The sequence below is a fragment of the Frondihabitans australicus genome (genome assembly GCF_003634555.1).
Lineage (GTDB): Bacteria > Actinomycetota > Actinomycetes > Actinomycetales > Microbacteriaceae > Frondihabitans > Frondihabitans australicus.
Window position 1 is genome coordinate 2,098,188 of the sequence record NZ_RBKS01000001.1, and the last position, 57,671, is coordinate 2,155,858.

The 57,671-nt window shown below is 69.7% G+C and carries 48 protein-coding genes, 1 tRNA gene and 1 pseudogene (2 of these 50 cut by a window edge); 20 read left to right on the forward strand and 30 right to left on the reverse strand.

The features are described from left to right. On the forward strand, positions 1 to 83 hold the end of the coding sequence (locus tag C8E83_RS09825; protein ID WP_121369727.1) for a DUF1206 domain-containing protein. It extends 802 nt beyond the left edge of the window; the window shows 83 of its 885 coding nt (coding positions 803-885); its start codon lies off the left edge, out of view; the stop codon is at positions 81 to 83. A 15-nt stretch (positions 84 to 98) separates the two neighbouring features. Here C8E83_RS09825 and C8E83_RS09830 read toward each other — a convergent pair whose 3' ends face one another. From C8E83_RS09830 to C8E83_RS09845, 5 genes are all read right to left on the reverse strand, one after another. Next, a complete protein-coding gene (locus tag C8E83_RS09830; RefSeq protein ID WP_121369728.1) occupies positions 99 to 806 on the reverse strand; it encodes a hypothetical protein in 708 nt (235 codons plus the stop codon). A 3-nt stretch (positions 807 to 809) separates the two neighbouring features. Next, positions 810 to 1,514 carry an alpha/beta fold hydrolase gene (locus C8E83_RS09835; RefSeq protein ID WP_121369729.1) on the reverse strand — a complete coding sequence of 235 codons (705 nt, stop codon included), beginning with the start codon at positions 1,512 to 1,514 and terminating at the stop codon, positions 810 to 812. A 38-nt stretch (positions 1,515 to 1,552) separates the two neighbouring features. Continuing rightward, on the reverse strand, positions 1,553 to 1,714 hold the full coding sequence (locus C8E83_RS19500) for a hypothetical protein (RefSeq protein ID WP_170159908.1): 162 nt from the start codon (positions 1,712 to 1,714) through the stop codon (positions 1,553 to 1,555). A gap of 76 nt (positions 1,715 to 1,790) precedes the next feature. Then, the gene (locus C8E83_RS09840; protein ID WP_121369730.1) at positions 1,791 to 2,021 is read right to left on the reverse strand and encodes a hypervirulence associated TUDOR domain-containing protein; all 231 of its coding nucleotides are present in this window, start codon (positions 2,019 to 2,021) and stop codon (positions 1,791 to 1,793) included. A 25-nt stretch (positions 2,022 to 2,046) separates the two neighbouring features. Continuing rightward, positions 2,047 to 2,943, reverse strand: a complete 897-nt coding sequence (locus C8E83_RS09845; protein WP_121369731.1) for a glucose 1-dehydrogenase — start codon at positions 2,941 to 2,943, stop codon at positions 2,047 to 2,049. Positions 2,944 to 3,047: 104 nt separating this feature from the next. Here C8E83_RS09845 and C8E83_RS09850 point away from each other — a divergent pair, with 104 nt between their 5' ends. The 4 genes and pseudogenes from C8E83_RS09850 to C8E83_RS19890 all read left to right on the forward strand — a co-directional run bounded on the left by C8E83_RS09850 (position 3,048) and on the right by C8E83_RS19890 (position 8,142). Beyond that, positions 3,048 to 5,492: a phosphoketolase family protein gene (locus C8E83_RS09850; protein WP_121369732.1), complete on the forward strand. Its 2,445-nt coding sequence runs from the start codon at positions 3,048 to 3,050 to the stop codon at positions 5,490 to 5,492. 1,099 nt (positions 5,493 to 6,591) lie between these two features. After that, positions 6,592 to 6,747, forward strand: a pseudogene (locus C8E83_RS20085) (exonuclease domain-containing protein); the annotation flags it as partial. Continuing rightward, positions 6,671 to 7,276, forward strand: coding sequence for a 3'-5' exonuclease (locus tag C8E83_RS20020; RefSeq protein ID WP_281270804.1), 606 nt, complete (start codon positions 6,671 to 6,673; stop codon positions 7,274 to 7,276). The pseudogene C8E83_RS20085 and the gene C8E83_RS20020, both read left to right, overlap by 77 nt. A 17-nt stretch (positions 7,277 to 7,293) precedes the next feature. Beyond that, the gene (locus tag C8E83_RS19890; RefSeq protein ID WP_121369734.1) at positions 7,294 to 8,142 is read left to right on the forward strand and encodes an Lsr2 family DNA-binding protein; all 849 of its coding nucleotides are present in this window, start codon (positions 7,294 to 7,296) and stop codon (positions 8,140 to 8,142) included. Positions 8,143 to 8,448: 306 nt separating this feature from the next. On the opposite strand, the gene C8E83_RS09865 is transcribed toward C8E83_RS19890, so the two are convergent. From C8E83_RS09865 to C8E83_RS09875, 3 genes are all read right to left on the reverse strand, one after another. Beyond that, positions 8,449 to 8,522: transfer RNA gene (locus tag C8E83_RS09865), tRNA-Met, on the reverse strand. A 289-nt stretch (positions 8,523 to 8,811) separates the two neighbouring features. Continuing rightward, positions 8,812 to 11,775 carry a UPF0182 family membrane protein gene (locus tag C8E83_RS09870; protein ID WP_425454762.1) on the reverse strand — a complete coding sequence of 988 codons (2,964 nt, stop codon included), beginning with the start codon at positions 11,773 to 11,775 and terminating at the stop codon, positions 8,812 to 8,814. Positions 11,776 to 11,933: 158 nt separating this feature from the next. After that, positions 11,934 to 13,052, reverse strand: coding sequence for a YlbL family protein (locus C8E83_RS09875; RefSeq protein ID WP_121369735.1), 1,119 nt, complete (start codon positions 13,050 to 13,052; stop codon positions 11,934 to 11,936). A gap of 176 nt (positions 13,053 to 13,228) precedes the next feature. Here C8E83_RS09875 and C8E83_RS09880 point away from each other — a divergent pair, with 176 nt between their 5' ends. After that, positions 13,229 to 14,593 carry a zinc-dependent metalloprotease gene (locus C8E83_RS09880; RefSeq protein ID WP_121369736.1) on the forward strand — a complete coding sequence of 455 codons (1,365 nt, stop codon included), beginning with the start codon at positions 13,229 to 13,231 and terminating at the stop codon, positions 14,591 to 14,593. A 947-nt stretch (positions 14,594 to 15,540) separates the two neighbouring features. Here the strand turns inward: C8E83_RS09880 and C8E83_RS09885 are convergent. Continuing rightward, on the reverse strand, positions 15,541 to 17,253 hold the full coding sequence (locus tag C8E83_RS09885) for an ATP-dependent helicase (protein ID WP_121369737.1): 1,713 nt from the start codon (positions 17,251 to 17,253) through the stop codon (positions 15,541 to 15,543). A gap of 29 nt (positions 17,254 to 17,282) precedes the next feature. Further along, entirely contained in the window at positions 17,283 to 18,230 is a 948-nt protein-coding gene (nudC, locus tag C8E83_RS09890) for an NAD(+) diphosphatase (RefSeq protein ID WP_121369738.1), read from the reverse strand. Positions 18,231 to 18,330: 100 nt separating this feature from the next. Between nudC and C8E83_RS09895 the strand changes: the two genes are divergently transcribed. Next, positions 18,331 to 19,332, forward strand: a complete 1,002-nt coding sequence (locus tag C8E83_RS09895) for a phosphotransferase (RefSeq protein ID WP_121369739.1) — start codon at positions 18,331 to 18,333, stop codon at positions 19,330 to 19,332. Between the two features lie 42 nt (positions 19,333 to 19,374). Here the strand turns inward: C8E83_RS09895 and C8E83_RS09900 are convergent, their stop codons facing one another. Both C8E83_RS09900 and C8E83_RS09905 read right to left on the reverse strand, forming a co-directional pair. Beyond that, positions 19,375 to 22,596 (reverse strand): ATP-dependent helicase, encoded by a 3,222-nt coding sequence (locus C8E83_RS09900; RefSeq protein WP_121369740.1) that lies wholly within the window; start codon positions 22,594 to 22,596, stop codon positions 19,375 to 19,377. Then, positions 22,593 to 25,739 carry a UrvD/REP family ATP-dependent DNA helicase gene (locus C8E83_RS09905; protein WP_245981571.1) on the reverse strand — a complete coding sequence of 1,049 codons (3,147 nt, stop codon included), beginning with the start codon at positions 25,737 to 25,739 and terminating at the stop codon, positions 22,593 to 22,595. Before C8E83_RS09905 ends, C8E83_RS09900 begins: the two co-directional genes overlap by 4 nt. A 94-nt stretch (positions 25,740 to 25,833) precedes the next feature. Between C8E83_RS09905 and C8E83_RS09910 the strand changes: the two genes are divergently transcribed. Both C8E83_RS09910 and C8E83_RS09915 read left to right on the forward strand, forming a co-directional pair. Then, a complete protein-coding gene (locus C8E83_RS09910; RefSeq protein WP_121369741.1) occupies positions 25,834 to 26,058 on the forward strand; it encodes a DUF3107 domain-containing protein in 225 nt (74 codons plus the stop codon). A gap of 1 nt (position 26,059) precedes the next feature. Beyond that, entirely contained in the window at positions 26,060 to 26,359 is a 300-nt protein-coding gene (locus C8E83_RS09915; RefSeq protein WP_121369742.1) for a hypothetical protein, read from the forward strand. A 24-nt stretch (positions 26,360 to 26,383) separates the two neighbouring features. Here the strand turns inward: C8E83_RS09915 and C8E83_RS09920 are convergent, their stop codons facing one another. After that, positions 26,384 to 27,109, reverse strand: a complete 726-nt coding sequence (locus C8E83_RS09920) for a ferritin-like fold-containing protein (protein WP_121369743.1) — start codon at positions 27,107 to 27,109, stop codon at positions 26,384 to 26,386. A 101-nt stretch (positions 27,110 to 27,210) separates the two neighbouring features. On the opposite strand from C8E83_RS09920, the gene C8E83_RS09925 reads away from it, so the two are divergent. After that, entirely contained in the window at positions 27,211 to 28,653 is a 1,443-nt protein-coding gene (locus C8E83_RS09925) for a DEAD/DEAH box helicase (RefSeq protein WP_121369744.1), read from the forward strand. Positions 28,654 to 28,701: 48 nt separating this feature from the next. Here the strand turns inward: C8E83_RS09925 and C8E83_RS09930 are convergent, their stop codons facing one another. Then, positions 28,702 to 29,556, reverse strand: coding sequence for a PHP domain-containing protein (locus C8E83_RS09930; protein WP_121369745.1), 855 nt, complete (start codon positions 29,554 to 29,556; stop codon positions 28,702 to 28,704). Positions 29,557 to 29,591: 35 nt separating this feature from the next. On the opposite strand from C8E83_RS09930, the gene C8E83_RS09935 reads away from it, so the two are divergent. From C8E83_RS09935 to C8E83_RS09955, 5 genes are read left to right on the forward strand one after another with little or no spacing between them, the layout of a single operon-like run. Then, a complete protein-coding gene (locus C8E83_RS09935; RefSeq protein ID WP_121369746.1) occupies positions 29,592 to 30,617 on the forward strand; it encodes an endonuclease/exonuclease/phosphatase family protein in 1,026 nt (341 codons plus the stop codon). Positions 30,618 to 30,639: 22 nt separating this feature from the next. Beyond that, positions 30,640 to 32,133, forward strand: coding sequence for an aminopeptidase P family protein (locus tag C8E83_RS09940; protein WP_121369747.1), 1,494 nt, complete (start codon positions 30,640 to 30,642; stop codon positions 32,131 to 32,133). Between the two features lie 9 nt (positions 32,134 to 32,142). Then, on the forward strand, positions 32,143 to 33,462 hold the full coding sequence (locus C8E83_RS09945) for a magnesium transporter MgtE N-terminal domain-containing protein (RefSeq protein WP_121369748.1): 1,320 nt from the start codon (positions 32,143 to 32,145) through the stop codon (positions 33,460 to 33,462). Then, the gene (locus C8E83_RS09950) at positions 33,449 to 33,982 is read left to right on the forward strand and encodes a DUF1003 domain-containing protein (protein ID WP_121369749.1); all 534 of its coding nucleotides are present in this window, start codon (positions 33,449 to 33,451) and stop codon (positions 33,980 to 33,982) included. Before C8E83_RS09945 ends, C8E83_RS09950 begins: the two co-directional genes overlap by 14 nt. Continuing rightward, positions 33,975 to 35,150: an Mrp/NBP35 family ATP-binding protein gene (locus C8E83_RS09955; RefSeq protein ID WP_245981574.1), complete on the forward strand. Its 1,176-nt coding sequence runs from the start codon at positions 33,975 to 33,977 to the stop codon at positions 35,148 to 35,150. The genes C8E83_RS09950 and C8E83_RS09955 overlap by 8 nt, the downstream gene beginning before the upstream one ends. Before the next feature lie 30 nt (positions 35,151 to 35,180). Here C8E83_RS09955 and C8E83_RS09960 read toward each other — a convergent pair whose 3' ends face one another. Further along, on the reverse strand, positions 35,181 to 35,591 hold the full coding sequence (locus tag C8E83_RS09960; protein WP_121369751.1) for a twin-arginine translocase TatA/TatE family subunit: 411 nt from the start codon (positions 35,589 to 35,591) through the stop codon (positions 35,181 to 35,183). 62 nt (positions 35,592 to 35,653) lie between these two features. Here C8E83_RS09960 and C8E83_RS09965 point away from each other — a divergent pair, with 62 nt between their 5' ends. Next, positions 35,654 to 36,280, forward strand: a complete 627-nt coding sequence (locus C8E83_RS09965; protein WP_121369752.1) for an O-methyltransferase — start codon at positions 35,654 to 35,656, stop codon at positions 36,278 to 36,280. A gap of 93 nt (positions 36,281 to 36,373) precedes the next feature. On the opposite strand, the gene C8E83_RS09970 is transcribed toward C8E83_RS09965, so the two are convergent. The 3 genes from C8E83_RS09970 to dapE all read right to left on the reverse strand — a co-directional run bounded on the left by C8E83_RS09970 (position 36,374) and on the right by dapE (position 38,972). Continuing rightward, entirely contained in the window at positions 36,374 to 36,550 is a 177-nt protein-coding gene (locus C8E83_RS09970; RefSeq protein WP_121369753.1) for a DUF3117 domain-containing protein, read from the reverse strand. Positions 36,551 to 36,645: 95 nt separating this feature from the next. Then, complete coding sequence (locus C8E83_RS09975) at positions 36,646 to 37,890, reverse strand: hypothetical protein (RefSeq protein ID WP_245981576.1); 1,245 nt, start codon at positions 37,888 to 37,890, stop codon at positions 36,646 to 36,648. Between the two features lie 11 nt (positions 37,891 to 37,901). Beyond that, on the reverse strand, positions 37,902 to 38,972 hold the full coding sequence (gene dapE, locus C8E83_RS09980) for a succinyl-diaminopimelate desuccinylase (protein ID WP_121369754.1): 1,071 nt from the start codon (positions 38,970 to 38,972) through the stop codon (positions 37,902 to 37,904). 73 nt (positions 38,973 to 39,045) lie between these two features. On the opposite strand from dapE, the gene dapD reads away from it, so the two are divergent. Further along, positions 39,046 to 40,011 (forward strand): 2,3,4,5-tetrahydropyridine-2,6-dicarboxylate N-succinyltransferase, encoded by a 966-nt coding sequence (gene dapD / locus C8E83_RS09985; protein ID WP_121369755.1) that lies wholly within the window; start codon positions 39,046 to 39,048, stop codon positions 40,009 to 40,011. Positions 40,012 to 40,072: 61 nt separating this feature from the next. Here dapD and C8E83_RS09990 read toward each other — a convergent pair whose 3' ends face one another. From C8E83_RS09990 to C8E83_RS10005, 4 genes are all read right to left on the reverse strand, one after another. Further along, positions 40,073 to 41,368 (reverse strand): citrate synthase, encoded by a 1,296-nt coding sequence (locus C8E83_RS09990; protein ID WP_121369756.1) that lies wholly within the window; start codon positions 41,366 to 41,368, stop codon positions 40,073 to 40,075. A gap of 107 nt (positions 41,369 to 41,475) precedes the next feature. Further along, a complete protein-coding gene (gene dapC / locus C8E83_RS09995) occupies positions 41,476 to 42,606 on the reverse strand; it encodes a succinyldiaminopimelate transaminase (RefSeq protein ID WP_121369757.1) in 1,131 nt (376 codons plus the stop codon). Between the two features lie 16 nt (positions 42,607 to 42,622). Continuing rightward, the gene (gene fdxA / locus C8E83_RS10000; protein WP_121369758.1) at positions 42,623 to 42,949 is read right to left on the reverse strand and encodes a ferredoxin; all 327 of its coding nucleotides are present in this window, start codon (positions 42,947 to 42,949) and stop codon (positions 42,623 to 42,625) included. Then, positions 42,946 to 44,250 carry a PIG-L family deacetylase gene (locus tag C8E83_RS10005; RefSeq protein ID WP_121369759.1) on the reverse strand — a complete coding sequence of 435 codons (1,305 nt, stop codon included), beginning with the start codon at positions 44,248 to 44,250 and terminating at the stop codon, positions 42,946 to 42,948. The genes fdxA and C8E83_RS10005 overlap by 4 nt, the downstream gene beginning before the upstream one ends. 110 nt (positions 44,251 to 44,360) lie before the next feature. Here C8E83_RS10005 and C8E83_RS10010 point away from each other — a divergent pair, with 110 nt between their 5' ends. After that, complete coding sequence (locus tag C8E83_RS10010; protein ID WP_121369760.1) at positions 44,361 to 44,777, forward strand: DoxX family protein; 417 nt, start codon at positions 44,361 to 44,363, stop codon at positions 44,775 to 44,777. 81 nt (positions 44,778 to 44,858) lie between these two features. On the opposite strand, the gene typA is transcribed toward C8E83_RS10010, so the two are convergent. From typA to C8E83_RS10040, 6 genes are all read right to left on the reverse strand, one after another. Next, the gene (typA, locus tag C8E83_RS10015; protein ID WP_121369761.1) at positions 44,859 to 46,766 is read right to left on the reverse strand and encodes a translational GTPase TypA; all 1,908 of its coding nucleotides are present in this window, start codon (positions 46,764 to 46,766) and stop codon (positions 44,859 to 44,861) included. Between the two features lie 230 nt (positions 46,767 to 46,996). Beyond that, entirely contained in the window at positions 46,997 to 48,004 is a 1,008-nt protein-coding gene (locus C8E83_RS10020; protein ID WP_121369762.1) for an ABC transporter permease, read from the reverse strand. Continuing rightward, complete coding sequence (locus C8E83_RS10025; protein ID WP_121369763.1) at positions 48,004 to 49,134, reverse strand: ABC transporter ATP-binding protein; 1,131 nt, start codon at positions 49,132 to 49,134, stop codon at positions 48,004 to 48,006. Before C8E83_RS10025 ends, C8E83_RS10020 begins: the two co-directional genes overlap by 1 nt. Before the next feature lie 28 nt (positions 49,135 to 49,162). After that, positions 49,163 to 50,230 carry an ABC transporter ATP-binding protein gene (locus C8E83_RS10030; protein WP_121369764.1) on the reverse strand — a complete coding sequence of 356 codons (1,068 nt, stop codon included), beginning with the start codon at positions 50,228 to 50,230 and terminating at the stop codon, positions 49,163 to 49,165. Positions 50,231 to 50,244: 14 nt separating this feature from the next. Continuing rightward, positions 50,245 to 51,255 carry an ABC transporter permease gene (locus C8E83_RS10035; RefSeq protein WP_121369765.1) on the reverse strand — a complete coding sequence of 337 codons (1,011 nt, stop codon included), beginning with the start codon at positions 51,253 to 51,255 and terminating at the stop codon, positions 50,245 to 50,247. Between the two features lie 107 nt (positions 51,256 to 51,362). Continuing rightward, positions 51,363 to 53,117 carry an ABC transporter substrate-binding protein gene (locus tag C8E83_RS10040; protein WP_121369766.1) on the reverse strand — a complete coding sequence of 585 codons (1,755 nt, stop codon included), beginning with the start codon at positions 53,115 to 53,117 and terminating at the stop codon, positions 51,363 to 51,365. Between the two features lie 356 nt (positions 53,118 to 53,473). Here C8E83_RS10040 and C8E83_RS10045 point away from each other — a divergent pair, with 356 nt between their 5' ends. After that, complete coding sequence (locus C8E83_RS10045; RefSeq protein WP_121369767.1) at positions 53,474 to 54,271, forward strand: CPBP family intramembrane glutamic endopeptidase; 798 nt, start codon at positions 53,474 to 53,476, stop codon at positions 54,269 to 54,271. A gap of 14 nt (positions 54,272 to 54,285) precedes the next feature. After that, on the forward strand, positions 54,286 to 54,765 hold the full coding sequence (locus C8E83_RS10050; protein ID WP_121369768.1) for a peroxiredoxin: 480 nt from the start codon (positions 54,286 to 54,288) through the stop codon (positions 54,763 to 54,765). Here the strand turns inward: C8E83_RS10050 and gcvP are convergent. Continuing rightward, a complete protein-coding gene (gene gcvP / locus C8E83_RS10055; RefSeq protein ID WP_121369769.1) occupies positions 54,762 to 57,659 on the reverse strand; it encodes an aminomethyl-transferring glycine dehydrogenase in 2,898 nt (965 codons plus the stop codon). The two genes, C8E83_RS10050 and gcvP, sit on opposite strands and share 4 nt — an antisense overlap. Beyond that, on the reverse strand, positions 57,656 to 57,671 hold the 3' portion of the coding sequence (gene gcvH / locus C8E83_RS10060) for a glycine cleavage system protein GcvH (RefSeq protein WP_121369770.1). 359 nt of this gene lie beyond the right edge of the window; 16 of the gene's 375 nt are visible here — the last part of the coding sequence; the start codon falls outside the window, past its right edge — the gene reads right to left on this strand; the stop codon is at positions 57,656 to 57,658. The genes gcvP and gcvH overlap by 4 nt, the downstream gene beginning before the upstream one ends.

Here is a 57,671-nt window from a genome sequence, read left to right on the forward strand (position 1 = left end):
TGATCCTGTTCCTGGTCGGTGCCGGGGTGGTCTGCTACGGCCTCTACCTCGGCGCTCGAGCGCGGTGGGGAAAGCTGGAGTGACGCTCGCGCCGGCGGTCAGTGCAGCAGTGAGACGGCTCGGGCGATGACGAGGCCGAGCAGGATGAACCCGCTCGCCGACTCGAGCGCCATGAGTGCCTTGGCTCTCGTGGTCAGCGGCATGGTGTCCGTGGGGCTGAAGGCCATCGAGTTGGTGAGAGAGAAGTAGAAGTAGTCGAAGTACGACGCGACCCAGCCGGTCTTCTCCGACGAACCCGACGCGACCTCCTTGACGGCGTCGGCGTCGGCGTCTTCATCCTGCGGAAATCGGAAGTCCGCGTGCGGCAGGCTGCGCCGCTCGGCATGACGCCTCGTGACCGGACCGCCTCGGTCGAGCTCCCAGAAGATGAGCGCGTAGGCGATGATCTGGGTCAGCCACACCTGGAGCGCCGCGAGCAGGAGCCGAGGCCCATCTGTCGACGACCCGGTCACCAACTGCTGAATCAGCTCGACGAGGGCGAAGAGGTTCGCCGCGGCAAGTAGTCCGGCCTGGCCGGCTGAGAGGTACTTCGACCAGCGGGTCTCGCGATTCATCCGGCGCGGATTGAGGATCACCGCAGGGACGAGCATGACGAAGGCGATGCCGGCGACGACGTAGCGCAGCGGCGGGTAGAACGCCGACGGGAGTGTGACGTAGAGGGCGAGCGCAACGAGGATCGCGATGACGGCGGGGGCGCGGTGCTCGGCCTTCAGCTGCCGATGATGAACCGGTGGCGAGGTGGGCACGGTTCAGTCTCGGACCTCCGGCGGGAGACCGCCGTGTTTCGGGGCGACGTGTCGCAGGATGCGTTCCCACTCGCTGGCGATGACGAGGTGACCGGCGCCGTCCAAGGTGACCGTCTCGGCTCCTGCGATCCGCGAGCCGTACCAGTGCGCCTGCTTCTCGTCGACCGAGGCATCGGCCGCGCCGGTCACGATCAGCGTGTCGGCGGTGATGTCACCGACACCCGCGTGCCAGGAGGAGTCGCGGAAGGCGATGAGGTCGCCGGCGACGCCGAGGGCCCCCTGCGTCGCGGCCTCGGCGACGGACCGCTCGAGACGGAGCCGGAGGCCGGCGATGGTGTCGTAGGCGGGGTCGTTGTCGGCGACGCCCAAGGACGCCGGATCGTCCCAGCCGCTGTCGGCGATGTCAGCGGCGACTTCGTCGACGGAGTGGCCAGCGCGCGCTCGAAGCGACTCGGCGAGGCCCGAGTGACGCTCGTCGCGGCCGACATGGTGCGGAGCCCTCGGCGCGACGAGGGCGAGCCGATCGACCAGCTCGGGGGGACGAGCGGCGAGTGCAGCGGCGAATTCCGCGCCGGCGCCCCAGCGGATCACGCCGATCCTGCCGAAGTCGGCCTTGCTGACCTCGTCGGCCACGGTCTCGGCGGTCCGGACGTACTCGGCGACATCGTCGGCGCGGCCGTCGACGGAAGGCGCCTCACCAGCAGTCAATAGGGCCGACGAGCCGTAGCCTGGCCGGTGGAGCGTGATCAGCCGGACACCCCAGGCATCGTGATCAGGGGATCGGGATCGAACGCTCCCGCCATGCCCGTCGGCAGGCAGAAGACGACGAGTCGCCTCGCGAGGGCATCGCCCGACGCCGAGAACCCGAGGCCGCGGCCGGAGGAGAGTGCGAGGATACGATCAGCCATGCCCCTGACGGTAGGCCGGGACTCACGTCGGCTTCCAGCGTTTGTGCCCCGATGTGTCGCGCCGGCACGAAGACGATTATCGGCTCTTCGACGCGAGTTTCCGCAGGGCCGTGCCTTTGTGTGCTGCACGGGCAGCTGTCTTCTCGGATTCGACGATGAAGACCGGGTCTTCACGAGTGGCGGTGAAGGCTTGCCCGTCGAACTCGCTGTCTGTGTTCCGCCTCTCGACGACTACTCCGCGGACACGACCCTGTGATGAGCGCCACGAGACGCGATCGTGCACTCTGATGTTCTTCTCGGTGCTCATGTCGTCTTCTCTCGTTCTGGGCGCATCACGGTGTGGGCATGCCGCCGTCGACGTGCAGGGTCTCGCCGACCACGTACGACGACTCGTTGCTCGCCAGGAACACGTAGGCCGGGGCGAGTTCGGCGGGCTGACCCCACCGACCTAGGTAGGTGCCCTCGCCGACGGTCGGCAGGTCTTCTGGCGGCTGCCCACCGGCCGGCTGGAGCGGAGTCCAGATCGGCCCGGGCGCGACCGCGTTCACCCGGATGCCCTTCGGCGCGAGCTGCGCGGCGAGTCCTTTGGCGAGGTTGTTGACGACGGCCTTCGTGGCGGCGTAGTCGACGAGCGTCGGCGACGGCGCGTACGCCTGGATCGACGTCGTGTTGATGATCGCCGACCCCGGCGGAAGGTGCGGCACCGCGGCCTTCGTGATCCAAAACGTGGCGTAGGCGTTGGTCTTGAAGGTCTCGTCGAACTCCTCGTCGGAGATGTCGAGGATGCTGTCGGTGTTCTGCTGCTTGCCGGCGTTGTTCACGACGATGTCGAGACCGCCGAGGCCCTCGACCGCGGTCTGCACGGCCGCGCGGGCGAAAGCCGGGTCCTTCAAGTCGCCAGGAATGTCTACTGCGGTACGACCCGCGTCACGGATGATGCCGACGATGCGATCAGCGTCCTCCCGCTCCTCGGGAAGGTGGACGATGGCGACATCGGCACCCTCGCGAGCGTACGCGATGGCGACCGCGGCTCCGATGCCCGAGTCGCCGCCGGTGATCAGCGCCTTGCGACCCTCGAGGCGACCGGAGCCGCGATACGTCTCCTCGCCGTGGTCGGCGCGCACGTTCTCCGCCATCTCGGCGTCGGTCCCCGGCCCAGGCAGGTACTGCTCACCGGGCTTCTTGTCGGCGTACATCTTCGTCGGATCCTGCATCGTGTACTGGTCCATGGCATGTCCTTCCGTCTGCCGCCCGAACGTAGGCGGGGTACGCCGCGAAGCCATACGGGTTGTCACCCGGGCGTCGTGAACCGGGCCGTGCGTAGCCTCGAGCCATGAACGAGAACGCGTCCGCAGCTCCTGCGCCCGACCTGACCTCAGTCGACTCGTGGTGGCGGGCCGCGAACTACCTGACGGTGGGCCAGATCTACCTGATGGACGACCCGCTGCTGCAGGGCGACCTGACCCCTGCGCAGATCAAGCCGCGTCTGCTCGGCCACTGGGGTACGTCGCCGGCCCTCAACCTCGTCTACGCCCACCTCAACCGCGTGATCGTGCGCGACGAGCGGCAGCTGATCTACGTCTGCGGGCCTGGACACGGCGGCCCGGCCATGGTCGCCAATGCCTGGCTCGACGGCACATACTCCGAGCTCGTCCCGGACGTCACGCGCGATCGCGCCGGCATGCAGCGGCTGTTCGAGCAGTTCTCGTTTCCCGGAGGCATCCCGTCACACGATGCCCCGAACGTGCCCGGGTCGATCAACGAGGGCGGCGAGCTCGGCTATTCGCTGTCGCACGCCTACGGAGCCGTGCTCGACAACCCCGACCTCGTGGCCGTCTGCGTGGTCGGCGACGGCGAGGCCGAGACGGGGCCTCTGGCCGCCAGCTGGCACGCCAACAAGCTGATCGATGCGGCGCACGACGGTGCGGTCCTGCCGATCCTCAACCTCAACGGCTACAAGATCGCGAACCCGACGATCCTCGCCCGGATCGACGAGAGCGAACTGCTGTCGCTGTTCCGCGGCTACGGCTACGCCCCGATCGTCGTCGCCGGAGGCTACGACGGCGAAGACCCCATGAAGGTCCACGAGCGCATGGCGGCGGCCCTCGACGACGCCTTCACCGCCATCGACGCGGCGCAGGAGCAGGCCCGCACGAGCACTCCCGAGGCCGCGGGCACCGACATGTCGGCCGCTGGGCAGTCGGACGGCCCGCACGACGCCGCCCGCCCGGCCTGGCCGATGATCATCCTCCGCACGCCGAAGGGCTGGACAGGCCCCAAGGAGGTCGACGGGCTGCCGGTCGAGAACACGTGGCGGGCCCATCAGGTGCCGCTGCCGAACGTTCGGGAGGATCCTGCGCACCTGGAGCAGCTCGCTGAGTGGATGAAGTCATACCGGCCCCACGAACTCTTCGGAGACGACGGCCTGCCCGCCTCGGCGCTGGCCACCCTCAAGCCGCACGGCGACGCCCGCATGAGCGCGACCCCATTCGCGAACGGCGGCAGGCTCCGCACCGACCTGCGGCTCTCGGACTTCAGGGCGCACGCCGTCGACACGGCGGGATCACGCACCCTCACCGCCTCGGCGACTCACGCGTTCGGCGAGTGGCTCGCCGACATCGTGACGATGAACCCCGAGACGTTCCGACTCTTCGGCCCCGACGAGACCGTGTCGAACAAGCTGGAGTCGGTCTTCGGCGTGACGGACCGGGCGTGGGCCGCGCACATCCTGGCGTCCGACGAGAACCTCGCCCACTCGGGCAGGGTCACCGAGGTGCTGAGCGAGCACCTGCTCCAGGGCATGCTGGAGGGATATCTGCTGACCGGGCGACACGGCGTTCTCAACACCTACGAGGCCTTCGTGCACATCGTCGACTCGATGTTCAACCAGCATGCGAAGTGGCTCGAGGCGACCCGCGACATCGAGTGGCGCCGGCCGATCTCGTCGTTCGTCTACCTGTTGTCGAGCCATGTCTGGCGGCAGGATCACAACGGCTTCAGCCACCAGGACCCGGGCTTCCTCGACGTGGTCGTGAACAAGCAGGCGCATCTCGTGCGCATCTCGCTCGCGCCCGACGCGAACACCCTGCTGGCGGTCATGGACAAGGCGCTCCGCGACGTCGACACCGTCCAGGTCATCGTCGCCGGCAAGCAGGACCAACCGGCCTGGCTGTCCATGCACGAAGCGGAGGAGCACGTGCTGCGCGGTGCCGGGGAATGGGCGTGGGCCGGCACGCCCGGCCTCCCCGACCGCGACGACGACCAGCCCGACATCGTGCTCGCCTGCGCCGGCGACGTGCCCACCCTCGAGACGGTCGCTGCCGCCGACATCATCCGCCGCGAATTCCCCGAGGTCGCCGTGCGAGTCGTCAACGTCGTCGACCTGATGAAGCTCCAGGATCAGCGCGAGCACCCGAACGGCCTCACCGACGACCAGTTCGACGCCCTCTTCACGGTCGACCGGCCGGTGCTCTTCGACTTCCACGGCTATCCGTCGCTCGTGCACCAACTCACCTACCGCCGCCACAACCACGACAACCTGCACGTGCGGGGCTTCCGGGAGAAGGGCACGACCACCACGCCGTTCGACATGGCGATGCTCAACGACATCGACCGCTACAAGCTCGTGCTCGACGTGCTGAAATACGTGCCCGGACTCTCGTCGGCCCACCCCGATGCCGTCGCCGACTTCACCCAGCGGCGGGTGGACGCCCGCGAGTGGTCCTACACGCGCGGTGAGGACCACCCCGACGTGACCGGGTGGCAGTTCAGCGGCTAGCCGCAGGATGTCAGCAGCCGTATTCTGCCAGCTACGCGGTTGACACCTCGTCTTGGGCGGACTCGCCGTGGAGCACCTTGTCGTACGAAGGACCTCGCCTGTCCTGCGAACCAGCCGGTTTCAGACGCACTTCACTCACTCGGGGCAGGCGCACGTCAAGACGCTTGTGTTTCGGATAGACGTGAATGTGGGCTGGCTCTACCGTCGGGTCTGTTCCATACCACGAGTCGCCGCTCCATGACATGTGCTCAGAATGCCAGCGATTCGACATTCATCGCTAGGGCGCAATCTGGCTTTCTCCGAAGCACCTGTGACACGCCTGAGGACGTCCCAGGCCATTTTGGATTGCCGAGGTAGCACTGAAGAGCGCAACAATGTCGGTGGCTCTCCGTATCGTCCCAGCCGTGGGAGTCCGAGGCAGCGGTGAAAGCATTAACGCGATCCTCCGTCGCCGCCCGGATTCCCACCCGTTCGCCATCCCGCCCGTCCCGGGCGGACAAGGAGTCTGGCTTATCCGCCGAACGCCGACACCTATTGGCTACGTCCTGAAACGGCCCGAGCGCGGGACGTTCGTGTTCGACGTTTACGCGCATTGCCGCGACGAGCGCGGGAAGCGACCATGGTTGAAGACGTTCGGCACACTGAACTCGGCGGTGGCCTGGGCCGTTCAACACGAGACGGAGATATCGAGTCTGATTGCGGCGAACGATCCGGAGCCCGATCCTTGGCTACAGTGATCTGGCCGACGGGGCGCATGACGAATCATCGGCGCAGCCGCACCGGGAGTTGCGCAAGGTCCCGCTCGAGATGGACCCGCGACACCTGGGTCATGTCCCGCGTGTCCAAAACACCCGGTGGAGCATCGCGGCCCCTTTGTTCATGTGCAAGTTCGGTCGAGCAGCGCTTTTTGAGAGAAGCGACTTGACGGTCAAGAACATTTCTTTAGCCACGGGTGATCCCGAACGCGCGACACTGGGCGCCGCCATCGATTGTGCAAGCATTGAGGCTCGACGTGAAGGATGGTCGCCATGGGGTTGTCAGTCGGCTTTTCGGCCGCACGCAGCGCGACGAGGTGAGCCAGATCCCGTCGGTCGAGGGGATGACGACGACGGTGGTTCCGGCTCGAAGAATGGCCTACGCCGTGATTGACGTGGAGACGACGGGGCTGTCGCCGAACCGTGACCGCATCGTGGAACTCGCCATCGTCCGCGTGGACGAGTCAGGAACAGTCGTCGACGTGCACGTCTCGATTCAACCCCGAAGGCCCGGTTGGGGCGACGCACGTCCACGGAATCACCGACGCCGACGTCGCCCGCGCCCCCTACTTCCGCGACGTTGCGCCGACGATCGCTGCCAGCATTGCCGGCTTGCCCATCGTGGCGCACAACGCCAACTTCGATCTCGCTTTCTTGCGTACCGAATTCGCGGGAGCCGGATGGGATCTCCCCTGGCTCCCTTCCTACTGCACCTTGAACGCCAGCCACCTCCATCTGCCCGATATGGATCGCCGACGACTTATCGACTGCTGCTGGACCCTCGGTATCCAGCTCCAGGACGCCCACTCGGCGCTCGGCGACGCTCGTGCGACTGCCGGTCTGCTGAGCGTCTATCTCGGAACGGCGGTGGATGGGTCCCTGACGAGCGTCCGTGCGGAAGCCGCTGAGACGGCCTGGCCTGCCGGCCCCACGCGTCCACCGCTGACTTCGGAGGACCGGCTGGTGAACGCGGCTGTTCGTCCGGTCCTATCAGGATCACATCGGCTCGCCCGAAGCAGCCCGCGTTGATTCGTCAGTTGACGGCCATGAGTCTCGCGGATGTCGTCGACGAGGGTGCACCCACGGGAACGACGGCATACCTCGAACTTCTCCTCGATGCTCTCGAGGACGGCGACATCACGGCGGAAGAATCCGAGGCGCTGACGGGTGTCCGCGACGAGTACGGCCTCACGGCCTCCGATCTCGACCTGGCGCACGAGGCGTTCATGCTCGCCTTGGCGCACCGCGCTCTCGACGACGGTCACGTCTCCCACGACGAGCGCCACGAGCTGGCTACAGTCGCCGCCTTGCTCTCCGTCTCCTCGTCGGTGGTCAAGACCGTCCTCGACCAGGCTGACCGCGCTCGTGCCGCCCGCCTCGGCGCCGGACTACGCGACCTTCCCAAGGACTGGGCACTAGGCTCACCGCTTCGCGTTGGAGAAATGGTCGCCTTTACTGGTTGCGACGACGACCAGCGCGCACGACTGGAGAAGGGGGCGCAGGACCTAGGGGTACGTGTCATGAACAACGTTTCCCGATTCACGGTCATGCTCGTGATGGACGGGTCGTTCTCGGGCGGAAAACACGCAAAGGCGCTTCAACTCGGCACCCGGACTGTTCACCCCGACCAGTTCGAGATCCTGCTCCACTATTTGCAACCGGCGACCTATGCAACGGCCGGCCAACCCATCCGCGCACTGACGACGACCACGATCGCGGGAAAAGGAATCTCGGACACGCCCGAGCCGGCCCCGCTCACGACTGCGGGCTCACCGTCGACCGTTCGTGCATGGGCCGCGGCGAACGGATTCACGGTCGGCGTGCGCGGCAGACTCCCCAAGCAAGTCCTCGACGCCTACGAGGCAGCCGGCAACTCGGGCCTGTACCTCGCGTGAACTGACTCGGCTCCGAAAACTAGCGCGTAGTCGTGCGCGATTTGCGGCCACGTACAGGCAAGAAAAGGGCCCTCTGTTCGGGATAATTTCTGACCAGGGGGCCTTGTCTGATGCGAGGGCGGGACTCGAACCCGCGACACCACGATTCGCGAGTCAGGAAATCGATCCCTTGCGTGTTTTCGCGAGATGTTCGAGTCATGGTGACCCGAAACCTAAACCGGAGTCCAAACCGGACCCACCCAAGTCGCGGTGCGAATGACGAAAGCCCTCTGACCAGATAATCCCTGGTCAGAGGGCCTTCATTTGTTGCGGGGGCAGGATTTGAACCTACGACCTCTGGGTTATGAGCCCAGCGAGCTACCGAACTGCTCCACCCCGCGGCACAAGAAGATACGTTATCACGGCCTCGGGTCGCGCCCAAATCGAGGCCGGTAGCTGGGGTCTGCGGCTGCCCCGGACGACGGTGCGACGTCGCGAATTCGCGACACGATCGCCCGCCGAAGCCCGCACTCACGGTGACGGGTGTGACCCCGCGACGGATTCGGTCGCGAAATGCGGCACGGCACGGGGCGGGGCGGCGGCAGTCGGGTACGTGCCGGGCTGCGCGGACGCGACGCCGGGCGCACGAGGCGCCCGGCGTCGCGGTGCAGGAGGGAGCAGGAGCGGCCGCTACCCGTTCCCCTCCGCCTTGATGGCGGCGTTGATGGCGTTCTGGAGCGCCGTATCGGCCTTGGCGGCCGCCTCGAGGTCGTTCGCCTTGTAGGCGGCGGTGCGGTCGGCCAGAGCCTGCTTCGCGTCGGCGAGGGCCTGCTTCAGAGCTGCGGAGTCGACGGTCGAGGAGCCGCCGGTGCCTGTACCGGTCCCAGTCCCCGTACCGGTTCCTGTGCCAGTTCCGGTACCTGTACCCGTCCCTGTCCCCGTACCCGACCCGTCGCTCGTCGCGGCGCCCGAGTCGCCGCCGAAGAGCTGGTCGAGGGCCCCCTTGAGCGTCGACTCGAACGCGATCCGGTCGCCGAACGACACGAGGACCTTCTGCAAAATCGGGTACGACGTGTTGGAGGTCGACTGGACGTAGACCGGCTGCACGTAGAGGAATCCGCCGCCCACCGGAAGCGTGAGCAGATTGCCCCGCTTCACGGTGGAGTCGCCCTTGGCCAGGATGTTCAACAGGTTCGCGACAGCCGTGTCGGAGTTGAAGTTCGCCTGGACCTGACCGGGGCCGGCGACGTTGTCGGTCTTCGGCAGGGTGAGGAGCGTGAGCCTGCCGTAGTCCTTGCCGATCTTGCCCTTCGTGCTCCCCGCGTCAGAGTCGGCGGACAGGTAGCCCGTGAGCACGCTCCGCTGGTTCGCCTGGGTCTGCTGCTCCGGCACGTACGTCGAGTACAGCTGGAAGGCGGCGTCCTGCCCCGGAAGCTTCATGGTGAGGTAGTAGGGCGCCTGCAGGGTCGAGTCGCCGGTCGACTTCGTCGGGTCGTTCGGAGTGGTCCACGCGTCGTCGGAGCTGTACCAGGACCCCGCGTCGGTCACGTGGTACGTGCCGAGGATCGAGCGCTGCACCTTGAAGAGGTCTTCCGGGTAGCGGACATGGCTCATCAGCGTGCCGCTCATGTCGGAGATCGGCTTGACCGTCGACGGGAAGACCTTCTGCCAGGTCTTGAGCACCGGGTCGGAGGAATCCCACGCGTAGAGCGTCACCTTGCCGGTGTACGCGTCGACCGTCGCCTTCACCGAGTTGCGGATGTAGTTGATCTGGTCGGACGGGAAGGCCGGGTTCGATGCCGACGAGCTCGACGTGGCGGCCGTGAGGCTCTGCTGGTCGGAGTAGGGGTAGTCGTCGGTGGTCGTGTAGCCGTCGACGATCCAGACGACGTGGCCGTTGATGATGGCCGCGTACGGGTCTTTGTCGATCGTGAGGTAGGGCGCGACCTTCTGCACGCGCGTGGCCGGGTCGCGGTCGTAGAGGATCTGCGACTTCGAGTTCACGGCGTTCGAGAGCAGGATCTGCGTCGACTGGAACTTGATGGCGTAGATCAGCTTCGAGAACAGGCTGTCGAGCTTCGGACCGCCGTTGCCCGAGTACGTCGTCGTGGCGTTGTTGCCGTTGTCGTCGTTGCCGGACGGGTAGTCCAGCTCGACCTTGTTGAGGCCGTTGCCGCCGACGATGCTGTACTGCGGGCTGTTCTCGCCGAAGTAGATGCGCGGCTGGATGGTCTTGGACGTGCCGAGGTCGCCCTTCTGCGGGATGCCCGACTCGAGGAAGACGGGCTGCCCGTCGCTCGAGGCGCGGTTGCCGTAGGCCGCGACGACGCCGTACCCGTGCGTGTAGACGAAGGTCGAGTTGTACGGCGTGTTCGCCGTGCCGAGGCTCGCCTGATCGAGCTCGCGGACCGCGATGACGACGTCCTGCGACTTGCCGTCGATCGTGTAGCGGTCGACGTCGAGCGAGGAGAACGAGTAGTACTGCTTGTACTGCTGGAGCTGTGCGAACGCGTCGGTCACGAGGTTCGGGTCGATGATGCGGATGTTCTCGGTCGTCGCGGCGTCACCGGCGAGGGCGTCCTTCGTCGGCGTCGACTTGGCGTCGTAGTTCGTCTCCTTGACGTTCGCGACGCCGTACGCCTCTCTCGTCGCCTTGATGTTCCGTTCTATGTAGCTCGACTCGACGGTCTTGACCGAGGGGTCGACCGTGAAGCGCTGGACGATCCACGGGTACACCGCGCCGATCAGGAGGCTGATGATGATCAGCAGCGCGGTGCCGATGAGCGGCAGGCGCCAGCGCCCGGCGAACGCGGTGACGATGAACAGGATCGCGACGACCGCGGCCGCGTAGGCGAGGATCTGCTTCGCCGGGATGCCTGCCACGACGTCGGTGTAGGTGGCGCCGGTGAGCAGCTTGTTCGTGCCGTCGGTCAGGGTGGCGTACTGGTCGAGCCAGAGGCTGATCGCCTGGAGGGCGAGGTAGACGGCGGCGGTGGTCGCGATCTGGACGCGGGCGACGCGGCTGATCCTGAGCTCGCGGCCGGAGAGCCGGAGGCCGCCGTAGAGGTAGCTCGTGGCCAGCGCGGCGATCGCCGAGAGCAGCACGACGGCCGACGCGAAGCCGACGATGCCCTGGTAGAAGGGCAGCGAGAAGACGTAGAAGCCGACGTCGAGGTGGAACTGCGGGTCGGTCTTTCCGAACGGAGTCCGGTTGAGGTACTCGAGCACCATCGACCAGTGGCTAGAGGCGGCGATGCCTCCGAACAGGCCGAGGACGACCGGGATGCCGACCATGACGGTGCGACGCAGAGGCTCGATGACCTGCTGGTAGCGGTCGAGCTGCGAGCCGAGCTTCGCGTAGACCGGACGGAAGCGGAATGCGAGGCTGATCGAGACGTAGACCGGCGCGGCCATGGCGAGGAACCCGATGAAGAACAGCGACGTGCCGGTGATCCACTGGGTCATGATGACCCGGGTGAAGCCGAGCTGCTGGTACCAGAGGTAGTCGGTCGCGAGGCTGGCGAAGATGAAGAAGAAGATCACCAGGACGGCGATGATGCCGATGGTGATCAGGATCGGGGCGCGCGACGACCGGCCCGGACGACCGGCGCCTGACGAGGCGGGGCCCGACGCCGCGGATGCAGAGGAAGTCAAGAGGGTGCTCCTGGCTCGTGGAGAGGTGGAACCGCCATCCTATGTGCCCGACCTGCGCGGTCGAGCTCCGTGCGCTCAGCCTGTGGAGAACCTCGGCGACACCATTGCGAGCCCCCGACGCCCCGGCTCGGGCGACCTCGAGGAGTCTCGCCGCGCGGCTAGGACGCGGGGCAGGTGGGCAGCGAGCTCGTCGAGCCTTTGCCGGAGAGTGTCTTCAGGATCGTCACCGACTGCGACAGCGACGTCGTCGCGTAGACGTGCAAGCCGGACGGAATGTGGCCGGTGACCTCGTTGCAGTTGCTCTTCGGTGCGAGGAACACGGTCGCCCCCGCTTCGCGGGCGCCGTACATCTTCTGCCGGATGCCGCCGATCGCGCCGACCGTGCCGCCGGCGTCGATCGTGCCCGTGCCGGCCACGCTCGCGCCGCCGTTCAGCTTGCCGGGCGTGATCTTGTCGATGATCCCGAGCGCGAACATCATGCCGGCGCTCGGGCCGCCGACGTCCGCGAGCTTGAGGGTGACGCTGAACGGGAAGTCGTAGGTGACGGTGGCGCCGATGCCGAGAAGGTAGGTGCCCTGTTCGTCCTGCGGGGTGATGGAGGTCGTCTTCACACCGGTCGAGTCGCCGGAGCGGAAGGCGATCGTCGCCGGCTTCGCTCCGTTCTTCGCGATGAGGGCGCGCAGGGTGTCCACGTCGCTGTTCGACGTGAGCGAGTGGCCGTTGATGGCCGTGATGACGTCGCCCTTCGCCAGCTTGCCGCTCGCGGGCGACCCCTTCTCGACGTCCGAGACGGTGATGGCGGTGCCGACCGCGTAGCCCTCCTCGGCGAGCGCGGCCGTCACGGCCGACTTCTGGCTCTGCTGCATGTCGATGGTGTTCTGCTGGTCGACCTGCTTGTTGGAGACGCCCGAGGGGAAGATCTCCTCGACCGGGATCACCGCGCGGCTGGGATCGAAGTAGGCCCGGACCAGCTCTGCCCAGTTGGGACGCTGCGTCTGGTTGCCGACGACGCTGACGGTGAGCAGGTCGAGCGATCCCGAGGTGGCGTAGGTCTTGTGGCCCGAGACCGTGATCAGCGGCGTCTGCTTGCCGTCGTACGGGTTCGTGCCGAGGGTGTTGAACACCGGGCCCGGCTGCTCGATCAGGTAGGGAGCGGGGAGCAGTGACAGCACCACCGCGATGACGAGCGCCGCGCCGAGGAAAGCGAGGCCGAGGACGCCGCGTCGGCGGCGGGGCGGGGCGATCGTCGGGGTCTCGGGTGCGGCGAAGTAGGCCACGGGGCTCGTTTCTCGTAGTGCTTGCGGCGGGAGGTGCCCCGTGGGTGCTCGCCGTGGGCGCTGATCGCCACGGGCACTGTTCGCTGTGGGCACTGTTCGCCATGGGCGCAGTGGAAGGCACTCAGAAGTGGGGGAATCCCAGGCTGGTCGTGAGGCCAGAGGCTAGCGTAGTTGCCATGTCTGAAGATTCGCAGCCGGGCTCGGAGGACGAGTTCCGCGACATGCTGCGGCAGTTCCTGTCCGGCGATTCCGAGATCGACCCGTCGAAGCTGGTCGGTGCCGCAGGGCTGCCCAACGACCCCGCGTTCATGGCGCGGCTCATGAGCCAGCTGCAGTCGGCCGTCAACCGCTCGGGCGACGGGATCGACTGGTCCCTCGCCACCGAGCAGGCCACCGGCATCGGCACTCAGTCCGCGGTCGAGACGGCTCCTGGCCAGGTGAGCGCTCTCGAGCAGGCCTTCCACGTCGCCGCCCTCTGGCTCGACGAGGTCGTGAGCGTCTCCGAGCTCACCGCCACCCCGAAGCTCCTCACGCGCGCCGAGTGGTCGCGCGCCTCCATGCCGGTGTGGAGCCAGTTGGCCGAGCCGGTCGCCGACTCCATCGCGGCCTCCCTCACCCGCGTGCTCAGCGAGCAGGCACCGGAGGAGATGCAGGGCATGCTCGCCGGTGCGAGCCAGGTGATGCGCTCGGTGGGCGGCGCGCTGTTCGCCATGCAGCTCGGCCAGGTCGTCGGTCAGCTCTCGACCGAGGTCGTCTCGGGCGGCGACGTCGGCATCCCCCTGCTCGACGACGGCCAGGCCGCCCTCGTGCCGCAGAACGTGTCGGCGTTCGGCGAGGGACTCGACGTCGACGCCTCGCAGGTGCAGCTCTACCTCGCCGTCCGCGAGCTGGCTCACGCACGGCTCTTCCGCCACGCGCGCTGGCTCCGTCTGCACCTCATCACGTCGATCCGCGAGTTCTCGCAGGGCATCACCATCGACACCAGCCGTCTCGAAGAGCTCGCCGCCGACTTCGATCCGCAGAACCCCGAGCAGTTGCAGGAGGCGATGCGGTCGGGTGCGCTCATCCCGCCGAAGACCGACGAGCAGCTCGCCGCCCTGGCCCGCCTCGAGACCACGCTCGCCCTGATCGAGGGCTGGGTCGACGTCGTCACGGCCAAGGCCACCGAGCGGCTGCCGAAGGCGACCGCGATCGCCGAGATGGTCCGCCGTCGCCGCGCGGCGGGCGGCCCGGCCGAGCAGGCCTTCGCCACCCTCGTCGGTCTCGAGCTCCGCCCGAGGCGCCTGCGCGAGGCGGCCGCCATGTGGCAGGCCGTCTCCGATCAGACGTCCGGCGAGGTGCGCGACTCCCTCTGGGCGCACCCCGACATCGTCCCCACGACCGCCGACATCGACGACCCGACGGCGCTCATCGCACGTCTCACCGGAGGCGAGCCCGAGCTCGACGACGTCGACCGCGCCATCGAAGACCTCCTCAACGACGACACCTCCGAGCGTCCACGCGAGGCGGGCGACGGCACCGCCGACGAGCCGGAGCACTAGCCGGGCGCAGGATCACCCCACCGCCGCCGGTGAGAACTCCCCAGGGTTCGGCCTCGCCCGGCCACCCCTGTGGAGAACTTCCGCCCCCGTCGGCGGATCTCGGGCATGATTCGTGCCCATGGACATCCGCTTCGACCCACGCCTCCCGCTGGTCTGGCGCGATCCGCACACCCTGCAGATCGGCGCCGATCGGCCCGTGGTCGTGCTCGAGCGCATCACGGCGCGCGAGGAGCGCGTCGTGTCGGCCATCGCGTCGGGGCACGGGCTCTCGGGGCTCGGTGGGCTGATCGCCCGGACGGGGCAGCGGGACGCCGAGGTGGCGACGATCGTCGAGCGGCTGGCACCGGCTCTCGCCGAGCCGCGGAAGGTGAGGCGCCCTGTCGTGGAGGTGGCGGGCTCCTGCAACCTGACCCGCGCGATCGAGGCCCTGCTGACCGCCTCCGATGCATCCGTCCGGCGTGTCGATGCGACGTCGGCCGGTCTCGCCGGTGACGCCGATGCCGGCGTCGCCGTCTCGCGGCACGCTCACGATCCGGCGGTCGCCGCGGCGTGGTTGAGGGTCGACCTGCCGCACCTCACCGTGGTCACGGGCGATCGCTCGACCAGGGTCGGCCCGGTCGTCGTGCCCGGGCGCACGGCGTGCTCGCACTGCCTCGATCTGCATCGCGCCGACGTCGACGCCTCCTGGGGCGTGATCGCAGCGCAGCTCTGGGGGCGGGTAGGGCCGGCGCTGCCTCCGGTGGCGCAGAGCGAGGTGGCCGCGAAGGCCGTGCGCCGGATCCTGCGCCGACACGAGGCCCTCGCCGCCAGACATCCCGGAGCACCGGTGCGAGACGGCCCGGCAAAGGCCTCTCCGGGCGAGTCCGACGACGACGACCGCGCCCGGGCCCTCGACGAGGCCTCCGACGACGCGGTGATCGAGACGATCGACACCGACAGCGGGCGGGTCACCTCGTCGCGGAGCCGACTTCATCCCGGCTGCGGATGCGCAGCTCTTGCAGAAAGCGGCTGGGGCGGCGATCCTGACCCGAGCGCCCCTGCCCCTCATGGCTCCACGACAGCCGGAGGCGATCCCGAGCACGGGTGATTCCGACGTAGAGAAGGCGGCGCTCCTCGTCGATGGCGTCGTCGTCACGGGCGTAGCTGATCGGCAGAAGGCCCTCGGAGAGACCGACGATGTAGACGCTCGACCACTCCAGGCCCTTGGCCGAGTGGAGCGTCGCGAGGGTGACAGCCTGGACAGTCGGCTCGTGATGCCCCGCCTGCCGGGTGAAGAGGTCGTCGACGAACTGCTTGAGCGAGGTCGACTCGCCCGCCTGCTCCGCGAGTCCCATGAGGGCGTTCAACGACTCCCAGCGGTCGCGGACGGCCCCGCGCTGCTCGGGCGGCTCCTGCGCCCAGCCCAGCGAGCGGAGAACGTCGCTGACGGTTTTGAACAGCGGTTCGCCGACGATGCTCACCGCGGCGCCCTTGAGCATCATGAGCGCCTGCTTGACCTCGCGCTGGTCGAAGAAGCGGCCGGCACCGTGGAGGCGTGTGCTGACGCCGACGTCGTCGAGGGCTCGTTCTAGCAGAGCCGCCTGGATGTTGACGCGGAAGAGCACGGCGATGGACTCGGGAGCCGCGCCCTGCCGGATCTCCTCAGCGATGCTGTCCGCCACGGCCCGCGCCTCGGCCGAGTCGGAGGCGAAGTCGGCGGTCTTGGGGGCAGGCCCCGGCTCGGTGTGGACGGGGTGGAGATCCAGCGCACCCGGCCGCCCGCGCATGAGCTGGTTCGCCGTCTCGACGATGGGCCTGGCCGACCGGTAGTTCTGCTCGAGCCGGAGGACGGTGGAGTCGTCGTACCGGCCCGCGAAGCCGAGCAGGAAGTCGGCCGACGCCCCCGCGAACGAGTAGATGGTCTGGCTGGCGTCGCCGACGACGCACACGTCGCTGCGGTCGCCGAGCCAGAGGTCGAGGAGGTCCTGCTGCAGGGGCGAGACGTCCTGGTACTCGTCGACGACGAAGAAGCGGTACTGCTCACGCACCTGCGCGGCCACACGGGGCTCGACCTCGAGCATGCCGGCGGTGGCCAGGAGGACGTCCTCGAAGTCGATCTGCCGCCTGTCGTCCTTGACGCTCTCGTACACCCGGTGCAGGTCGAGCGCCTGTTCGGCCGTCACGCGGGGAGGCAGCGCGCGGTCGGGCAGGGCGAGGGCGTACTGCTCCATCGTGAGCCGCGAGATCTTCCGCCACTCGATCTCGCCGGCCAGGTCGCGCAGGCTCGCGGTGTCGAGGCGGAGGTGGAGGGTCTCGGCGGCGTGGGCGATGACCTTCGCCTTGTTCTCGACGAGGCGCGGCATGGTGCCACCCATCGTCTGCGGCCAGAAGTACGCCAGCTGTCGGAGGGCCGCCGAGTGGAAGGTCCGGCTCGACACTCCCCCGGCCCCGAGCGCACGGAGGCGACCCCCGAGCTCGGCGGCGGCACGTGTCGTGAACGTGAGCGCCATGACCCGCTGCGGCGCGTAGACGCCGGTCGCGACGCCGTACGCGATCCTGTGCGTGATCGCCCTGGTCTTGCCGGTTCCGGCTCCGGCCAGCAGGCACACCGGCCCGAGCAGGGTCTCGGCGGCCACGCGCTGCTGCTCGTCGAGACCGGCGAGGAGGTCGACGGCCTCCATCTCAGGCGGCTCGCGGTCGCGGCGCGTGGTCAGTCATCGATCTCGGACCCGTACCAGTCCTCGATGATCGCCCTCGCGATCGACGACCGACCCGGCAGGATCACCGAATCGCCGGCCGCGATCAGCTCGTCGCGGGTGAACCACCGCAGGTCGACGATCTCGGCGCCGTCGGGCTCGAGGCTGCCCGGGTCGTCGACGTCGACCGTGGCGCGGAAGCCGAGCATGAGCGACGCCGGGAAGGGCCAGGGCTGCGAGCCGAGGTACACCGGGTCGACGACGCGCACACCGCTCTCCTCGAAGATCTCACGCTGCACGGCCTGCTCGAGCGACTCGCCGGGCTCGACGAAGCCGGCGAGGAGCGAGTAGCGGTTCTTCTCCCACATGGCGTTCGAGCCGAGCAGGAGCCGGTCGTCGGCGTCGGTCACGCCGACGATGATCGCGGGGTCGGTGCGCGGGAACACCTCGTGGCCGTCGTCGGGGTCGACCAGCACCCAGCCGCCCTTCGTCGAGAGCAGGGGCTTGCCGGTGCGGGGCGAGAAGCGGTGCGAGGCGTGCCAGTTGGTGATGGCGAGAGCCTCGGTGGCGAGGCCGGCGTCGCGCGCGCTGAGACCGGTGGCGAACATGCGGAGATTGCCCCACTCGTCCTCACTCGCGACGCTCGATGCCTGCTCGTCGGTGAGGAGCGCCGCGACGAACGCGGTACCGGCCGGGAGGTCGTCGTCGGACGTCGAGCGGCCCAGGTAGACGAGGCGGGCGTCGGCCGGCACCGCGGCCGGCTCGACGAGGTTCAGGGCGGTCTCGCCGCGGAACAGCGCCCGACCCTTCCAGACCGGCAGCACGCGAGTCGCGGCGTCGGCCATGAGCACGGTGAAGAGGTCGTCGCGCTCACGGGCGAGATAGTCGCGGTCGACCGTGTGGCGCGACAGGGGCAGCCGATCGGTGAACGAGGCCTGATCTTCGGGCGAGCGAGCAGGCATCCGGCCACCAATCGTCGAGGGCGGCTCGGACAGCCGCCGGATCACGGGGTTTGCGCGTGGCGAAGGGACCCCCTCGCCAGGACCGGCCTACCCTTGCGGCATGGCCAGATCCCATCTCACTCTAGCCGCGTTGGCGACGGCGGCCGTCGCCGGCATCGACGTCCGGCAGACGGGCCCGCACGGGTCCATCGGGTCCGGCGACTACGACTCCGCCCGTCTCCTGGGCGCCGGAGGCGAGCAGTGGATCATCCGCATGCCCCGGAGTCAGCGGGCCGAGGCCCAGCAGTCGGCCGACCTGGTCGCCATCCGGGCTCTCTCGACGGGCATCAGGAGCCGACTCACGTTCTCCGTGCCCACCTACCGGGGTCAGGCCCCCATCGCCGACACACGCGCGATCGTCTACGACTACCTCGAGGGCTCGCCCCTCCACGTCGGCGGCGTCATGGCCGGGACCGGCCTGCCGTCCGCCGTCGGAGCGGCCATCGCCGCGATCCACATGCTTCCGACGAGCTTCGTGACGGACGCCGGGCTCACCAGCCACACTCCGTTCGAGGCGATGAGGTCGTCGGCGTCGGTCGTCGACCGTGCGGCGGCGACCGGGCTCCTGCCCGCCGCCCTCCTCGAACGCTGGGAGGGGGCGATCCAGGACTCCAAGCTCTGGCAGTTCCAGCCCACCGTGATCAACGGATCGCTCGAGGCCGAGTCGTTCCTGGTCGACGACTCCGGCGTCCGGGCCGTTCTCGGCTGGCAGGATCTCCAGGTCGGCGACCCCGCGCGCGATCTCGCCTGGGTGCTCGGCGGCCCGACGCCCGACAGCATCGACTCCGTCTTCGAGGCATACAACGCGTCCCGCGACACCAGCGAGCGGTCGCTGCGTCACCGGGCGACGCTGTATCACGAGCTCGACCTGGCGCGGTACCTGCTTCACGGAACCCACACGAAGAGCACCGAGGTCGTCGACGACGCGATCGAGATGATGTCGAGGCTCGTCGACGTGATCCAGCAGCCGGATGAGCGGCCGCTGGTCTCGGGCGCTACCGAGGCCCTCGACCTCGAGGGCGTCGAGGACCTCCTGACGGCCACCGAACGCCGCCACGGCTGACTGAGGCTCTCGGCGGCGCACGCTGCTCTCCCCGGCCGCGGCTCAGAGCCGACCCTCGACACCCTCCCACAGCCGCTCGAGCTCGGCCCGATCGCTGACGTGCTCCGGCTCGAGCACGGCGTCGTCGGCCACGAAGTAGAACGCCGCGTCGATGAGCGCCGGGTCGATGCCGCGGTACGACGCGTACGCCTCGCGGTACAGGGCCAGCTGCAGCTGCTTGAGCGCGAGGTCGGCCTCGTCGCGCGGAGCCTTCCCGGTCTTCCAGTCGACGACCTGATAGCGATCGCCGCGCTCGAACACCGCGTCGATCTTGCAGATCACGGTGCGGGCGCCGAGGGGCAGGTGGATCTCGAGCTCGACGTCGACGGCGTCCAGCCCCGCCCACTCCGACTTCTCGAACGTCGCCTGCAGCTCGGCGAGGCGCCGCGCGTCGTCGGGGTCGACAGGGGCTCCCGGCACGACGCCGAACGCACTCTCGCCCTCGTCGGGGTCGATGTCGAAAGCGTCGGCGTCGAGGACCTCGCTGCGCCCGGTCGGCCGGAATCTCTCCTCCACCCAGGTGTGGAAGAGGGTGCCCAGCCGGGTGGCTCGATACGGTCGCTCGGGCAGCGGTCGCCGGAGCGCGGCGACCACGGCGGCGGGGTCGTCGACGTAGTCCTTGAAGCGTGAGGCGGGGATGCGCTGCGGCAACTCGGTGCCACCGGCTCCTGCGCGGGCTTCGTCCCTCTCGCGGACCAGCAGCTCGATGTCGTCGTGCCACCGCCCGACCGCGGCGGCCGCGCCCGGGGCGCGGACGCGTGCGGCGGCGAACTCGACCGCCGCGCGCCTGCCCCCCAGCGGATCGAACGGCCACTCGGGGTACGCGAATCCGGCGGGCAGCGGGTTCTCGTCGTGCTCGCTCGCGCCCGGCAGGGCGTCGCCGGGCACGAGGCCGGCCTCGACGAGTTCGCCGAGGTAGCGACTGGGGCGGCGAGGCTTCTTCTGCGACGCCCAGAACGAACCGCTGAGCATGAGTTCGTCCTGCGCGCGGGTGAGGGCGACATAGGCGAGACGGCGCTCCTCGGCGAGGTGGCGTTCGCGGTTCTCCGCTGTGAACGCGTCGATCGCCGCATGGAGCTCTTCGCGGTCGGCCGCCCCGCGCCAGGCGAGCACCGGCAGCTCGGCGGAATCGCCGCGGAACTCGTACGGCAGCTCGCCGAACGACAGCCACCCCGAGGTCGACTTCGGTCGTCCCGGCAGCTCGTCCTCGACGAGTCGGGGCACGGCGACGAGCTGCCACTCGAGTCCCTTCGAACCGTGCACGGTGACCAGCTGCACCACGCCCTCTTCGCTCGGGTCCGAGCGAGGCCCCATGTCGTCGCGCCTGGCGGCGGCATTCAGCCAGCCCAGGAGCCCGGCCAGGTCGGCGGCGTCGCTGGTCGCCGCGTAGCCCGCCACCTCGTCGGCGAAGGCCTGGAGGTAGGCGCTCCCCTCGGCCATCCCGTGGTTCGCGACCGCCTCGATGTCGAGCAGCATTTCCTGTTCGACGAGCTTCACGAGGTCGACGAGGTCGAGCCCGATGCGGTTGCGGAGGAACACCAGCTGCGCAGCGAGTCTGCGCAGGCGCATGAGCCCTTCGGCGCTGAACCCCTGCAGCTGCGAGTGCGTCTCGGACGCCGCGCCCACGAAGTCGAGCGCGTCGACGAGCGAGCCGTCCTCGCCCGCGGCGACGGATGCCCGAAGTCGCTGCCGGACGCTCTCGGGCAGCTGCTTCTGGGCGTGGTCGCGGTCGAACAGCCACCGCGACACGTCGCGAAGCCGAGCGACGTCGCGCAGGCCGATACGCCAGCGGGCGCCCGTCATGAGCCGGATGAGCTCCGACCCGGCGGAGGGGTCGTGGAGCACCCTCAGGCAGCACATCAGGTCGACGATCTCGGGGCGCGACAGGAGTCCGCCGACACCGAGCACGTGGGCCGGCACGCCTCGCTCGCGCAGCGCGTCGGCGAAGGTCTGCATGGTCTTCCGCGAGCGGAACAGGATGGCCGCGGTGCGCTTCGTGCCGTCGGGGTTCAGAACGGACAGGCGTTCCTCGAACCAGGTCGCGACGGCTGTGGCTTCGTCCGGCAGGGTATCGCGGAATGCCGTGGTGACGGAGCCCGCCGGCGCCCCGGGCCTCGGCGCGAGGCGCCCGACCCGCACGGGCGATGCCTGAGACAGCGGATCGACGACGACATTGGCGGCGTCGAGCACGGCGATCGGATTGCGCCAGCTGGTCGAGAGCGTGTACGTCGGCCCGTCGGGCGAGCCGAAGTCGCGCGGAAACCGGCCGAGGTTGGCCGCGCTCGCGCCGCGGAACCCGTAGATCGACTGGTGGGGATCGCCCACGGCCATGACGCCCGTCCCGGCGAAGAGCCGCGAGAGAAGCCTCGTCTGGACGACGCTGGTGTCCTGGTACTCGTCGAGCAGAACGACGCGGTACCGCTCGCGGTAGTCGTCGACGACCCGTGGTGCCGTCTCGCAGACGCGCAGTGCCAGGGCAACCTGATCGGAGAACTCCACGAATCCCTGCCGCGCCTTCTCGGCGTCGAAGCGCCGAGCGAGGTCGAGCAGCGGCCCGAGCGACCTCACGGTGTCGGCCGCCGTGTCGATGTCGGCCCGCGCGTAGCGCCCCGCGGGCAGATCGACCACGCCGCCGAACCGCTCGGCCATCGCCGACACGTCGTCCGCGTCCGCCACGTTCTCGCCCAGCGCGTGGCTGATCGAGAGCACGGCCTCGGTGATCTGGTCGACCGATTTGCCGATCGACGCGAGTCGCCGGTCGTCGCTCGAGACGACGAGCGACCGTGCGAGCTGCCACGCCGAGGCCTCGCCCAGCAGCTGGGACTCGTTCTCGCGACCCACGCTCAGGGCGTTGTCGCGGAACAGGGCGTTCGCGAAGGCGTTGTACGTCGACACCGTGGGGCTGTCGAAGACGTCGTGCGTCTCGGGCAGCAGCCCCTGGCGTTCGAGGAGCGCGATGCGACCCTCGATGCGCTCGGCCAGCTCACCCGCGGCCTTTCGGGTGAAGGTGAGGCCCAGGATCTCGGACACCTCGACGAGGCCGTTGGCCAGAAGCCAGACCACCCGGCTCGCCATCGTCTCGGTCTTGCCGCTGCCTGCGCCCGCCACTACGAGGGCCGGCTCGAGCGGGGCCTCGATGACGGCCGCCTGCTCGTCGGTGGGTCGGGGCCGTCCGAGAACCTCGGCGAGCTGCACCGCCGAGAACCGGATTCCGGTCGTGGTCACTGGGTCACCTCTCCGATCACGTGGATCCGGCACGACTGCCCGGGCCGGTTCAGGCAGTGCTCGTCGATGTGCGCCGCGAACACGCGCCTCGCCATGCCGCGCGCGTCCTCCTCGACGCGCAGCCGGAAGGCGTCGGCGGCGCTCTCGTCGAACGGCGCCTGCCGGCGCTCGTCGTACGGCTTCTTGGTCGCGCGGACGCCGACGTAGAGCAGCTTCGCGCCACCGAGGACGGCGTCGGCAGGAGCCGAGTCGATGGCCCCGTCGAGCAGCGCGAGCTGGTAGCTGCCCAACTGGGGGTCCTTCTGGGCCTGAGGCATCGAGAGCGCGTATTTCCCGGTCTTCAGGTCGACGATCGTGACCTTGCCGTCGGCGGACTGCTCGACGCGGTCGATCTTGCCGTTCACGACCGCGGGCCCGATCTCGAGCCGGAACGACGACTCGGCGCCGAGGAGGGTCGCGTGGTCGGCGACGAAGTCGCCGAGGTAGGCCGCGAGGCTCGTCGTCATCCGCCGCGCGCGTTCCTTCTCGGACTCGGCGATCCAGTCGGACTCGAACTCGAGTTCGCCCCAGCGGGCCTCGACCGCGCGCCACAGCGAGTCGGGGTCGATGTCGACGGCGTGCTCCATGACGTCGTGGATGATCGTGCCGAGGCCGGCCGCCGGGCTCGAAGTCCCGCCGGCGTATCGGTCGATGAACCAGTGCAGGGGGCATTCCTCGAACGACGACATGGCGGAGGGCGACACGGGCACGCGCGCCTCCGGGTCGGTGAGGTCGACGAGGTCGGTGTCGGTCGTCGCCTCGGCGAGGCCGTACCACTCGTCGGGCCAGGCGCCCACGACGCCCTCGGCGGCGAGGCGGGCGAGCCCGGCGGCGGCGTCGGCGCGGTCCCGCTCGAAGGTCGAGGACACCTGCGCGTGCCGGAGGTGTCCGACGAGCCCCCGCAGCGACAGGGGCGAGCGGACGTCGAGCGCAGGCAGGTCGCGAGGGAGGAGGCGGAGGAAGAGCGAGGGCGACTCGTCGTCGTTCGCCGTGCACGAGACGACGAGCTGGCGCGTGGCCCGCGACACGGCGAGAGCCAGCATGCGCAGCTCGTCGCTCATCACGGCGGCGCGGCGGTCCACGGGTGCTGTTGCCGTGGACGCCCCCGAGCCCGCCGCCTCGACCTCGACGAGGGAGTCCGGTGCCAGGAGCGCGCCTCGCACGCGGAGGTTCGGCCAGACGCCGTCCTGGAGGCGCGCGACGACCACCACCTCGGCCTCGACTCCGATCGCAGCGGTCGGTGTTCCGACGAGCACCGAGTCGGCGCGGGTCTGCGGTGCCAGAGAGTCGTCGGCGACATCGGCGCCGAGCATGGCCTCGAGGAACGTCGTCGGGTCGGCCGAGGGCTGGCGCTCGACGAAGCGCTTGGCGCTGGTGAACAGGGCGACGACTCCGTCGAGGTGGCGGTTCGCCTCATCGGCGAGGATGCCGTGGCCGCGGGCCCTCTCGCTCCACTCGCCGGCGAGGCGGCTGCGTTCCCAGAGACCCCAGAGCACCTCCTCGATGCTCGCCCCGGCGGACGCCGCCTCCCTCGCGGCCTGCAGGCTCGCGGAGAAGCGCCCGGCGCGCGCGGCGAAGCGCGAGTCGACGGTCGCGAAGCGGCCCGCGCCCGACAGCGCCTCGACCAGCAGGTCGTCGGACGACCGGCGCCCGTCTCCCGCGAGCTCCTCGGCGCGCAAGGCGAGTCGGAGGCGTCGCAGCGACACCGAGTCGAGCCCGCCGAGCGGCCCGCCGAGGAGCTCGGCCGCGATCTCGGCGGTGAGCTCGTCGCGGCCCACCGCCACGGACGCGGCCAGAAGCAGGTGCCGGGCGCCATACTCGTCGCGGACCGCGCGACCGGTGACAGGGGTGCGCGTCGGCACCTCGGCGAGCTGCAGCGCGCGGGCGACGCTCGGCACGAGGGCGCCGCTGCGCACCACGACGAGCATCTGCGACCACGGCACGCCGTCGACGAGGTGCCGCTCGCGCAGCTGACGCGCGACGGCCGCCATCTCGTGCGCCGGGGTGTCGGACTGGATGCGCAGGATCGGCTCCAGCCGCACGTCCGCAGCCTGCGGCCGCTCGAGGGCGGACCGCGCCGCGTGCTGCCGTCCGGCACCCGCGGCGCCGATCCGCTCGGTGACGCGCGACACGAGCCCGCGGATCTCCTCGCCGTGCCGGTGCACCCGCTCCAGCGTGATGGTGGTCACCGAGTCGAGGCCGAGCCGGGCGCCGAGACGCCCGAGGACGTCGGGCATGCCGCCGCGGAAGGCGTTCGTGGCCAGGTCGGGGTCACCGAACGCGACGATCGCGATGCCGCGGCGGGCCAGTGCCCGCAGCAGGGCCAGAGTCGACTCGGTGGCCTCCTGCGCGTCGTCGACCACCACGACGCGCAGCCCGTCGACGAGCGGCGCCGTCTCGCCGCGGTCGAGGGCCGCCACCGCGTAGTCGACCAGCTCGGCGGAGTCGAGGGAGTTCGCCTGCAGACCGTCGACGACCCGGTGGTACTCCACGGCGAAGTCGGCCGCGGCGACCCACTCGGGCCGGTCGGTCGCCCGGCCCAGCTCGCGCAGACGATCGGGCGAGATCCCGTGCTCGGTCGCGCGCATGAGCAGCTCGCGCAGCTCGGTGCGGAAGCCCCGCAGAGCGCGGACCGCAGGATGCAGGTGGTCGGGCCAGGCGGGCCCCGCCCCGTCGTCGAGATGCCCGGCCAGGAGGTCGCGGATCACGGAGTCCTGCTCGCCGCCGGTGAGGAGTGTGGGTGGCGGCGAGCCGGCGAGGCGCGCGGCGTGGCCGGCGATGTCGAAGGCGAGGGACGCCACCGTGCGCGCCAGCGGCCCGGGCGTCGGCACGCCGACGGCAGCCGCGAGCGCGTCGCGGAGCCTCGTCGCCGACTGCCGCGTCGGCGTCAGCGCGAGGACGGACGACGGGCCCCAGCCAGAGCGCCGGACGCGGTCGACCACGAACGCGACGAGGGCGGTGGTCTTGCCGGACCCCGGCGCGCCGATGACGGCGGCCGACTCGCCGTCGCCGAGCGCGAGCACGGCGAGCTGCCCGGCGTCGAGCGGGGGTGGCGGGGAGGTGGGGGCGACCATGCGGTCGACGTTATCGGTCGCGACCGACATCGGGCGTCGGATCCTGCGCCCTGCTCCGACTCGCGCTTCTGCCGACAGTGAACGCGCCCGACGACGTGCTCCGGAGTCGGTTATCGTACGTCTCGTGGACATTCGCATCGGTATCGCCAACAGCCCCCGTGAGATCTCGTTCGAGTCGAACCAGACCCCGGCCGACGTCGAGAAGGTCGTCGCCGACGCTCTCGACTCGAAGAAGACGTACTTCACTCTGAAGGACGCCAAGGGCAAGGTCTTCCTCGTGCCGACCGCCGGTGTCGCCTACGTCGAGGTCGGCAGCGAAGAGCGCGGCCGCGTCGGCTTCGTGAGCTGACGTGGAGCTCCTGTTCGCCGCTCTCGGCGGCGCCCTGCTCGGCTTCATCTTCCACTACGCCCTGCCCGGTCAGGAGACCCGGGGCGTCCTCTGGTCGGCGGCCTTCGGCACCTGCGCGGCGATCGTCGTGTGGGAGGCGCTGGTCTGGGCGGGCATGGGCCCCGGCGACGGCTGGATCTGGGTCATCGACCTCGTGGTCGCTGCTCTCGCCGCCGCCGGCATCACGCGGCTGTCGACCGTCCGTCGGCGTGCCGCCGACCGGGAGCTGCTCGAGCGGCTCTTCAAGGGCGAAGCCGCGTAACAAGCACAGTCAGGGCCAGGAGGCCTAGGCCGTCAGCCCCAGGGCGTCCATCCGCCGCGTGTGCGCCGCGATGAGCTCGGTGAAGACCGGCTCGAGGCGCTCGTCGTCGGCCGACTCGTGCGATGCCGAGATCGCCGCGCGCGCCACGAGGAGCGTGTCGCCGACCAGTCGTCGACCCCAGAGGGCGAGGCGCGAGGCGAGCTTCGGGTCGGCCTTGATCGCCAGCGACAGCTCGGAGACGATCGCCGCGTCGTCGTCGGCGGCCCCGGCCTCGAGCACGCGGACGACGCGTTCGCGGTCGGCGTCGGAGAGCCCCGCGGCGAGGCGCGAGAAGACGTCGTTGAGGAGCCCGGCTGCGACGTAGGAGGCGAGGATGGTCTCGTACCAGTCGCCCCCGCCGGTTCGCCGCTGGAAGTCGTCGATGACCGCCCGGTGCGGCTGCATGGCCTCGGGGGCGTCGCCGCCGGCGCGCTCGATCTCGGCGACGAGGCCGCGGTGCCGCTCGAGGGTCGACGTGGCCACCCGGCCGGTGAGGGTCTTCGTGCGAGTGGACGGTGCGATGCCGGAGGCGCGGCCCAGCGACTCGAACAGCGCGAGCTGCAGATAGGCCGCCTGGCCGAGGTACACGTCGAGGTCGGGCGTGAAGTCGCCGAGTTCGACCCGGCTCACGACGAGCGGGCGGGAGCTCGCTCGGGGCCGCGGATTCGCGGGGCGGGCCCTGCGCGCCCGGAAGCTGAACCATGACACCACGGCACCACCCTAGAGGGTCCTGCCTGGGCTCTCGCATCGGCCGCGTCGGGCTACCGGCTAAACTATGGGCTTACCCCTACATATGAGACAGGGCTCTTTACGTGACATTCAGTGATCTCGCGATCGACCAGGACATCGTCGACGCCCTCGCAGCGAAGGGCATCATCGAGCCCTTCCCCATCCAGACCCAGACCATTCCTCTGGCACTCTCCGGCCAGGACATCATCGGCCAGGCCAAGACCGGCACCGGCAAGACCTTCGGCTTCGGCCTCCCGATCATCCAGCGCATCGGCCTCCACCCGGCCGACGGCGTGAAGGTGCTCGTCGTCGTCCCCACGCGCGAGCTGTGCGTGCAGGTCTCCGAAGACCTCGAGACGGCCCTCGCGAACCGCCCCGACACCAAGGTCGTGTCGATCTACGGCGGCAAGGCGTACGAGGGGCAGGTCGAGCAGCTGAAGGCCGGCGCCCAGATCGTCGTCGGCACCCCCGGTCGCCTCCTCGACCTCTCGGGCCAGCGCCTCCTCGACCTCAAGAACGTCTCCGAGGTCGTCCTCGACGAGGCCGACAAGATGCTCGACCTCGGCTTCCTCCCCGACATCGAGAAGATCTTCGCCCAGATCCCGGCGACCAGGCACACCATGCTCTTCTCGGCGACGATGCCCGGGCCGATCGTGGCGCTCGCCCGTCGCTTCATGACGAAGCCGATCCACATCCGCGCGAACGACCCCGACGAGGGCCTCACGCAGGCGAACATCAACCACGTCGTCTACCGGGCCCACTCGCTCGACAAAGACGAGGTCATCGCCCGCATCCTCCAGGCCGAGGGCCGCGGCAAGACCGTGATCTTCACCCGCACGAAGCGCGCCGCCGCGAAGCTCGTCGAAGAGCTGAACGACCGCGGGTTCTCGGCGGCCGCCGTCCACGGCGACCTGAACCAGGAACAGCGCGAGCGCGCCATGGCAGCGTTCAAGGCCGGCAAGAAGGACATCCTGATCGCCACCGACGTCGCCGCCCGCGGCATCGACGTCAACGACGTCACGCACGTGATCAACCACACCGTGCCCGACGACCACGACACCTACCTGCACCGCGCCGGCCGCACCGGCCGCGCCGGAAAGACGGGCATCGCGGTCACGTTCGTCGACTGGGACGACCTGCACAAGTGGGCCCTCATCAACCGCGCCCTCGAGATGGGCATCCCCGAGCCGGTCGAGACCTACTCGTCCAGCCCGCACCTCTACACCGACCTCGGCATCCCCGAGGGCACGCGCGGCCGCCTCAAGCCGACGTCGCGAGAGGCAGCTCCCCGCTCCGAGTCAGGCGCCGGCTCGCGCCCGTCGAACTCCTCACGGAGCCGCAGCCGCACCCGGGGCGGCGCGTCCGCCTCGCGTCCGACGCAGGGCGAGAAGACGGCTGCGCCGGTCCAGGGCGCAGGAGCAGACGCGGCCGGCACCGCGGGCGAGTCGGGTGCGCCCCGCCGCCGCAGCCGCAACCGGCGTCGGCGCCCCTCGGGCGACGGCGCTCCCCAGGCCCCGCAGCAGTAGCCGCACGGGCGAGGGCCCGCCCGCAGGCTCTGCCGAGCGGTCGGGCTCTCAGCCTTCGACGGGCGCTGATCCTGCGCCCTGATCGATGATCCGCTCGAGCTGATCGGGCGCCGTGGAGTTCTCGGCCAGACGGTTGGGCTTGCCCTCGCCGTGGTAGTCGCTCGACCCCGTGACGATGAGGTCGTGCTGCTTCGCGAAGGCCAGCAGGGTGGCGCGCCCGGCCTCGGTGTTCTCGCGGTGCCCGACCTCGACGCCGCCGAGCCCTGCCTCGACGAGCTCGAGCAGGTGCGACATGGAGAGGTTCGTCTCGCGCCCTCGGGTCGCCGGGTGGGCGAGCACGGGGACTCCCCCGGCCTCGCGGATCAGCCGGACGCCGAGCAGGGGGTCGGGCGCCTCGTGCGGCTCGTAGTAGCCGCTGCGCCAGTGCAGGATCCCCGCGAACGCGGCACTGCGATCGCGCGCGTAGCCCTTGGCGACGAGCGCGTCGGCGATGTGCGGCCGGCCGAGCGTCGCGCCCGGCGACGCCTGAGCGAGGACGTCGGCCCAGTCGAGGTCGTAGTCGGCCGAGATCCGCTTCACCATCCGCTCGGCGCGGTGGAGACGGTCGTCGCGGAGCCGCTCGGTCTCGCGCACGAGACCGGGCGACGTGGGGTCGAAGAGGTACGCCAGCATGTGGACGCTGTTGTAGCCGACGCGGGTCGACAGCTCCATGCCGGGGATCAGGGTCATGCCGGTGCCCTGCACCGCGGCCGTCGCGGACTCCCAGCCGGCCGTCGAGTCGTGGTCGGTGAGGGCGGCGGCGGCGAGGCCCGCCTCGGCGGCCGCGGCGATGAGTTCGGCCGGGGTCTCGGTCCCGTCGGAGACGCTCGAATGAGTGTGCAGATCGATCGGGCCGGCCTTCATCCCTCCATCGTAGGTGCCGCTATGCTCAGTCCACCGTGGTCCGTCGAATCGTCACCTTCATCCTCCTGGTCGCCGTCGCGGCAGTGCTGCTGGTGGCCGCCTTCCCGCAGCTGATCGGCTGGCAGAGGCACTACTACGTCGCCCAGTTCATCGCGTTCCGCGGCGCAGCCGTCGCGATCGCCGTGGTCGCGGCCGTCGTGTTCCTCGTCGTCGCCCTCGCGGTGCGGCCCGTGCGCGGATTCTTCGGCGGCCTGACCACCCTGCTGATCGTGTTCGCCCTCGTCTCCGCCGGTGTGCTGGTGGAGCGCGGCACGGGCGACGCGAAGACGAGCGCGAGAGAGACGGGCGACGTGACCGTGCTCTCGTGGAACACCCGCGGCGGCGCCCCGGGGGCCGAGGCGATCGCGAAGCTCGCCCTCGCCGAGCACGCCGACGTCGTGAGCCTGCCCGAGACCACTGACCCCGTCGCCGACCAGGTCGCCGCCCTGATGAAGGCGGGCGGCATCGACACGAGCGAGTACACGCTGGCCTACAGCCAGACCGACAAGTCGAAGTCGACCTCCCTCCTCATCGCGAAGAGCCTCGGCGCCTACGACGTCTCGGTCGACAAGACCACCACCGAGATCCTGCCGACCCTCATCGCGAAGCCCGCATCCGGCACCGGGCCCACCATCGTCGCCGTGCACTCGGTCGCACCGGTCAAGTGGTACATGCCGCAGTGGCGCCACGACCTGGCGTACCTGTCGAAGCTCTGCAGCGGCACGAACATGATCATGGCGGGCGACTTCAATTCCACCCTCGACCACCTCAAGGGGCTCGGCACGGGGAGCGCGACGCTCGGCAGCTGCCGCGACGCGGCCCTCGCCACGTCGAACGCCGCGGTGGGCACCTGGCCGACGAGCGTCCCCCCGCTCGCCAGCGCGCCGATCGACCACGTGATGGCGACCTCCGACTGGAAGATCGACGGCTTCCACGTCATCACGACCGAAGACCACGCCGGCAGCGACCACCGCCCCGTGGTCGCGCAGCTCAGCCCGAAGGACATCCAGGCGAACCCCTAGCGCGACGCGCCATACTGGTCCCATGGCTGAACAGAAGGCTCCTCGCGCTACCTCCAACCGTTCGACGACCCCGGTCTCCGACACGTTCAAGGAGTACATCTCGTCGTCGTGGGCCGATCGCCCTGAGGCCGAGGTGAGTCCGGCCGAGCAGGCCCCGTTCGCCGCCGCCCGCCGCGCGAAGCTCTCCGCCCTCCACCCGGGCAAGCGCCTCGTGCTGCCCGCCGGTCAGGCGAAGGTCCGCTCGAACGACACCGACTACCCGTACCGCGCGCACGCCGCCTTCTCGCACCTGACCGGCTGGGGCGCCGACACGGTGCCCGGCTCCGTCCTCGTCCTGGAGCCCACGGCCGACGGCCACGACGCCACCCTGTACTTCCGCGCCAGCGCGGGCCGCGACTCCGACGAGTTCTACGCGAACCCGGAGATCGGCGAGTTCTGGATCGGGCCGCGCCCGTCGCTCGCCGAGGTCGGGGCCGTCCTCGGTCTCGCCACGCGCGACCTGGCCGACTTCGAGGCCGTCGTCGCGGCGTCCGACGCCGACACCCTGCTCGTCCGCGGCGCCGACGCCGACCTCACCCGCCGCGTCGACGCGCTGGTCGAGACCGCCCCCGACCTCGAGACCGTCGACACCGCCGCCGACCGCGCAGCCGCCCTCGACGTCCTCACCCGCGACGTGAGCGAGCTGCGCCTGGTCAAGGACCCCTACGAGATCGCCGAGATGCGCGCCGCGGTCGCCGCCACCAAGCGCGGCTTCGACGACGTCATCGCCGACTTCGGCGACATCGTCGCCCACACCCGCGGCGAGCGGCTCGTCGAGGGCACGTTCAACCGTCGTGCGCGCGCCGACGGCAACACCGTCGGGTACGACACGATCGCGGCTTCCGGTGACCACGCCTGCATCCTGCACTGGACCCGCAACGACGGTGCCGTGAAGCCTGGCGACCTGATCCTCATCGACGCCGGCATCGAGCTCGAGAGCCTCTACACCGCCGACATCACCCGCACCCTCCCGGTGTCGGGCCGCTTCAGCGACGTGCAGCGCCTCGTCTACGAGGCCGTGCTCGAGGCCGCCGACGCCGCCTTCTCGATCGTGAAGCCGGGCATCCGGTTCCGCGAGGTGCACGCCACGGCGATGGCCGTGATCGCCGAGAAGACGGCCGAGTGGGGCTTCCTACCGGTCTCGGCGGAGGAGTCGCTGAAGCCCGAGGCGCAGTACCACCGCCGCTACATGGTGCACGGCACGAGCCACCACCTCGGCATCGACGTGCACGACTGCGCGGCCGCCCGCCGCGACCTGTACCTCGACGGCGTCGTGGAGGAGGGAATGGTCTTCACGATCGAGCCCGGCCTGTACTTCCAGCCCGACGACCTCACCGTGCCGGAGGAGTTCCGCGGCATCGGCGTGCGCATCGAGGACGACATCCTCGTGACCGCCGACGGCGCCGAGAACCTCTCCATCGCGATCCCCCGCACCGCGGGCGACGTCGAGGCGTGGATCGCCCGCCAGGCGGGCTAGATTGGTCTCGTGAGCGCCACGAGAGTCTTCGTCGCCCGACTGGCCGGGTGCTCCGTTTTCGACCCCGCAGGCGACCGCGTGGGCAAGGTCCGCGACGTCCTCGTCGTCTATCGCCGCTCCGAGGCGCCGCGGGTGGTCGGCTTCATCGTCGAGGTGCCCGGCCGGCGTCGGGTCTTCGTGTCGATCGGCCGCGTGACCAGCATCGGCTCCGGCCAGATCATCACCACGGGCAGCGTCACCATGCGCCGCTTCGAGCAGCGCGGCGGCGAGGTCCGCGTGATCGCCGAGCTGCTGGGGCGCAAGGTCCGGCTGCGCGCCGACGACTCGTCCGCGACCATCGAAGACGTGGCGATCGACGAGGTCGCCGAGGGCGAATGGGAGATCGGTCAGGTCTTCCTCCGCAAGCCCAAGGCGACGCCGTCGCCGTTCGGCAAGGGCGCGACCGTCTTCGCGGCCTGGAACGACGTCCGCGAAGAGAACGCCCCCGGCGAGGCGCAGAGCGCCGAGCACGTCATCGCCGCGTACTCCGACCTCCTGCCCGCCGACCTTGCGAACACGCTTCTCGACCTCGGCGAGGAGCGCCGCTACGAGGTCGCCGAAGAGCTCTCCGACGACCGCCTCGCCGACGTGCTGGAGGAGATGCCGGAGGACGAGCAGGTCGCGATCCTCAACCGCCTCGACGACGACCGCGCCGCCGACGTCCTCGACCAGATGCAGCCCGACGACGCCGCCGACCTCATCTCGCAGCTGAGCACGGAACGCTCCGAGGCCCTCCTCGACCTCATGGAGCCCGAAGAGGCCGACGACGTCCGCATGCTCCTGAGCTACGACTCCGACACCGCGGGCGGCCTCATGACCACCGAGCCGGTGATCGTCTCCGGCGACGCCACGGTCGCCGAGGGCCTCGCCATGATCCGCCGCCACGAGATCGCCCCGGCGCTGGGCGCCGCGGTGTGCGTGGTCCTCCCGCCGTACGAGCCGCCCACGGGCCGGTTCCTCGGCATGGTGCACTTCCAGCGGATGCTCCGCTACCCGCCGAACGAGCGTCTCGGCACGCTCCTCGACCAGCAGCTCGAGCCCGTGAACGTGGCCGCGTCCGCCCTCGAGGTGACGCGCGTCATGGCCCGCTACAACCTCGTGTCCGTCCCGGTTGTCGACGACAGCCACCGTCTCGTCGGGGTGGTGACAATCGACGACGTCCTCGACCACGTGCTGCCCGACGACTGGCGCAGCCAGGACCCTGAGCAACCCTTGGGCCGCACCCGGCCCCGCCTCAGAAGAGCACCCGTGACCAGCACCGGAAGGAGGTCGTCGAATGGCACGCGATAGCCGCAGCGACGTCCGACTCGACTCCCCCAAGGGCCTCCGCGTCCGCGTCCTCCCGGGGCGGGGCCGACCGAGTCGCGATCGCTTCGGCCGTGCGACCGAGGCGATCGCCCGAGGCATGGGCACGCCGTACTTCCTCGTCGCGCTGACGGTCTTCTGCGCCGTCTGGATCGTCTACAACACGATCGCGCCCGTCGGCATCCGGTTCGACTCGCAGGCGAACGGCTACACGGTGCTCACGCTCGTGCTGTCGCTGCAGGCCTCCTACGCCGCGCCCCTGATCCTGCTCGCGCAGAACCGTCAGGACGACCGCGACCGCGTGCAGGTCGAGCAGGACCGACAGCGCGGCGAGCGCAATCTCGCCGACACGGAGTACCTCGCGCGCGAGGTCGTCGCCCTGCGCCTGGCGATCAAGGACATGGCGTCGAAGGACTTCATCCGCGACGAGCTGCGGACGCTCCTGGAAGAGCTGTCGCAGCGCGAGGGGGACGAACAGGTCGCCGGGGGCGCGGCGCGTGACTGAGGGGCTGTCCCCTGATCCTGCGACGCCTCAGAGCCTCGAGGGCCGCGTGCGTGCCGCTCTGGGCGGGGTCGTCGACCCCGAGATCCGCAGGCCGATCACCGAGCTCGACATGGTCGGCTCGGTCGAGGTGTCGGCCGACGGCTCGGCGCGCGTGGGCGTGAGGCTGACGATCGTCGGCTGCCCGGCCGCCGACACGATCGAGCGCGACGTCCGCGAGGCCACGGCCCGGGTCGACGGCGTGACGAGCGTCGAGGTCGACGTGTCGGTGATGACGCAGGAGCAGCGGAAAGCCCTCACGACCAAGCTCCAGGCCGGCCGTGCCGCCCGCGGCCCCCAGTTCGGACGCGACTCGCTCACGCGCATCTTCGCGGTCACGAGCGGCAAGGGCGGGGTCGGCAAGTCGTCGGTGACCGCGAACCTGGCCGTCGCCCTCGCCGAGCGCGGGCTGGCCGTCGGCATCATCGACGCCGACGTGTTCGGCTTCTCGATCCCCGGGCTGCTCGGGCTCGTGGACGAGTCCGGCGCGACGGTGAAGCCGACGCGGGTCGACGAGATGATCCTGCCGCCCGTCGCGTACGGCGTGAAGGTGATCTCGGTCGGCATGTTCGTCGACGACACCTCGACCGCGGTCATGTGGCGCGGGCCGATGCTCCATCGCACGATCGAGCAGTTCCTCACCGACGTGTACTTCGGCGACCTCGACGTGCTGCTGCTCGACCTCCCGCCCGGCACGGGCGACGTGGCCCTGTCGATCGGGCAGCTGCTCCCCCACGCCGAGGTTCTGGTCGTCACGACCCCGCAGCCGGCCGCCGCCGACGTCGCCGAGCGGTCGGGCGTGGTCGCGCGCCGGACCGGCCAGCGAGTCGTCGGCGTGATCGAGAACATGGCCGGGCTGCCGCAGCCCGACGGCACCGTGCTCGAGCTGTTCGGCTCGGGCGGTGGGGCCGAGACCGCCCGCCGTCTCTCGATCGGTCAGGAGTCGCCGGTCGAGGTGCTGGCGTCGATCCCGCTGAGCGTCGCCCTCCGTGCCGGTGGGGACGCAGGATCCCCGATCGTCGTCGCCGACCCGTCCGACGCGGCTGCCATCGCCCTCACGGCCCTCGCCTCCCGGCTCGCCGTGCGCACCGACTCGCTCGCCGGCCGTCGCCTCGGCCTCAGCGTCTCCTGACGGCGGTCGCGCGGCTCGGGAGTCGACGGGCTAGGTGGCCTCGTTGTCGTAGGGCGGCGCCTCGCCCACGGCGAGTGGGATGACGGTGCGCGAGGGCACCGGAACGTACTCGGGCTCGAAGCCGACCGAGCCCGCACCGGACTCCAGCTCGCCCGAGGCGGCCGACGCAGGCGTCGAGATCGCGGTCGTCGGCTCTTCGAGCAGAGCGTCGCGGATGATGCGCCGGGGGTCGTACTGGCGCGGATCGAGCTTCTGCCAGTCCATGTCGGCGAACTCGTCGCCCATCTCGTCGCGCATGCGCTCGCGAGCCTGGTCGGCCATGCCCCGCACGGTGCGGACGAGGCCCGCCAGCTTGGCGGCGTAGGTCGGAAGGCGTGTCGGACCCAACAGCAAGATCGCGATCAGACCGATCACGAAGAGTTTGTCGAGGGATTGCAACACGAGAAGAGACTAACTGCTCCGGAGCCAAACTCCCCCATAGAGTTGACCGACGAGGAGTGAGAGTGCCACACAGAGAGTCAAGCTGGAAGTTCGCCGAAGAGCTGGTCACCGAGAGCGACGCGATCACCCTCGCACGCCAGCACTCCGTCGAGGCCGGCGTCGACACGGTGTCGCCCGGGGTCGGCGCTCAGCTGGCCGTCGCGACCTCGCTCCTGAAGGCCCGCAGCATCATCGAGATCGGCACCGGGCTCGGTGTCTCGGGGCTCTGGCTCCTGCACGGCGCCCCCGATGCCACCCTCACCTCGATCGACACCGAGGTCGACCACCAGCAGTCGGCTCGTGAGGCCTTCGCCCTCGCGGGCGTCCCGGCGGCCCGCGTGCGCATGATCACCGGCCGGGCGTCCGAGGTGCTGCCGCGCATGAACGAGGCCGCGTACGACGTGGTCCTCGTCGACGCCGACCCCGAAGGGGTCATCGAGTACGTCGAGCACGCTCTCCGGCTCGCCCGCACCGGCGGCATCGTGCTCGTCGCGCACGCGCTCGCCGACGGTCGCGTCGCGAACCCCGCGGCCCGCGACCGGGTCGTCAGCGACCTCCGCACCCTCCTCACCGAGGTCTCGTCGTCGCCCGCCGTGATCTCGTCGCTCGCGACGGCCGGGGACGGCCTGCTGCAGCTCGTCAAGCGCTGAGCCGGCACGTACAGCGCTGCGCGCACGAGAAAGCCCCGCCGTCACGCTGATGCGCGACGCCGGGGCTTTCGTCGGGTGTGAGAAACCTGGGCGCTAGGAAGCGGCCTGGACGACGCCCGCCAGGGCGTCGTGCAGCTCGCGGGCCTCGTCGTCGTTGACCGAGACCACCAGGCGGCCACCACCTTCGAGCGGAACCCGCACGATGATGAGGCGACCCTCCTTCACGGCCTCCATTGGTCCGTCGCCGGTTCTCGGCTTCATGGCTGCCATCTGTTCTCCCCTTTCGCGGAATGCTCCCCTCCATTATCCGTGTTTTCGGCGGATACCCCCAAAACGTCGCGGATCCCGCCTCGCCGAGCCGTCGATCACGGCGGCGTCCAGTCGTAGCCGTTCACCCACCAGCAGATGTAGAGCCAGCCCCACTGCCCGGCGATCGACACGACGACCAGCCCGACGCGCCACACCCACGACCGCGGCACCGCCAGCGCTCCGAGCAGAGGGAACATCGGCATGAGCACGCGGAACGTGCTCGACTGCGGGAAGAACACCGCCAGCAGGTACACCGCGTACGACGCCGGCCACACGCGCAGGTCGAGCGGCAGCCGCCGCGCCCACGCCGATGTGAGGAAGAGCACGAACAGCAGCACCACCACGCCGAGCACGAGCAGCCCCGCCCCGCCCTTGAGCCACCAGTTCGCGCCCTGGATCCACGCGGTGAACGGCACCAGCTTCTGGTAGCCGATGTAGTCCGCCCGCCACGACAGCTCCGTGGCCGTGTAGGCGTCGAGGCGCCCCGTCACGAGCCCCGCGACGATCGGCCAGGCGAAGCCCAGGGCGCAGGATCCGACGGTCACGACGGCGACCGTCACCCGTTCGCGCACCGGGAACCCCTCCCGCCCGCGCCTGACGTACCACACCACGAAGTGCACCGCGAGTGCGAGCCCGAACGCCACCACCCCCGGCCGCGTGAACGACGCCACGGCGAGCACGGCGAGCATCCACCAGTACCGCCGCTGCAGGAGCAGCAGGAGGGCAGCCGCGAGCAGGAACAGGAAGAGCGACTCCGCGTAGTCGACCTGCATCAGCGGCGACAGCGGCGCGACGCAGAAGAGCGTCACCGCGAAGAGGGCGGACGACGCGGGGAGCGCCCGGAGCATGAGGCGGTAGACGAGGAGCGCTGCTCCTGCGGCCGAGAGCACCGACACGGCGATGGCGACCGGCGAGAACGCCAGCCCCGTGACGACCATGAAGGCGCGCACCAGGAACGGGTACACCGGCAGGAAGGCCCAGGCGTTCTGGCCCACGTGGCCGAGCGTGTCGAGGGGCAGCGTCGCCGGGTAGCCGCTGACGGCGACGATGTAGTACCACTGGCCGTCCCAGATCTGGGCGTAGGTCGCGTAGCCGGGCTTCGCGGCGGTCCAGGGGTTGGCGGCCTGGGTGTCGGCGAACGACAGCAGCAGGATCGTGCTCACGACCCTCGAGAGGACGAACACGGCCAGCACACGTGCCCACCACGGAGCAGCACGGTAGGCCCGTCGGGCGAGACCCGCGGCGCCCTCGTCGGTCGTCGCCGCCGCGTGCGAGGCGCGCGTGGCGAGGGAGTCGGCCATGCGTCGCCCTGCTAGGCGGTCAGCCAGGCGCGGAGGCCCTGCTCGCAGGCGGTGATCTGGTCGACGGCGACGCGCTCGTCGTCGGCGTGCGCCTTCATCGGATCGCCGGGGCCGTAGTTGACGGCGGGAATCCCGAGGCCGGCGAAGCGCGCGACGTCGGTCCAGCCGTACTTCGGGGCGGGCGTCCCGCCGACGGCGGCGAGGAACTCCTGCGCGAGCGGTGCGTCCAGGCCGGGCCGGGCGCCCTGGGCGAGGTCGACGATCTCGACCTCGAATGCGCCGAAGAGCTCGCGGATGTGCGCGACGGCCTCTTCGGCCGACCGCGACGGGGCGAAGCGGTAGTTGACGTGGACCATGCACTCGTCGGGGATCACGTTGCCGGCGATGCCGCCCGAGATGCCGACCGCGTTGAGGCCCTCACGGTAGACGAGGCCGTCGACCTCGACCTGCCGGGGCTCGTACGCGGCGAGGATGTCGAGGACTGGCGCGGCCTTGTGGATGGCGTTGTCGCCGATCCACGAGCGGGCGCTGTGCGAGCGGAGCCCGTGCGTGCGGATCTCGGCGCGGAGGTTGCCGTTGCAGCCGCCTTCGACGCTGGCGTTCGACGGTTCCATGAGGATCGCGAAGTCGGCCCGCAGGAGCTCGGGATACAGCCTCGTGAGACGGCCGAGCCCGTTCAGCGCGTCGCTCACCTCCTCGTGGTCGTACCAGACCCAGGTGAGGTCGACGGTCGGCTCGGCGAGCTCGACGGCGAGCAGGAGCGCGACCGCGCAGCCGGCCTTCATGTCGACCGTGCCGCGACCCCAGAGGTAGTCGACTCCGTCGAGCGTCTCGTAACGGGTCGGCACGTTGTCGTTGATCGGCACGGTGTCGATGTGGCCGGCGATGACCACTCGGCGGTCGCGGCCGAGATTCGTCTTCGCGACGATCGCATCGCCGTCGCGGAACAGCTCGAGGTGCGGGGCTTTCTCGAGGACCGCCCAGATGTCGTCGGCGACCCGCTTCTCGTCGCCCGACTCCGACGGGAGGTCGCACAGCTGCCGCGTGAGGTCGATGGACGAGACGGAGAGGTCGAGAGCCATGACGACGAGCCTAACCGGCCGCGCCCCGGGTCATCCGGAGAAGCACTCCGGCCGGGCCCGATACGCTTCTGCCATGAGCAGCGACACCGCCCCCTCGTCCGCCTGGGGCTACGGCCTCGCCACGGTCACCGCCGACGGCCGCACCCTCGACACCTGGTTCCCCGAGCCGCGGCTCGGCGCCTTCCCCGCCGACCGCGACCGCGAGCTGGTCCCGGCCGAGATCGAGAGCCTCGCCGGCGCCGACGAGCGCCGCGACGTCACCCTCGTGCCGGTGACCGTCGAGAGCTCGCTGCAGGAGCCGCCGACGTCCGTCTCCGATGCGTATCTCCGCCTGCACCTGCTCAGCCACCTCCTCGTGAAGCCGAACACGATCAACCTCGACGGCCTCTTCGGCGTGCTGCCGATCGTGACGTGGACGAACGCGGGGCCCGTCGATCCTGACGCCTTCACGCGGCTGCGGATGAGCCTGCAGCGCGCGGGGATCCACACGACCGGGATCGACAAGTTCCCCCGGCTGCTCGACTACGTCTCGCCCGAGCGCGTGCGCATCGCCGACGCGGCCCGCGTGCGGCTCGGCGCCCACCTGGCTCCGGGAACCACCGTCATGCACGAGGGCTTCGTCAACTACAACGCGGGCACGCTCGGCTCGTCGATGGTCGAGGGGCGCATCTCGCAGGGCGTCGTCGTGGGAGACGGGTCCGACGTCGGCGGCGGCGCGTCGATCATGGGCACGCTGTCGGGCGGCGGAACCCAGCGCGTCTCCATCGGCCAGCGCGCGCTCCTCGGCGCGAACGCCGGCGTCGGCATCTCGATCGGCGACGACACCGTGGTCGAGGCCGGCCTCTACGTGACCGCAGGAACGAAGGTCGTCGTGGTCGGCGCGCCCTCCGACTCGAATGGTCGCCCGCAGACCGTGAAGGCCGTCGAGCTCTCCGGTCGGTCGGGGCTGCTGTTCCGCCGCAACTCGGTGACCGGCGCGGTCGAGGCCGTGACCCGCAAGGGCATCGGCGTCGCGCTCAACGAGGCGCTTCACGCCTGACCGCGGCGTGCGCGTCGCGGCCGGCGGGGCGCGACGCTGGCGGTCGGCAGGCGGCGCGGGCCTAGCGGCCGGCGGGCCAGTCGCGCGCAGCCGAGCCGATGTACAGCTGCTGCGGGCGCCCGATCTTCGTCGTCGCGTCGGCGTTCATCTCACGCCAGTGGGCGATCCAGCCGGGAAGCCGGCCGATCGCGAACAGCACCGTGAACATGCGCGGCGGGAAGCCCATCGCCTTGTAGAGGATGCCGGTGTAGAAGTCGACGTTCGGGTACAGCCGGCGCGAGATGAAGTAGTCGTCCGACAGAGCGACCTGCTCGAGCTCCATCGCGATGTCGAGGAGCTCGTCCTTCACGCCGAGCGCGGCCAGGACCTCGTCGGCGCTCTCCTTCACCAGGCGGGCGCGCGGGTCGTAGTTCTTGTAGACGCGGTGCCCGAAGCCCATAAGCTTCACGCCGTCTTCCTTGTTCTTGACCCGCTCGACGAAGCGGGCGACCCCCTGGCCGGAGTCGCGGATCTCGGCGAGCATCTTCAGCACGGCCTCGTTGGCGCCGCCGTGCAGCGGGCCGTAGAGGGCCGAGATGCCGGCGGAGATCGACGAGTACATGTTCGCCTCGGTCGAGCCGACCAGGCGGACCGTCGACGTCGACGCGTTCTGCTCGTGGTCCTCGTGCAGGATCAGCAGGCGCTCGAGCGCCTTCGACACGACCGGGTTGACGACGTACGGCTCGGCCATCGTGCCGAAGTTGAGCTTCAGGAAGTTGTCGACGAAGCTGAGCGAGTTGTCGGGGTACAGGAAGGCCTGACCGAGGCTCTTCTTGTGGGCGTACGCGGCGATGACCGGGAGCTTGGCCAGCAGACGGATCGTCTGCAGCTCGACCTGCTCGGGGTCGTGGACGTCCATGGTGTCCTCGTAGAACGTGGAGAGGGCGCCCACGGCGCTCGACAGCACCGACATGGGGTGGGCTGTGGCCGGGAGGGCGTCGAAGAAGCGGCGAAGGTCTTCGTGGAGCAGGGTGTGGCGCCGGATCCTGGTGTCGAAGGACGCCAACTCGTCGGGCGTCGGCAGCTCGCCGTAGATGAGGAGCCAGGCGGTCTCGAGGAAGGTCGACTGCTCGGCCACCTGCTCGATCGGGTAGCCGCGGTAGCGGAGGATCCCCTGGTCGCCGTCGATGTAGGTGATCGCGCTCTTGGTGGCGGCGGTGTTGACGAAGCCGTTGTCGAGCGTCGAGAGGCCCGTCTGCCGCATGAACGTGGAGATGTCCACACTCGACGCCCCCTGGGTGGCAGGGAGGATCGGGAACTCGGCAGTGCCGCCGGGGAAAGTCAGCGTGGCCTTCTGGGCGTCGTTGGCGTCAGTCACTCCCCCAGCCTAATCGCCCGGCCCGGTGCCCGACACTCGTGGCCGACCAGGTCGTTCGGTCGTAGAGAGATCGCCCTGGTGAGAGCGGGCGACCGGGCCGCGGCGGCTCAGTCGTCGAGCGAGGCGCGGAGCCGGTGCACGGCGGCGTCGATTCGCTCGTCGGTCGAGGTGAGGGCGATGCGCACGTGTCGCGCGCCCGCGTCGCCGTAGAACGTGCCGGGAGCCACGAGGATCCCGAGGCGCGCCAGCCACTCCAGGGTGACCCAGGCGTCTTCGTCGCGCGTGGCCCAGAGGTAGAGCCCGGCCTCACTGCGATCGATCCGGAAACCGGCGTCGACCAGGGCGGCCGAGAGCCGGTCGCGGCGGCCTCGGTACAGCTCTTTCTGGGCGCGCACGTGGGCGTCGTCGCCCAGCGCCGTCACCATCGCGCGCTGCACCGGCGCCGGCGGCATGAGGCCGGCGTGCTTGCGCACCGCGAGCAGCTGCTGGATCACGTCGGCGCAGCCTGCCACGAACCCCGCCCGGTAGCCGGCGAGGTTCGACTGCTTCGAGAGCGAGTAGACCGAGACCACGTTGTGGCGGCTGTCGCCGATCACCTCAGGGCTCAGGATGCACGGGGTCGCGTCGGTGTCGTACTCAGGAGTCCACCCCAGCTCGGCGTAGCACTCGTCGCCAGCGATCACCGCGCCGAGTTCGCGCCCCCGCTCCACCGCTCGGCGCAACGCCTGGGTCGAGAGCACGCCGCCGTCGGGGTTGCCCGGAGAGTTCAGCCACACGAGCCTCGTCGTCTCGGGCCATTCGTCGGGGTCGTCGCTGGCCAGGGCGTCGGCTCCGACGAGGGCTGCGCCGAGCGCGTACGTCGGGTAGGCGTTGCGCGGGTAGACGACGGTGTCGCCCGGGCCGATGCCGAGCCAGAGCGCCATGCCGGCGATCAGCTCTTTCGACCCGATGGTGGGGAGGACGTTACGGTCGCCGAGCCCGGTCACGCCGCGGCGACGGGCGTACCAGTCGATGATCGCCGCACGCAGTGCCGGTGTGCCGGCCACCTGCGGGTACGAGTGCGCGTCGGTCGCCTCGCGGAGCGACTCGCGGATGATCTCGGGGGTCGGGTCGACGGGCGACCCGACGGAGAGGTCGACGATACCGCCGGCCATGTCGTCGGGAAACACAGCCGACCGCGCCAGCTCGGTGGCGGGCACGAGGCTGTCCCAGGGGAAGTCAGGCAGATCGAGGGCCACGAGGATCCCGTGCGCCTCAGTGCTCGGCGGACTGCGGAGGCAGGGCCGCGATGATCGGGTGGTCCTTCGCGATCACACCGACTTTGGCCGCGCCGCCGGGCGACCCGATCTCGTCGAAGAACTCGACGTTGGCCTTGTAGTAGTCGGCCCACTGGTCGGGCAGGTCGTCTTCGTAGTAGATCGCCTCGACGGGGCAGACCGGCTCGCAGGCACCGCAGTCGACGCACTCGTCAGGGTGGATGTACAGCGAGCGTTCACCCTCGTAGATGCAGTCGACCGGGCACTCGTCGATGCAGGCGCGGTCTTTGACATCGACACAGGGCAGGGCGATCACGTACGTCACAGGCGGTTCTTTCCATTCGCGTCGGGCGACCCGCTGACGGGTCGCGGCGATGTGTTCATCCTATCGCCACCGCCGGTGCCTCCCCGCTGGGGGCGCGGCGGCAGCTTCGGCCAGATCAGCACGATCGCGGGCAGGAGGATGGCGCCGCCGATCCAGGCGTAGCCGATGGCGTTGCCCGGCACGAGCACCGACCCGCCCCCGCTCGTCGACGAGAGCAGGAAGTTGACGACGGTGAGCCCGATCGCGACGGCGATCCCGACGAGCCGGGTCTCGAACACCAGGCGGAAGCCGATCACGAGCACCGTCACGACGAGGAGAGCCAGGATCACGCCGTAGGGGAACGAGCCCGCGACGTTCTGATGCGCCACCGTTCCGATCGCGCCGAACAGCCCGCCGACGACGACCGCGAGCACGTACATCGCGATCTTGCCGGGAAGCCCGTAGTCCGACAGGTCGGTGGACGACAGCGGCGACGCGGGCTGCTGGGGCTCGGGCACGTGACGGAAGGTCTCCACGACCGTCACGGGCTCGACGGCGCCGTGCGGGAACTCGAGGGCGGGGCCGGAGCCGGTGTCGACGACGGTCACCTGTGAGCGGTAGCGCCGGAGCGCCGCGACCTTGCGCGGCAGGACGGCCGCGCCGTCGATCGACACGTCGGCGCGGGCGACGACGTCGGCCGGGTGGTTCTCGGGGGCGTCCTCGCCGGATGCACCGGCGCTGATCGCGAAGTAGGGCACGCCGGTGAGACGCGCGGCCCGCAGGCTCGCTCGATTGACCCGGACGTGGTCGGGGTGACCGTAGCCGCCGAAGGTGTCGTAGCTGACGATCGCGTCCGGGCGGACGTCTTCGACGACGGCCACGAGGTCGGCCACGATCTCGCCGAACTCGGCGGCGCAAAACGAGGTCGGATCGAGGTCGGGCACCGGCACCGGCACTCCCCCGTTGCCCCAGACCATGCCGGAGTCGCGGTAGGCCCGCGGGGCGAGGTGGCCGGCTCGGGCGTTCGCCTCGCCGAGGAACCGGTGATCCTGCACCCCCAGCTCGGCCATGGCCCCGGCGATCTCGCCCTCGCGGTGCACGGCCAGGGCAGCCGGATCGTCACGCAGCGCGGCGAGGTCGTCGGGGATGACCTCGCCCAGCTCGCCTCGCGTGCACGTCACCAGCGTCACCGCCGCGCCGGCGTCGACGAGCGTGGCCAGGGTCGCCCCGGTCACGATCGTCTCGTCGTCGGGGTGCGCGTGCACGAACAGGACCCGTTCGACGTCGAGCGGGAAGGCGGTGGAGTCGGGCGTCGTGGACATCACTTCTCAGGATAGGCGAGCGCGCCAGGGCTCTCCTGTGCGGCCTCAGCCTCTCGTAATTGTGATATCCGATATTCTCCATGGATCACCCAGAATCGCGAAAGGCGCTCATGAAGTCCACCTCCATCTCCCTCGGCCTGGTCGCCCTCCGCATCGGGCTGGGCGTGATCTTCGCCGTGCACGGCGCGCAGAAGCTCGCCGACATCGCCGGCACGCAGTCGTTCTTCGCGTCCATCGGGCTGCCGCTGGCCACCCTCCTCGGCCCGGCCATCGGCGTCCTCGAGCTGGTGGGCGGCATCGCCGTCGTCGCGGGCCTCGCCACGCGCGTGTTCGCCGGGCTCCTGGGCTGCACGGCCGTGGTCGCGATCATCACCACGCACGCGGCCAACGGCTTCACGGTCGACGCCGGCGGCTACGAGTATGTGCTCGTGCTGGCCCTCGCCTGCGCGGGTCTGGCCCTCACCGGCCCTGGCTCGCTCGCCCTCGACCACGCCGTGGCGCGCAGAGTCAGGCACGACGCCGCCTGACACCGCACGCGCGAACGCCCCGCCTCTCAGTGAGAGTCGGGGCGTTCGTCGTGCCGGGCGTCGCCGCGGGCGGAAGCGCTGCTAGGCGTTCGCCTTCTTGAGGCGGGCGGTCGCGCGAGCGCGGTCCTGCGCGGAGAGCTCGACCTTGCGGATGCGCACGGCCTCGGGCGTGACCTCGACGCACTCGTCGTCGCCGGCGAACTCGAGCGACTCCTCGAGCGAGAGCACCTTGGAGGGCGTCATCGACTCGAAGTTGTCGGCCGTCGACTGACGCATGTTGGTCAGCTTCTTCTCCTTGGTGATGTTGACGTCCATGTCGTCGGCACGCGAGTTCTCGCCGACGACCATGCCCTCGTAGACCTCCTCGGTGGGCTGCACGAAGAAGGTCATGCGCTCCTGGAGGTTGATGATCGCGAACGGCGTAACCACACCGGCGCGGTCGGCCACGATCGAGCCGTTGGTGCGCGTCGTGATCTCGCCCGCCCAGGGGCCGTAGCCGTGGCTGATCGCGTTCGCGATGCCGGTGCCGCGGGTCTCGGTGAGGAACTGCGTGCGGAAGCCGATGAGGCCGCGCGACGGCACGATGAACTCCATGCGGACCCAGCCGGAGCCGTGGTTCGCCATGTTCTCCATGCGGCCCTTGCGAGCGGCCATGAGCTGCGTGATCGCGCCGAGGAACTCGTCGGGCGAGTCGATGGTCATGTGCTCGAACGGCTCCTGCAGCTTGCCGTCGACGCGACGCGTGACCACCTGCGGCTTGCCGACGGTCAGCTCGAAGCCCTCGCGGCGCATCTGCTCGACCAGGATCGCCAGGGCGAGCTCGCCTCGACCCTGGACCTCCCACGCGTCGGGGCGGCCGATGTCGACGACCTTGAGCGACACGTTGCCGACGAGCTCGCGGTCGAGGCGGTCCTTCACCATGCGCGCGGTGAGCTTGTGCCCCTTGACCTTGCCGATGAGCGGCGACGTGTTGGTGCCGATCGTCATCGAGATCGCCGGGTCGTCGACCGTGATGGTCGGCAGCGGCCGGACGTCGTCGGGGTCGGAGAGCGTCTCGCCGATGGTGATGCTCTCGAAGCCCGCGACGGCGACGATGTCGCCCGGGCCGGCGCTCTCGGCCGGGTAGCGGTCGAGGGCCTTGGTGATCAGGAGCTCGGTGATACGGGCGTTCTGGACGCTGCCGTCGGACTTCACCCAGGCCACGGTCTGGCCCTTCTTCAGCGTGCCGTGGAAGACGCGCAGGAGGGCGAGGCGGCCGAGGAACGGCGACGCGTCGAGGTTGGTGACGTGCGCCTGGAGCGGGTGCTCGTCGTCGTAGGTCGGCGCGGGCACGTGACGCAGGATCGCGTCGAACAGCGGCTCGAGGTCGTCGTTGTCGGGCAGCGAGCCGTTCTCGGGCTTGTTCACCGAGGCGGCGCCGGCACGGCCGGAGGCGTACACGACGGGGACGTCGAGGATGGCGTCGAGGTCGAGGTCTTCCACCTCGTCGGAGAGGTCGGAGGCGAGGCCGAGCAGGAGGTCCTGCGACTCGGCGACGACCTCGTCGATGCGCGCGTCGGGGCGGTCGGTCTTGTTGACCAGGAGGATCACGGGGAGCTTGGCGGCGAGGGCCTTGCGCAGCACGAAGCGGGTCTGCGGCAGCGGGCCCTCCGACGCGTCGACGAGCAGCACGACGCCGTCGACCATCGAGAGGCCGCGCTCGACCTCGCCGCCGAAGTCGGCGTGGCCGGGGGTGTCGATCACGTTGATCGTGATGGGGCCCTCGGTCGCGTGCTCGCCGTTGTAGAGCACCGCGGTGTTCTTCGCGAGGATCGTGATGCCCTTCTCGCGCTCGAGCTCGTTCGAGTCCATCATGCGGTCGTCGGTCTCGAAGTGAGCGTCGAAGGAGTTGGTCTGCTTGAGCATGGCGTCGACGAGGGTCGTCTTGCCGTGGTCGACGTGGGCGACGATCGCCACGTTGCGCAGGTCGCTGCGGATGGCAGTCGCCATAGTGGTGTCCTTTGGAGATGGGGAGCGGGGAGAAGTCGAGAAGGGGGCGGCCGTGGCCCCGACTGAAAGAGTCTACCCGGCTCCCGGTGAACGTTCGGTTCCGTGCGCCCAGGGCGTAGCGCCGTCGGCGGGTGCGTGCTCCTGCGACCCGATGTCACGACCCGTCGCAGGAGCACGCGAAAGGGCCCCGCGACTGTCGTCGCGGGGCCCTTCCACGTGGGAAGCCGTTCTCAGTTCGTGCGGCGCGGGTCGAGCGCGTCGCGGAGGCCGTCACCGAAGAGGTTGAAGGCCATGACCGAGATGAAGATCGCCAGACCCGGCAGGAACAGGTACATCGGGTCGATCTGGTAGTAGTTGCCGGCGTCCGACAGCATCTGGCCCCAGGAGGGGGTCGGCGGCTGCACGCCGACGCCGAGGAACGACAGCCCCGCCTCGCCGAGCATGTTGTTCGGGATCGTCAGGGTCGTGTAGACGAGGATCGGGCCGATGAGGTTCGGCGCGATCTCGCGGAACATGATCCACGAGTTCGTGGCACCGAGGCTCTTGGCCGCGTCGACGAACTCCTTCTCGCGAAGCGACAGCACCTGGCCTCGCACGATGCGGCCGATGTACGGCCAGCCGAAGAAGCCCAGCACGAAGATGATCACCGACGCACGCAGGATCGACGATGACGAGATCAGCGCGATCACCGTGATGAGCGAGATCGACAGCAGCAGCGTCGGGAAGGACAGCAGGACGTCCATGATGCGCGAGATCACGATGTCGGCCCAGCCGCGGTAGTAGCCGGCGACGAGGCCGAGCGTGACGCCGAAGATGAGCGACAGCAGGGTCGCGAGCGCGCCGATGATGAGCGAGGTGCGCGCGCCCTGCATCAGCAGCGTCAGGATGTCCTGACCGAGGACCGGCGTCACGCCGAGCCAGTGCTGGGCGGAGACGCCGCCGAGCGGCCCCTTCGGCATCGACGTGAGCGAGTCGAGAAGGCTCGTGGTGCCCGTGTTGTGCTGCGTGAGGTAGCTCTGGCCGTAGAGCGCGCCGATCTGGTCGGCGAAGATCGCGATGAGCACGATCACCACGATGACGATGCCCGCCGTCATGGCCACCTTGTCTTTGCGAAGCCGTCGCCAGGCGATGGCCCAGAGCGAGCGGCCGGCGATGGCCTTCTCGCCGTGGTCCTGGGCGTCGATGCTGATCGCTTCGCCTTCGGTGACGACCTGGAGTTCACCCGGTGTGAGTGACATCAGCGGTTCTCCTCTCCGGGCAGGGCGGGCGACGCGGGGGCGGCGCCGGGGCGGGTGGTGACGGAGCCCGTCTTGATGAACTCCTTGGAGCCGCGCGAGGACGGGTAGTGGCAGTAGACCTCGTGGCCCGGTGCCTTCTCCTCCAGGACGGGCTCGACCGTCATGCAGTGCTTGCGCTGGTCGTCGTTCAGCTCTTCGCGGAACTTCTGGCAGCGCGTGTGGAAGACGCAGCCGGTCGGCGGGTTCGCCGGGCTGGGCAGGTCGCCCTTGAGCAGGATCCGCTCGCGGCGGGCCTCGGCGCGGGGGTCCGGCACCGGCACGGCCGACATGAGCGCGTGCGTGTACGGGTGCAGCGGGTCGGCGTAGAGCGTGTCGCGGTCGGTGATCTCCATGATCTTGCCGAGGTACATGACGGCGACGCGATCGGAGATGTGACGGACGACCGAGAGGTCGTGCGCGATGAAGATGTACGCGACGCCGAACTCGTTCTGCAGGTCTTCCAGGAGGTTCACGACCTGGGCCTGGACGGAGACGTCGAGCGCCGAGACGGGCTCGTCGCAGACGATCAGCTTCGGGTCGAGCGCGAGGGCGCGGGCGATGCCGATGCGCTGGCGCTGACCGCCCGAGAACTCGTGCGGGTAGCGGTTGTAGTGCTCGGGGTTGAGCCCGACGCGCTCCATGAGACCCTGCACCTCGGCCTTGATGCCGCGCTCGGTCTTCTCACGCTGGATGTGGTACGGCGCCCCGACGATCGTGCCGATCGTGTGCCGCGGGTTGAGCGACGAGAAGGGGTCCTGGAAGATCATCTGGATCTCGCGGCGCATGGGACGCATCTGCCGCGGGCTGAACTTCTCGATCCGGCGCCCGTCGAACTCGATCGTGCCGCCGGTCGGCTCGAGGAGCTTGGCGACGACGCGGCCGGTGGTCGACTTGCCGCAGCCGGACTCGCCCACGATGCCGAGCGTCTCGCCCTTCGACACGGTGAAGCTCACCCCGTCGACGGCCTTGATCGGGTTGCCGCGTCGGCCGAGGAGGCCGGCCGCGCCGCCGGGGAAGTGCTTCTGGATGCCCTGGACGGACAGGAGGGGATCGCCCGCCGGCTTCGTCTGGGGCTCTGTCACTGAACTCATAATCAGCTGGTTCTCTTTCGGTCGCAGATCAGAGCGTCGGCTGGATCTCGGTGCGGAAGATCTCGAGGCGCTGCTCGTGCGGAATGTGGCAGCGCACCTCGTGCGTGCCCTCGGCTACCTCGAGATCGGGGTGCTGCGTGAAGCACGCACGGCCCTCGACGCGGTCCGCGAAGGGGCAGCGCGCGTTGAACACGCAGCCGGTCGGCACGTTGATCAGCGACGGCGGCTGGCCGGGGATCGGCGTGAGGCGCGACTCGCGGTCGCGGTCGACGCGCGGCATCGAGCGCAGCAGACCCCACGTGTAGGGCATCTCGGGGCGGTAGAAGAGGTCTTCGACCTTCGCCTTCTCGACGCACTGGCCGCCGTACATCACGAGCACCTTGTCGCAGGTCTCGGCGACGACGCCCAGGTCGTGCGTGATGATGATGACGGCCGAGTCGAGTTCGTCGTGCAGCTCTTTGATCAGCTCGAGGATCTGGGCCTGGACGGTCACGTCGAGCGCGGTCGTCGGCTCGTCGGCGATCAGCAGCTTGGGTTTGCAGATGAGCGCCATGGCGATCATGGCGCGCTGGCGCATGCCGCCCGAGAACTGGTGCGGGTAGTCGTCGTAGCGGCTGGCGGCCTTCGGGATGCCGACCTTCTCGAGCATGCGGATCGTCTCGGCGCGGGCCTCCCTCTTGGAGACCCGGTTGTGCACGAGATAGGCCTCGGAGATCTGCGAGCCCACCGAGTAGAACGGGTGCATCGCCGACAGCGGGTCCTGGAAGATCATCGCCATCTCGTTGCCGCGGAGCTCGCGCACCTCGTCTTCGGAGGCGGCGATGAGCTCTTTGCCGTCGAGCCAGATCTTGCCCGAGATGCGTGCGTTCGAGTTCTTGTGCAGGCCGAGGATCGCCTGGCTGGTCACGGACTTGCCGGAGCCCGACTCGCCGACGATGCCGAGGATCTCGCCGCGCTTGAGGTCGAACGAGAGTCCGTCGACGCTCTTGACGAGGCCGTCGTCGGTCGGGAAGTGGACACGGAGGTCCTCGACGCGCAGGAACGCGTCGCCGGCGCCGGCCGTGGTGGCTTCTGGACTGGGGAGTGTTGTGGACATGAGCCTTTCCGCCCCTAGATGGTGACGCGCGGGTCGATGACGGCGTACAGGATGTCGACCAGGAAGTTCGCGACGACGAGCGCGAGCGCGGCGACGATCGTGACGCCCTCGATCACGGGCAGGTCGAGCGTCGAGATCGCGTTGATCGACAGGTAGCCGAGGCCGCGGAGGTTGAACACCGTCTCGGTGATGACGGTCGTGCCGACGAGCGTGCCGACGTCGATGCCGAAGATCGTCACGATCGGCGTGAGGGCGGCGCGCAGGCCGTGCTTCACGACGACGGTTCGACGCGACAGGCCCTTGGCGCGCGCGGTGCGGATGTAGTCCTCGCCCATCGTCTCGAGCATGTTCGAGCGCGTGAGTCGGGCGTACAGGGCCGCGAAGAGGAACGCCAGCGCGATCCAGGGCAGGATCATGCTCTTGAACCACTGCAGCGGGTTCTGCGTGAACGGCGCGTACTGCACATCGGGCAGCCAGCCGAGCGTGTACTCGAAGATGAGCAGCAGCACCGGGCCGGTGAAGAAGATGGGCAGCGACACAGCGGCGAGCGAGCCGGTCATGCCGACGCGGTCGATGATCGAGCCCGGCTTGAGGGCCGAGAACGTGCCGACGGCGACACCACCGACGAGCCACAGGATCGCGGCGCCGATGAGGAGGCTGACGCTGACCGGGGCGGCCTGCAGCAGCATCTGCCCAACCAGGTCGTTCTGCTTGAACGAGTAGCCGAAGCAGGGGGCCGGGCAGTGGATCGGGGTCGAGACGCCATCGGTGATGGTCTGCCCGAACATGATGCCGGAGATGTAGTGCCAGTACTGCTCGGGGACCGGGAGGTCGAACCCGAAGCGGTGCTCGAGCGCCAGGAGCTGGGGCGAGCCGGGTTTGAACGGCACCTTGCCGATGTAGTAGTACACGGGGTTCGTGTGCGACAACGTGGGCGCGATCTGGAAGATCAGGAACGTCACGAGGCTGACGACGAAGAGGACGACGATGGCGCCCGCGAGACGGAAGAGGATGAAGCGAATCATGGTGTGTGGTCACAGCGGTGGCCGCCCGGGTCGATGACCCGAGCGGCCCCCGCCGCAGAACCCTTCTCTATCTGTTGATCCGAAGGATACTTGCTCGATCTCTCAGATCAGCCGCCGACACCGACGTTGACGAAGTCGTAGATGCCGAACGCGAGAGCGTTGTCCGACGTGACGTTCGTGAGTCGCGGGTTGCGGTAGTAGAGGTTCTTGCCCCACAGCAGCGGCAGGTTCTGAGCCGTCGCCATGAGCGCCTTGTTCAGCTTCTCGCCCGTGGCCTGGGTCGACGGCGCAGCCGTGTCGTCAAGGATCTGGTTCACGGTCGGGTCGTTCAGGCTGCCGTAGTTGCTGTTACCGGTCGGCAGGATGGACGCACCGTTGGCGATGTTGTTGTAGAAGCCGTAGTAGGTCGGGAAGTCAGCACCCCAGCCGGCGTTGATGATGCCGAGGCCAGCGGACTTGACGTGGGCCGGCGAGCCGACGAACGTCGCGTAGTAGCTGGAGGCGGCGTCGGTCGCGGCCGTGATCTTGATGCCCACGCGAGCGAGAGCGGTCTGCTCGGCCTGGAAGATCTTCGGGCCGGTCTCGGACGGCGTGGAGTAGGTGAACTTGGTCGAGAAGCCGTTGGGCTGGCCGCACTTCTGCAGAGCCTCCTTGGCCTTCGTCAGGTCACCGGTGTTGTCCTTGCCGACCGGGTAGGGGTCGTACGAGGGGTCGTACCCGGGGACGCCCGGAGGGGTGAACGAACCGGCGATGGTGCCGGCCGCTGCTCCGCCGTAGGCCTGCTGGATCGCGGCCTTGTTGGTCGCGTAGAAGATCGCCTGGCGGCAGTACTGGTTCGGGATCACCGAGGACGGGATCACGAAGTAGTCGGTCGAGTCGCCCGCGGGGTCGTCGGCGTACTGCTTGAGCTTCGGGTTCGAGAGGACCTGCGCCTGAAGCGTCGTGCCAATTCGCGTGTCGGCCTTGGCGTCGTACGTGCCGGCCTTCAGCTTCGAGTCGATGTCGTTCGGGTCGCTGTCGATCGTGTAAGTGACCTCGTTGACCAGCGGCTTGCGGATCTTGTCGGTCGACTGCTTCCAGTACTTGTTGCGGGTGAAGGTCACCGACTTGTTCTGGGTGTAGTCCGAGAAGACGAAGGGGCCGGACGAGACGGGGTCCTTGCCGTACGTGGCGCCGGTGTAGCTGGCGCCGTTCTCGGTCTTGTAGGGCACCGGAGCCGTGGTCGGGAGCGCCATCAGGTAGTCGAAGTCGGCGAACGACTTGTTCAGGTGGAACGTGATGGTGTTCGACGTGGTCGAGATGGCCGAGTCGGGCAGGTCGCCGGACTTGTACGGGCCGGCGTAGCCGGACGGAGCCGCGATCAGACCGGTGAAGTAGAACGTCGGGCCGCCGTTGATCACGTCGGTCGCGAACAGACGCTCGGTGGCGTACTTGATGTCCTGCGTCGTGATGGTCTTGCCGTTCGAGTACTTCAGACCCGACTGGAGCGTGTAGGTCCAGGTCTTGTAGTCGTCGGACGACTTGCCGAGCGACGTGGCCATGTCAGGGGCGAGCTCGAACTTCGTGCCGTTGACCTTCTTGTAGCCGACGAGGGTGCGGCTGAAGAGGCGCTGCATGTTCCAGCAGAAGCCGTAGTAGGTGCGCGCGGGGTCCCACGAGTCGCAGTCGCTCGCAGCGATCAGCTTCAGCGTGCCGCCGACCTTGGTCGAGGGGTTGTACACGGCGTTCGTGGCCGCGTTGAAAGCCGGCGTAGCCGACGAGCTCGAGCTCGTACCGCCACCGCTCGACGTACAACCCGCGAGCGCCAGCGCCGCGGCGGCTGCGACAGCGACGATCGCCAGCCTCTTTGATCTGAGTCGCATCGAAAGATGCCCCTTCTGTGCTGTGTGTAGGGACGTCGTCTACCGAACGCAGCGTGACGCGATCTGGCTGGACGACATTGTGGAGCAGTACGCGGTCCGGAAGCACACCCGTCTAGGGGGCGCGACCCGCACGCGATATGAAGACAGTAAGTAAATCGTGGCGAAACGCCAAACCACGAACGAAAGCGTTACGTCTTGGAAACACGAAATGCCGATTTCTTGCGAGGCTGTGAGGATTCGTGCGCGCTTTTCGCACCCGGCGCACGATCGTTGCGTTTTTAGGGTGCCCTCATCGCTCTGGGCCGGAGAACCCTGCCGCGTGTCAATCTGGCACGATGGGTGAGACAGGAGGCTCGATGCTCGTCCACCCCACTGCCGAGCCCCTCGGGCCCGGTGTCACGCGCGGGCGGATCCGCGCCGAGATCCTGCTGGTCCTCGGCCTCTCGCTGGGCGCCAGCGCGGTCTACTCGGTCGTGCAGATCCTCGACCTGCTCACGCGCTCGACGCCGCTGTCGAGCCAGACCGCCGAGCTCAACACCTCGCAGTCGAGCCGCGAGATCTTCGACTTCGTCTACCAGGTGCTCGAGAACGGCTTCGACCTCGTGCCCGTCGTGCTGGTGGGCTTCCTGCTCTGGAAGACCGCGAGCCCCCACCTGGTGCGCCTGGGTGTCGGCGGGCGCAGGATCCCGCGAGACGCGCTCTGGGGCGCCGCCCTGGCGCTCTCGATCGGCATCCCGGGCCTCGCCCTGTACTTCGCCGGCCGCGCGATCGGCATCACGGTCGACGTCGTCCCCACGAACCTCGCCGCGCACTGGTGGACCGTGCCCGTGCTGCTCTTCTCCGCCCTCCGCTCGGGAGTGACCGAGGAGGTCATCGTGGTGGCGTACCTGTATGCGAGGCTGAGGGACCTGGGCTGGGGCAACTGGGCGATCCTGCTCTCCGCCGCTCTGCTGCGGGGCACGTACCACCTGTACCAGGGGTTCGGGGCGTTCGTCGGGAACGGCGTGATGGGGCTCGTCTTCGGGTGGCTGTACATGAGGTACGGCAGGATCCTGCCGCTCGTCATCGCGCACTTCCTCATGGACGCCGCCGTCTTCGTGGGATACCCGTGGGCCGCAGCCGCGTTTCCCTCGCTGTTCGGCGCCCATCACTGACGTACCCTGGTGCGATGGGCATCCCCGATGTCGGCGATCAGGCGCCGGACTTCGTGCTTCCGGGCGTGCGCGTCGTCGAGGGAATCACGACGCGACAGGACTTCGCGCTGTCGAAGAGGCCCGGCTCGGCCGTCGTGCTGGCGTTCTACCCGGCCGACGAGTCGACCATCTGCACGACGCAGCTGTGCAGCTACCAGGACGAACTCGACGGCTTCGCCGGGCTCGGAGCCGAGGTGTGGGGCATCAGCCGCCAGTCGCTGGCCAGCCACGAGCGCTTCGCGGCGAACTTCGGGCTGAGCTTCCCGTTGCTGAGCGACGAGGGCTCGACGGTCATCAAGCGCTACGGCATCGGTCTGCCCGGGCTCGGCCTGCGGCGCAGCGTCTTCGTCATCGACGGGTCGAGCATCGTGCGCTGGAAGCACGTGGCGCTTCTCGGCGCCACGTTCGTGAAGGCGTCCGTGATTCAAGACGCCCTCACGAGCGTGATCGCCTAGGCGAAGGCTTCCACGGGCGGGCAGGCGCAGAAGAGGTTGCGGTCGCCGTAGGCCTGGTCGATGCGCCGCACGGGCGGCCAGTACTTCGACCGCACGAGCGAGCGAACCGGGTAGACGGCCTCCTCGCGCGTGTACGCGGCCGTCCACTCCCCCGCGATGACGCTCTCCGCCGTGTGCGGCGCCCCGCGCAGCGGCGACTCGTCGGCCGCCCACTCGCCCGCGCCGACGCGGTCGGCCTCGGCGCGGATGGCGATCATCGCCTCGACGAAGCGGTCGAGCTCGGCGAGGTCCTCGCTCTCGGTCGGCTCGACCATGAGCGTGCCGGCGACCGGGAACGACATCGTCGGGGCGTGGAAGCCGTAGTCGATGAGCCGCTTGGCCACGTCGTCGACCGTCACCCCGGTGGCCTCGCGCAGCGGCCGCAGATCGAGGATGCACTCGTGCGCCACGAGGCCGCCCTCGCCGGCGTACAGCACCGGGTAGTGCTCGCGCAGGCGCGCCGCGACATAGTTCGCGGCGAGGACGGCGGCCCCGGTGGCGTCCGTGAGGCCCCTGGTGCCCATCATGCGGACGTAGGCCCACGAGATCGGCAGGATGCTCGGGGACCCGTACGGCGCAGCGCTCACCGGCACTCCGGCGTGAGCGAGTCGCTCGCCGGCCTCCTGCACCGCCCCGGTGCGACGGTCGGCCTGCTGCGCCAGCGGGTGCCCCGGCAGGAACGGCGCCAGGTGCGCCTTCGCCGCGACAGGCCCCACACCCGGCCCTCCGCCGCCGTGCGGGATGCAGAAGGTCTTATGGAGGTTCAGGTGCGACACGTCGCCGCCGAACTCCCCGAACCGCGCGTAGCCGAGCAGGGCGTTGAGGTTCGCGCCGTCGACATAGACCTGACCGCCGGCGTCGTGCACGGCGTCCGTGATGTCGCGGATGTCGTGCTCGTAGACGCCGTGCGTCGACGGGTACGTGACCATGAGCGCCGCGAGCTCGTCGGCGTGCGAGGCGACCTTCGCCCGCAGGTCGCCGAGGTCGACGTTGCCCTGGGCGTCGCACGCCACGACGACGACGCGGAGCCCGGCGAGCACCGCACTGGCGGCGTTCGTGCCGTGAGCGCTCTCGGGGATCAGGCACACCGTGCGCGCCTCGTCGCCGCGCGACAGGTGGTAGCCGCGGATCGCGAGGAGCCCGGCGAGCTCACCCTGGCTGCCGGCGTTGGGCTGCAGCGATACGGTGTCGTAGCCGGTGACCTCGGCGAGCCAGCCCTCGAGCTGACCGATGAGCTCGAGGTAGCCCTCGACGTCGGCCGCGGGCGCGAACGGGTGGATCCCGGCGAACTCGGGCCAGGTCACGGCGGCCATCTCGGTGGCGGCGTTGAGCTTCATGGTGCAGGAGCCGAGGGGGATCATGCCGCGATCGAGCGCGTAGTCCTTGTCGGCCAGATGCTTGAGGTAGCGCATCATGCTGGTCTCGGACCGATGCGTGCGGAACACCGGGTGCGTGAGGAAGTCGCTCGTGCGCTCGAGCCCCGCGGGGATCGGCGACGTCGACCCGGTCGGCACGGCGAACCCGAGCAGGTCGCCGACCGCCTCGAGGTCCTCCCTGGTGGTGGTCTCGTCGACCGCGACGGAGACCGTGTCGGCGTCGGGCGCGTGCAGCAGGTAGCCGCGCTCGTGGGCCGCGGCGACGATCTCGTGGGCTCGGCCCGGGACGGCGAGGGCGACGGTGTCGAAGAACACGTCTGCGGCGAGGGCGAGGCCGGCCGCCTGTGCTCCTGCGGCCAGATCGGTCGCGTGCTGGTGCGTTCGCCTCGCGATGTGGGTGAGCCCCCACGGGCCGTGGTACACGGCGTACATGGACGCCATGACGGCCAGGAGCACCTGGGCGGTGCAGATGTTCGACGTGGCCTTCTCGCGGCGGATGTGCTGCTCGCGCGTCTGCAGGCTGAGGCGGTAGGCGGGGTTGCCCACTGCGTCTTGCGAGACGCCGACGAGGCGGCCGGGCAGCTGCCGCTCGAGGCCGGTGCGCACGGCCATGTAGCCGGCGTGCGGGCCGCCGAAGCCCATGGGCACGCCGAAGCGCTGGCTGGTGCCGACGGCGACGTCGGCTCCGAATTCGCCCGGCGCCGTGAGCAGCGTGAGGGCGAGCAGGTCGGCCGCGACGACCGCGAGGCCGCCGACCGCGTGAACGGCGTCGACGACGGGCGCAGGATCCCAGACCCGCCCGCTCGCCCCCGGGTACTGCACGAACACGCCGAAGCTCTCCGGCAGCGAGGCGGGCTCTGCCGCGGCCAGCGAGACCTCGACCAGCTCGATGCCGACCGCCCGGGCGCGCCCCGCGAGCAGAGCCTTGGTCTGCGGCAGGGCGTCGGCGTCGACGACGAAGCGGTTCGACGCGGACTTCGAGGCGCGGCGGGCGAGGAGCATGCCCTCGACGACCGCCGTCGACTCGTCGAGCATCGACGCGTTCGCCGTCGTGAGACCGGTGAGCTCGGAGACCATCGTCTGGAAGTTGATGAGCGCTTCGAGCCGACCCTGCGAGATCTCGGGCTGGTACGGCGTGTAGGCGGTGTACCAGCTCGGGTTCTCGAGCACGTTCCGCTGGATCACGCTCGGGGTGACCGTGCCGTAGTAGCCGAGGCCGATCATCGAGCGGTTGACGCGGTTGCGGGAGGCCAGCGTGCGGAGCTCGGCCAGTGCCTCCTGCTCCCCCACGGGCTCGGGCAGCACGCTGCTCGGAAGCGGCAGGGCGGAGATGGCGTCGGGCACGGCGGCGCGGACGAGGGACTCGACGCTGTCGTGGCCGAGCAGGTCGAGCATCGCCCGCTGCTCGGGCGGCGTCGTGCCGATGTGGCGGTCGACGAAGCCGTCGGCGGCGACGCCCTGGACGAGAGCCCCGCTCATTCGGCGGTGAGG

Coding starts and splice junctions, on each gene's coding strand:
- C8E83_RS10040 (WP_121369766.1), bottom strand. CDS start 53,117: ATGCGACTCAGATCAAAGAGGCTGGCGATCGTCGCTGTCGCAGCCGCC.
- C8E83_RS09840 (WP_121369730.1), bottom strand. CDS start 2,021: ATGAGCACCGAGAAGAACATCAGAGTGCACGATCGCGTCTCGTGGCGC.
- C8E83_RS10025 (WP_121369763.1), bottom strand. CDS start 49,134: ATGAGTTCAGTGACAGAGCCCCAGACGAAGCCGGCGGGCGATCCCCTC.
- C8E83_RS10045 (WP_121369767.1), top strand. CDS start 53,474: ATGCTCGTCCACCCCACTGCCGAGCCCCTCGGGCCCGGTGTCACGCGC.
- C8E83_RS10010 (WP_121369760.1), top strand. CDS start 44,361: ATGAAGTCCACCTCCATCTCCCTCGGCCTGGTCGCCCTCCGCATCGGG.
- C8E83_RS09880 (WP_121369736.1), top strand. CDS start 13,229: ATGTCTGAAGATTCGCAGCCGGGCTCGGAGGACGAGTTCCGCGACATG.
- C8E83_RS10030 (WP_121369764.1), bottom strand. CDS start 50,230: ATGTCCACAACACTCCCCAGTCCAGAAGCCACCACGGCCGGCGCCGGC.
- C8E83_RS09850 (WP_121369732.1), top strand. CDS start 3,048: ATGAACGAGAACGCGTCCGCAGCTCCTGCGCCCGACCTGACCTCAGTC.
- dapE (WP_121369754.1), bottom strand. CDS start 38,972: ATGGCTCTCGACCTCTCCGTCTCGTCCATCGACCTCACGCGGCAGCTG.
- C8E83_RS10050 (WP_121369768.1), top strand. CDS start 54,286: ATGGGCATCCCCGATGTCGGCGATCAGGCGCCGGACTTCGTGCTTCCG.
- C8E83_RS09885 (WP_121369737.1), bottom strand. CDS start 17,253: ATGGAGGCCGTCGACCTCCTCGCCGGTCTCGACGAGCAGCAGCGCGTG.
- C8E83_RS09970 (WP_121369753.1), bottom strand. CDS start 36,550: ATGGCAGCCATGAAGCCGAGAACCGGCGACGGACCAATGGAGGCCGTG.
- C8E83_RS09940 (WP_121369747.1), top strand. CDS start 30,640: ATGGCTGAACAGAAGGCTCCTCGCGCTACCTCCAACCGTTCGACGACC.
- C8E83_RS19890 (WP_121369734.1), top strand. CDS start 7,294: ATGAGTCTCGCGGATGTCGTCGACGAGGGTGCACCCACGGGAACGACG.
- C8E83_RS19500 (WP_170159908.1), bottom strand. CDS start 1,714: ATGGCTGATCGTATCCTCGCACTCTCCTCCGGCCGCGGCCTCGGGTTC.
- typA (WP_121369761.1), bottom strand. CDS start 46,766: ATGGCGACTGCCATCCGCAGCGACCTGCGCAACGTGGCGATCGTCGCC.
- nudC (WP_121369738.1), bottom strand. CDS start 18,230: ATGCCTGCTCGCTCGCCCGAAGATCAGGCCTCGTTCACCGATCGGCTG.
- C8E83_RS09950 (WP_121369749.1), top strand. CDS start 33,449: ATGGCACGCGATAGCCGCAGCGACGTCCGACTCGACTCCCCCAAGGGC.
- C8E83_RS09845 (WP_121369731.1), bottom strand. CDS start 2,943: ATGGACCAGTACACGATGCAGGATCCGACGAAGATGTACGCCGACAAG.
- gcvP (WP_121369769.1), bottom strand. CDS start 57,659: ATGAGCGGGGCTCTCGTCCAGGGCGTCGCCGCCGACGGCTTCGTCGAC.
- C8E83_RS09930 (WP_121369745.1), bottom strand. CDS start 29,556: ATGAAGGCCGGCCCGATCGATCTGCACACTCATTCGAGCGTCTCCGAC.
- C8E83_RS10020 (WP_121369762.1), bottom strand. CDS start 48,004: ATGTCACTCACACCGGGTGAACTCCAGGTCGTCACCGAAGGCGAAGCG.
- C8E83_RS09905 (WP_245981571.1), bottom strand. CDS start 25,739: ATGTCGGTCGCGACCGATAACGTCGACCGCATGGTCGCCCCCACCTCC.
- C8E83_RS09975 (WP_245981576.1), bottom strand. CDS start 37,890: ATGGCCGACTCCCTCGCCACGCGCGCCTCGCACGCGGCGGCGACGACC.
- C8E83_RS09895 (WP_121369739.1), top strand. CDS start 18,331: ATGGCCAGATCCCATCTCACTCTAGCCGCGTTGGCGACGGCGGCCGTC.
- C8E83_RS10005 (WP_121369759.1), bottom strand. CDS start 44,250: ATGTCCACGACGCCCGACTCCACCGCCTTCCCGCTCGACGTCGAACGG.
- C8E83_RS10035 (WP_121369765.1), bottom strand. CDS start 51,255: ATGATTCGCTTCATCCTCTTCCGTCTCGCGGGCGCCATCGTCGTCCTC.
- dapD (WP_121369755.1), top strand. CDS start 39,046: ATGAGCAGCGACACCGCCCCCTCGTCCGCCTGGGGCTACGGCCTCGCC.